The sequence below is a fragment of the Flavobacterium sp. ACN2 genome, assembly GCF_002303885.1.
Taxonomy (GTDB): Bacteria; Bacteroidota; Bacteroidia; order Flavobacteriales; family Flavobacteriaceae; genus Flavobacterium.
Window position 1 is genome coordinate 115,343 of the sequence record NZ_MRCM01000012.1, and the last position, 57,376, is coordinate 172,718.

46 protein-coding genes (1 of these 46 only partly in view) are annotated in these 57,376 nt (G+C 34.4%); 15 read left to right on the top strand and 31 right to left on the bottom strand.

Annotation, left to right across the window (positions count from 1 at the left end; genetic code table 11):
* The 4 genes from BSF41_RS15345 to BSF41_RS15360 form a co-directional block, all read left to right on the top strand.
* Window positions 1-542 carry the final stretch of a SusC/RagA family TonB-linked outer membrane protein gene (locus BSF41_RS15345; RefSeq protein ID WP_095930380.1) on the top strand. It extends 2,545 nt beyond the left edge of the window, so 542 of the gene's 3,087 nt are visible here — the last part of the coding sequence; its start codon lies beyond the left edge, outside the window; its stop codon occupies window positions 540-542.
* A 16-nt stretch (window positions 543-558) separates the two neighbouring features.
* Window positions 559-2,145 (top strand): SusD/RagB family nutrient-binding outer membrane lipoprotein, encoded by a 1,587-nt coding sequence (locus tag BSF41_RS15350; RefSeq protein WP_095930381.1) that lies wholly within the window; start codon window positions 559-561, stop codon window positions 2,143-2,145.
* Window positions 2,146-2,489: 344 nt separating this feature from the next.
* Complete coding sequence (locus BSF41_RS15355; RefSeq protein WP_095930382.1) at window positions 2,490-3,536, top strand: exo-alpha-sialidase; 1,047 nt, start codon at window positions 2,490-2,492, stop codon at window positions 3,534-3,536.
* A 247-nt stretch (window positions 3,537-3,783) separates the two neighbouring features.
* Window positions 3,784-4,737, top strand: a complete 954-nt coding sequence (locus tag BSF41_RS15360; protein ID WP_253251842.1) for a M20/M25/M40 family metallo-hydrolase — start codon at window positions 3,784-3,786, stop codon at window positions 4,735-4,737.
* Window positions 4,738-4,989: 252 nt separating this feature from the next.
* Here the strand turns inward: BSF41_RS15360 and BSF41_RS15365 are convergent, their stop codons facing one another.
* Window positions 4,990-5,355: a helix-turn-helix domain-containing protein gene (locus BSF41_RS15365; RefSeq protein WP_095930384.1), complete on the bottom strand. Its 366-nt coding sequence runs from the start codon at window positions 5,353-5,355 to the stop codon at window positions 4,990-4,992.
* 81 nt (window positions 5,356-5,436) lie between these two features.
* Here BSF41_RS15365 and BSF41_RS15370 point away from each other — a divergent pair, with 81 nt between their 5' ends.
* Window positions 5,437-6,312 carry an NAD(P)H-binding protein gene (locus BSF41_RS15370; RefSeq protein ID WP_095930385.1) on the top strand — a complete coding sequence of 292 codons (876 nt, stop codon included), beginning with the start codon at window positions 5,437-5,439 and terminating at the stop codon, window positions 6,310-6,312.
* Between the two features lie 104 nt (window positions 6,313-6,416).
* On the opposite strand, the gene BSF41_RS15375 is transcribed toward BSF41_RS15370, so the two are convergent.
* The 6 genes from BSF41_RS15375 to BSF41_RS15400 all read right to left on the bottom strand — a co-directional run bounded on the left by BSF41_RS15375 (window position 6,417) and on the right by BSF41_RS15400 (window position 16,139).
* On the bottom strand, window positions 6,417-7,748 hold the full coding sequence (locus BSF41_RS15375; RefSeq protein WP_095930386.1) for a hypothetical protein: 1,332 nt from the start codon (window positions 7,746-7,748) through the stop codon (window positions 6,417-6,419).
* Between the two features lie 37 nt (window positions 7,749-7,785).
* Window positions 7,786-10,182, bottom strand: coding sequence for a TonB-dependent receptor domain-containing protein (locus BSF41_RS15380; RefSeq protein ID WP_095930387.1), 2,397 nt, complete (start codon window positions 10,180-10,182; stop codon window positions 7,786-7,788).
* A 438-nt stretch (window positions 10,183-10,620) separates the two neighbouring features.
* Window positions 10,621-11,613 carry an FAD:protein FMN transferase gene (locus BSF41_RS15385; RefSeq protein WP_095930388.1) on the bottom strand — a complete coding sequence of 331 codons (993 nt, stop codon included), beginning with the start codon at window positions 11,611-11,613 and terminating at the stop codon, window positions 10,621-10,623.
* Window positions 11,614-11,747: 134 nt separating this feature from the next.
* The gene (locus BSF41_RS15390; RefSeq protein ID WP_095930389.1) at window positions 11,748-13,931 is read right to left on the bottom strand and encodes a PepSY domain-containing protein; all 2,184 of its coding nucleotides are present in this window, start codon (window positions 13,929-13,931) and stop codon (window positions 11,748-11,750) included.
* Window positions 13,932-14,060: 129 nt separating this feature from the next.
* On the bottom strand, window positions 14,061-14,543 hold the full coding sequence (locus tag BSF41_RS15395) for a DUF2271 domain-containing protein (RefSeq protein WP_095930390.1): 483 nt from the start codon (window positions 14,541-14,543) through the stop codon (window positions 14,061-14,063).
* Window positions 14,544-14,648: 105 nt separating this feature from the next.
* A complete protein-coding gene (locus BSF41_RS15400; protein ID WP_095930391.1) occupies window positions 14,649-16,139 on the bottom strand; it encodes an ankyrin repeat domain-containing protein in 1,491 nt (496 codons plus the stop codon).
* A gap of 791 nt (window positions 16,140-16,930) precedes the next feature.
* Between BSF41_RS15400 and BSF41_RS15405 the strand changes: the two genes are divergently transcribed.
* Window positions 16,931-17,905, top strand: coding sequence for a ribonucleotide-diphosphate reductase subunit beta (locus tag BSF41_RS15405; RefSeq protein ID WP_095930392.1), 975 nt, complete (start codon window positions 16,931-16,933; stop codon window positions 17,903-17,905).
* A gap of 18 nt (window positions 17,906-17,923) precedes the next feature.
* On the top strand, window positions 17,924-19,621 hold the full coding sequence (locus tag BSF41_RS15410; protein WP_095930393.1) for a ribonucleoside-diphosphate reductase subunit alpha: 1,698 nt from the start codon (window positions 17,924-17,926) through the stop codon (window positions 19,619-19,621).
* Between the two features lie 189 nt (window positions 19,622-19,810).
* Here BSF41_RS15410 and BSF41_RS15415 read toward each other — a convergent pair whose 3' ends face one another.
* Both BSF41_RS15415 and ribB read right to left on the bottom strand, forming a co-directional pair.
* Entirely contained in the window at window positions 19,811-20,383 is a 573-nt protein-coding gene (locus tag BSF41_RS15415; RefSeq protein ID WP_172426917.1) for a Crp/Fnr family transcriptional regulator, read from the bottom strand.
* Window positions 20,384-21,046, bottom strand: coding sequence for a 3,4-dihydroxy-2-butanone-4-phosphate synthase (gene ribB, locus BSF41_RS15420; RefSeq protein WP_095930394.1), 663 nt, complete (start codon window positions 21,044-21,046; stop codon window positions 20,384-20,386).
* A gap of 174 nt (window positions 21,047-21,220) precedes the next feature.
* On the opposite strand from ribB, the gene BSF41_RS15425 reads away from it, so the two are divergent.
* On the top strand, window positions 21,221-22,825 hold the full coding sequence (locus tag BSF41_RS15425; protein ID WP_095930395.1) for a Na+/H+ antiporter: 1,605 nt from the start codon (window positions 21,221-21,223) through the stop codon (window positions 22,823-22,825).
* 115 nt (window positions 22,826-22,940) lie between these two features.
* Here the strand turns inward: BSF41_RS15425 and BSF41_RS15430 are convergent, their stop codons facing one another.
* Window positions 22,941-24,713 carry a DNA mismatch repair protein gene (locus BSF41_RS15430; protein ID WP_095930396.1) on the bottom strand — a complete coding sequence of 591 codons (1,773 nt, stop codon included), beginning with the start codon at window positions 24,711-24,713 and terminating at the stop codon, window positions 22,941-22,943.
* 62 nt (window positions 24,714-24,775) lie between these two features.
* Window positions 24,776-25,609, bottom strand: coding sequence for a universal stress protein (locus BSF41_RS15435; protein WP_095930397.1), 834 nt, complete (start codon window positions 25,607-25,609; stop codon window positions 24,776-24,778).
* A 181-nt stretch (window positions 25,610-25,790) separates the two neighbouring features.
* Here BSF41_RS15435 and mnmE point away from each other — a divergent pair, with 181 nt between their 5' ends.
* The gene (gene mnmE, locus BSF41_RS15440; RefSeq protein WP_095930398.1) at window positions 25,791-27,191 is read left to right on the top strand and encodes a tRNA uridine-5-carboxymethylaminomethyl(34) synthesis GTPase MnmE; all 1,401 of its coding nucleotides are present in this window, start codon (window positions 25,791-25,793) and stop codon (window positions 27,189-27,191) included.
* A 223-nt stretch (window positions 27,192-27,414) separates the two neighbouring features.
* Window positions 27,415-28,452 (top strand): low specificity L-threonine aldolase, encoded by a 1,038-nt coding sequence (locus tag BSF41_RS15445; RefSeq protein WP_095930399.1) that lies wholly within the window; start codon window positions 27,415-27,417, stop codon window positions 28,450-28,452.
* 166 nt (window positions 28,453-28,618) lie between these two features.
* Here BSF41_RS15445 and BSF41_RS15450 read toward each other — a convergent pair whose 3' ends face one another.
* From BSF41_RS15450 to BSF41_RS15460, 3 genes are all read right to left on the bottom strand, one after another.
* Window positions 28,619-28,810, bottom strand: a complete 192-nt coding sequence (locus BSF41_RS15450) for a cold-shock protein (protein ID WP_095930400.1) — start codon at window positions 28,808-28,810, stop codon at window positions 28,619-28,621.
* Window positions 28,811-29,354: 544 nt separating this feature from the next.
* Complete coding sequence (locus tag BSF41_RS15455; protein WP_095930401.1) at window positions 29,355-29,789, bottom strand: N-acetyltransferase; 435 nt, start codon at window positions 29,787-29,789, stop codon at window positions 29,355-29,357.
* A gap of 798 nt (window positions 29,790-30,587) precedes the next feature.
* The gene (locus BSF41_RS15460; RefSeq protein WP_141248154.1) at window positions 30,588-30,893 is read right to left on the bottom strand and encodes a hypothetical protein; all 306 of its coding nucleotides are present in this window, start codon (window positions 30,891-30,893) and stop codon (window positions 30,588-30,590) included.
* 375 nt (window positions 30,894-31,268) lie between these two features.
* Here BSF41_RS15460 and BSF41_RS15465 point away from each other — a divergent pair, with 375 nt between their 5' ends.
* Entirely contained in the window at window positions 31,269-31,988 is a 720-nt protein-coding gene (locus tag BSF41_RS15465) for a hypothetical protein (RefSeq protein ID WP_095930403.1), read from the top strand.
* Window positions 31,989-32,130: 142 nt separating this feature from the next.
* Here the strand turns inward: BSF41_RS15465 and BSF41_RS15470 are convergent, their stop codons facing one another.
* The 14 genes from BSF41_RS15470 to BSF41_RS15535 all read right to left on the bottom strand — a co-directional run bounded on the left by BSF41_RS15470 (window position 32,131) and on the right by BSF41_RS15535 (window position 45,936).
* Complete coding sequence (locus BSF41_RS15470) at window positions 32,131-32,949, bottom strand: alpha/beta fold hydrolase (protein WP_095930404.1); 819 nt, start codon at window positions 32,947-32,949, stop codon at window positions 32,131-32,133.
* A gap of 224 nt (window positions 32,950-33,173) precedes the next feature.
* A complete protein-coding gene (locus BSF41_RS15475; protein WP_095930405.1) occupies window positions 33,174-35,540 on the bottom strand; it encodes an FdhF/YdeP family oxidoreductase in 2,367 nt (788 codons plus the stop codon).
* 18 nt (window positions 35,541-35,558) lie between these two features.
* On the bottom strand, window positions 35,559-36,431 hold the full coding sequence (gene fdhD / locus BSF41_RS15480) for a formate dehydrogenase accessory sulfurtransferase FdhD (protein ID WP_095930406.1): 873 nt from the start codon (window positions 36,429-36,431) through the stop codon (window positions 35,559-35,561).
* Window positions 36,432-36,546: 115 nt separating this feature from the next.
* On the bottom strand, window positions 36,547-37,062 hold the full coding sequence (locus tag BSF41_RS15485) for a thioredoxin domain-containing protein (RefSeq protein ID WP_095930407.1): 516 nt from the start codon (window positions 37,060-37,062) through the stop codon (window positions 36,547-36,549).
* Window positions 37,063-37,074: 12 nt separating this feature from the next.
* Window positions 37,075-37,527, bottom strand: coding sequence for a redoxin domain-containing protein (locus BSF41_RS15490; protein WP_095930408.1), 453 nt, complete (start codon window positions 37,525-37,527; stop codon window positions 37,075-37,077).
* Entirely contained in the window at window positions 37,511-38,230 is a 720-nt protein-coding gene (locus BSF41_RS15495) for a YoaK family protein (RefSeq protein ID WP_172426918.1), read from the bottom strand. Before BSF41_RS15495 ends, BSF41_RS15490 begins: the two co-directional genes overlap by 17 nt.
* Before the next feature lie 11 nt (window positions 38,231-38,241).
* Window positions 38,242-39,282 carry a cupin domain-containing protein gene (locus BSF41_RS15500; protein WP_095930410.1) on the bottom strand — a complete coding sequence of 347 codons (1,041 nt, stop codon included), beginning with the start codon at window positions 39,280-39,282 and terminating at the stop codon, window positions 38,242-38,244.
* Window positions 39,283-39,525: 243 nt separating this feature from the next.
* On the bottom strand, window positions 39,526-40,077 hold the full coding sequence (locus BSF41_RS15505; RefSeq protein WP_095930411.1) for an antibiotic biosynthesis monooxygenase: 552 nt from the start codon (window positions 40,075-40,077) through the stop codon (window positions 39,526-39,528).
* 45 nt (window positions 40,078-40,122) lie between these two features.
* Window positions 40,123-41,091: an NAD(P)H-quinone oxidoreductase gene (locus BSF41_RS15510; protein ID WP_095930412.1), complete on the bottom strand. Its 969-nt coding sequence runs from the start codon at window positions 41,089-41,091 to the stop codon at window positions 40,123-40,125.
* A gap of 11 nt (window positions 41,092-41,102) precedes the next feature.
* A complete protein-coding gene (locus BSF41_RS15515) occupies window positions 41,103-41,534 on the bottom strand; it encodes a lipocalin-like domain-containing protein (RefSeq protein ID WP_172426919.1) in 432 nt (143 codons plus the stop codon).
* 50 nt (window positions 41,535-41,584) lie between these two features.
* Complete coding sequence (locus tag BSF41_RS15520) at window positions 41,585-42,142, bottom strand: hypothetical protein (protein ID WP_095930414.1); 558 nt, start codon at window positions 42,140-42,142, stop codon at window positions 41,585-41,587.
* A 287-nt stretch (window positions 42,143-42,429) separates the two neighbouring features.
* Window positions 42,430-44,637, bottom strand: a complete 2,208-nt coding sequence (locus BSF41_RS15525; protein WP_095930415.1) for an ATP-binding protein — start codon at window positions 44,635-44,637, stop codon at window positions 42,430-42,432.
* A gap of 83 nt (window positions 44,638-44,720) precedes the next feature.
* Window positions 44,721-45,416, bottom strand: coding sequence for a LytTR family DNA-binding domain-containing protein (locus BSF41_RS15530; RefSeq protein ID WP_095930416.1), 696 nt, complete (start codon window positions 45,414-45,416; stop codon window positions 44,721-44,723).
* 46 nt (window positions 45,417-45,462) lie between these two features.
* Window positions 45,463-45,936 carry a Dps family protein gene (locus tag BSF41_RS15535; protein ID WP_095930417.1) on the bottom strand — a complete coding sequence of 158 codons (474 nt, stop codon included), beginning with the start codon at window positions 45,934-45,936 and terminating at the stop codon, window positions 45,463-45,465.
* A 287-nt stretch (window positions 45,937-46,223) separates the two neighbouring features.
* Between BSF41_RS15535 and BSF41_RS15540 the strand changes: the two genes are divergently transcribed.
* Window positions 46,224-49,481: an AsmA family protein gene (locus BSF41_RS15540; protein ID WP_095930418.1), complete on the top strand. Its 3,258-nt coding sequence runs from the start codon at window positions 46,224-46,226 to the stop codon at window positions 49,479-49,481.
* Window positions 49,482-49,521: 40 nt separating this feature from the next.
* On the opposite strand, the gene BSF41_RS15545 is transcribed toward BSF41_RS15540, so the two are convergent.
* Complete coding sequence (locus BSF41_RS15545) at window positions 49,522-50,127, bottom strand: NAD(P)-binding domain-containing protein (RefSeq protein ID WP_095930419.1); 606 nt, start codon at window positions 50,125-50,127, stop codon at window positions 49,522-49,524.
* A gap of 188 nt (window positions 50,128-50,315) precedes the next feature.
* The gene (locus BSF41_RS15550) at window positions 50,316-51,602 is read right to left on the bottom strand and encodes a hypothetical protein (protein ID WP_095930420.1); all 1,287 of its coding nucleotides are present in this window, start codon (window positions 51,600-51,602) and stop codon (window positions 50,316-50,318) included.
* Window positions 51,603-51,910: 308 nt separating this feature from the next.
* Between BSF41_RS15550 and BSF41_RS15555 the strand changes: the two genes are divergently transcribed.
* A complete protein-coding gene (locus BSF41_RS15555) occupies window positions 51,911-52,552 on the top strand; it encodes a hypothetical protein (RefSeq protein WP_095930421.1) in 642 nt (213 codons plus the stop codon).
* A gap of 268 nt (window positions 52,553-52,820) precedes the next feature.
* Here BSF41_RS15555 and BSF41_RS15560 read toward each other — a convergent pair whose 3' ends face one another.
* Window positions 52,821-54,227, bottom strand: coding sequence for an alkaline phosphatase (locus tag BSF41_RS15560; protein ID WP_095930422.1), 1,407 nt, complete (start codon window positions 54,225-54,227; stop codon window positions 52,821-52,823).
* A 136-nt stretch (window positions 54,228-54,363) separates the two neighbouring features.
* On the opposite strand from BSF41_RS15560, the gene BSF41_RS15565 reads away from it, so the two are divergent.
* Complete coding sequence (locus BSF41_RS15565; protein WP_253251843.1) at window positions 54,364-55,800, top strand: hypothetical protein; 1,437 nt, start codon at window positions 54,364-54,366, stop codon at window positions 55,798-55,800.
* Window positions 55,801-56,230: 430 nt separating this feature from the next.
* Window positions 56,231-56,887, top strand: coding sequence for an outer membrane beta-barrel protein (locus BSF41_RS15570; RefSeq protein ID WP_095930423.1), 657 nt, complete (start codon window positions 56,231-56,233; stop codon window positions 56,885-56,887).
* Window positions 56,888-57,376: the final 489 nt, after the last annotated feature.

A 57,376-nucleotide genomic window follows, 5' to 3' on the forward strand; every position in this document is an offset into this window, starting at 1 on the left:
ACTTTAACCCAGATTGGACTGCAGGTTTCAAAAATAACTTCAAATACAAAGATTTCTCTTTAAGCTTCTTAGTTGACTTTAGAATCGGTGGTGAAGTTATTTCATACACTCAAGCTAGACAAGCTGGTTTAGGGGTAAGTGATATTACTTTGGCAGGAAGAAATGGTGGAATCGTTGTTGATGGTGTTGTAGATAACGGAAACGGAACTTATACTCAAAATACAACAAGCATCAATGCTGAACAATACTGGACAGCAATCGGTCAAAGAACTCCAATTGCAGAGCCATTCGTTTATGATGCTACAAACATCAGATTAAGAGAGCTTGTTTTTGGTTATTCAATGCCAAAACGTTTATTAGGTAACTCAGGATTTACAAGCATCGATTTCTCATTAGTAGGTAGAAACTTGTTCTTCTTCTTAAACAAAGCTAAGTACTTTGATCCAGAAGCAGGAGCAGGTACAGGTAACTTGCAAGGTATAGAATCTTTCAACATTCCATCAACGAGAGATTATGGAGTGAATGTTAAATTTGGATTTTAATTAAAAAAGAGACATCATGAAATATAGTTTTAAAATAAAAACATTAGGAGTTGCTTTAATGGCAGTTTCTATTTTATCAAGCTGCACTGGCGATTTTGATGAAATAAACAAAGATCCTAATTCATTAACTGAAGATCAGTTAGATGCTACATTAGCTGGTCCTGCATTTGCTTCTGCATTATACGCAGGTATACACAATGGTTCTTATTCATCTCCAGGAGTAGATGATCAAGGTACTTGGGGTATTGCTACAGGTATTTTATCTTCAACTTTTATTCACTATTTAAACTGTGGATATGGAACGGAAAGAAATGCTTTCGTTAATGGATACGAAGGTAGAGGATGGACAAGATTTTACACCGTTGCGGCTCCAGCGTTATCAAATGCTATTAAAGCATCTGAAGGAAACGCAGAAGCTACTGCAATCTTAAAAATCTGGAAAGTTTTTATGTACAACCAAATGGTTGATGCTTACGGACCAATTCCTTATACTGAAGCTGGAAACGGAAAAGATAAAGTTCCTTACGACAGCGTAGAATTTATTTATGCAGATTTCTTTAAACTATTAGATGAAGCAAATGCAATATTAGCTTCAACTTCTGTAACTTCGGTTGCCTCTCTTGCCCCAAATGATAGAGTTTATTCAGGAAATGTTGACAAATGGAGAATCTTCGGAAACAGTATGAGATTACGTTTGGCCCTAAGAATTTCGGATAAAGAACCTGCAAATGCAAAAACTCAAGCTGAAGCTGCAGTAGCTGCTGGAGTTATGCAAACAAATGATCAAAGCGCTTTCTTTAAAGCAAGTAACATTACTCCAAACAATTTAAACATGATTGTAAACAGCTGGGGTTATGTAATGACCTCTTCTATGGAAAGTATCTTAGTTGGATACAATGATCCGCGTTTAGCTAAATGGTTTGCGCCAATTGCTTCAGGAGTATATAGAGGAAATCCAGTTGGAGGTTTAGAAGATCAATTCGGAACTACAGAATTTTCTAAATTCAACAATAATGTTTTAGGAAATGGAGCTGCTAATACACTTAGCGAAACTAAAAACATTGAAATCTTCATGGCTTCTGAAAACTACTTGAGTAGAGCAGAGGGAGCTTTAAATGGATGGAACATGGGAGCAGATGCTAAAACTTTGTATGAAACAGGTATTAGATTATCGCTTGCGCAATGGGGAGTTACAGAAGTAGCTGACGTTAACGCTTATATTGCTGGAACAACATTGCCAACATTACCAAACATTTTGACAGTATATCCAACTTTAGATTTACAAGATATTCCAGTTAAATTGCCAGTGGCTTGGTCTGCATCTACTGCCGATCAAAGAACTCAAATTGCAGTTCAGAAATACTTAGCAATTTTCCCAGAATCTTGGGAAGCTTGGGCAGATTTACGTAGAAGCGATGCTAAAGTAATCTATCCAGTTTTAAATACGGATAATCCAGATGCTGGAGTTGGTAAATCTTTGATGAAAAGAATTATTTACACTACAAATGAGTACTCATCAAACAAAGCTGCTGTAGATGAAGGAGTTTCTAAATTAGGAGGTCCAGATTCTGGTGGAACAAGACTTTGGTGGGACACAAAATAATTAATTTGGTAAAGTAAAAAATCCAATCGATTTGTTACTTGAGCAGAAGGAGAGGTAACTCTCCTTTTGTTTTATATATAAACCAGTGAATTTTTGCCCCAACTTTAATTCATAATTGGCAATTCCCTTTGTTTGAAATTGAACAAAATTTAATTTGAACACATAGAAGCATAGTTTCTGTGTCTAAAAAGGAAAGTAAAGAGAAAAATATTTCTTTTACATAGACTTTTATTATGCGTATTTGAATTAGTGAAACGCCTTTTTTTAGGTTTCGGAAAGCTATGTTTCGATGTGTTTAATAATTTTAAACAAGCACAAATAATATTAATTTTCATCAAAATAAAATGATTTTAAAGAAAAAATATGCTGTAGTAGGTCTATTGGCTTTATTTCTTTTTTCTAATGAAATGAAAGCACAACTGAAGGCAGTAAATATTGAAAGCAGTTATATTGCAGATCCGCCTGTTACCACAAATAGCCATGCCTCAACTTTGGTCGAATACAAACCCAACGAGATTTTAGCCGCTTGGTTTGGTGGAAAATATGAAGGTGCAAAAGATGTCGGAATTTATATTTCGGCTTATAAAGACAAAAAATGGTCTGCACCAAAAGAACTTATTCAGCCCTTAATTAAAAACGGAGACACACTACCATGTTGGAATCCGGTTTTGTTTAAAAGCAAGAGCGAGAATTTGTATTTGTTTTATAAAATTGGAAAAAATCCGAGAGAATGGTTTGGCGCTATGATTGTTTCGAAAGATAACGGAACAACCTGGGGAGAACCAAAATATCTTACGGACGGAATTTTAGGTCCAATTCGAAATAAACCAATAGAAACTACTCCAGGCGTAATTTTATGCGGAAGCAGCACAGAAAGTGTAGGCACTGACGAATGGCGCGTGCATGTTGAGGAATATACTGAAGCAACAGATTCTTGGAAAAAAATAGCCGTAGAAAACAATCAAAACTTTGATATCATTCAGCCAACATTTTTAATTCATAGCAAGAGTGATATTCAGATGCTGTCTCGTAGCAAACACAATAAAGTAGTTTCGAGCTGGTCAGGAGACAACGGAAAAAGTTGGATTAGAACCAATACTATAAATGTCATCAATTCCAATTCTGGTATTGATGCTTTAACAGTAGACAAAAACACGTTTTTATTGGTAAATAATCCGCTTCCAATTGGAAAAGACTGGTTTAACGGAAGAAATATTTTAGACGTAGAATATTCTAAAGACGGTTTAAAATGGACGAAATTATTCGATCTCGAAAAACAGGAAAAAGGAGAATTCAGCTATCCAGCCATAATCCAAACCACAGACAAAAAAATACACGTTTTGTATACTTATGATCGAAAATATATTAAACATACCTCTTTCGATTTATAAGATAATAGTACGATGATAAAACAGATATTTAATTTTAACACATAGAAACATAGAATTTTATTCCTCTAGAAAAGAGAAATAGAAAAAGCTAGCTTTAACACATAGCTATGTGTTTTAATGTTAGTGAAACGCCTTTTTCAAGTTATGCAATCTATGTTTCTATGTGTTTTAAAAAAAAATCAGTAAAAATCCGCGTCTTTTCAAAGCAAATCCGTTTCATCCGCGTCCCATCTATAGAATAACAATTATGAAATTAAAACTTTTTTTTGCGACCGTATTTTTTTGCTGCACTTTCGTGAATGCACAAATGTCTAATACCTTTTACAAACATGATAAATACCTTTCATCTGATAAATTGGAAGGACGTTTTGTGGGAACAAAAGGGAATAATAAAGCAGCAGCTTACATTCAGAAGTATTTTAAAAAGTATGATTTAAAAGAATTTGGTAATTCATATTATCAGCCTTTCCAAGTATTTGTAAAAGAAGGAATCAATAAAATGAAATCGGATAGTGTGGCTACGCAAAATGTTGTGGGTTACATTGAAGGTTCAGATCCTAATTTGAAAAAGGAATACATCGTAATCGGTGCCCATTACGACCATTGGGGTTGGGGCGGACAAGGTTCTGGAAGTAAAAAGAAAGAAGCCTTTGCCATTCATAACGGAGCAGATGATAATGCCTCTGGAGTATCGGCTTTGCTGTGCATTTTAGAAGAAATTTCAAAACAAAAAGTAAAACCTAAACGAAGCATTATTTTTATTTCGTTTAGCGGAGAAGAAGAAGGATTATTGGGTTCAAAATATTTCGTCAATCATCTTCCCGTTCCAAAAGAAGCTGTAAAAGTAATGCTGAATATGGATATGGTCGGAAGATTGAACGATAAAAAAGAGCTTTACATGGGAGGAGCAGGAACTTTTCCGAACGGAGTAGAATTAATGAAAAAACTGCAAGAAAATAGTGGCTTAAATCCTGTTATACATGCAGGCGACGTTGGTGGTTCAGATCATGTTTCTTTCTACAAAGAATCCATTTCAGCAGTTGGTTTTCATACCGGTGGGCATCCACAATACCACACACCAGAAGACGATATTGAACTGATTAATTCAGAGGGAGGCGCATTGGTTTCAAAATATATTTACAATGCTCTTATACAAATTGCCAATTATGAAGAAACTTTAGTTTTTATAAAACAGAATTAAATCGTTGAACGAAATTAATTATTTCGTCAACTGATTAGATTTGATCTGTCTAAATCTGCTTTAATCTTTTAAATCTGCGTGAAAAAAATCTACGCGCAAGAATTATTTCACGCAGATTTAAAAGATTTTCGCAGATTAAATTAGATTTTATTTATGGAATAAATTAAGTCGACTAGTGAAATTAATGCCTGTTCAATTTCACAAAACAAGTTAAGTTAATTAGTTTTTGTTTTTTAGCAAAGACGGTGTCTATTACATATTATAGACGCCGTCTTTCATTTTAAAAGCCCATGAAGCCATGGCATCAATTACAGGGAGCAAACCAGTTCCTGCACTGCTTAATTTATAAGTTACAAATGGCGGTACAACAGGTTTTGCTTCACGAATAACCAATCCGTCGGCTTCTAGTTGTTTTAAATGCTGAATGAGCATTTTTTCTGTTACGGCTGGAATAGCTCTTTTCAATTCGCTATAACGTTTATCTCCGGTTGATAAATGATATAAAATAATGGGTTTCCAGTAGCCTCCAATTTTCTCCATAACAAAAGTTACAGGACATTTTTCTAAGGCATACTGCTTGTTTTCTTGAATAGTAGACGATTCTTTAATTGCTGTCATGATACATACTTTAGGGTAAGTACTTGTATAAAAGTAAGTACAAAGATACCTTTGTCCTGTTAAATAAAAAAACATTTTAAGATGAAAATTATAATTTCAGGTTCATTAGGAAACATAGGAAAGCCTTTAACGGCGCAATTGGTAAAATCAGGGCATGATGTAACGGTTATTAGCAGTACTGCAGATCGTAAAGACGCCATCGAAAATTTAGGAGCAAAAGCCGCAATCGGATCAGTTAGCGATGCTGATTTTCTTTCTAAAACTTTTACTGGTGCAGATGCTCTTTTTGCCATGACGCCTCCAAATATGGGTGGAGTTAATATCATTAAAAATACTACCGATGCTGGTGCTGCTTTCGCGAAAGCAATTCAAGAAACCAAAATTAAAAGAGTAGTGATGCTAAGCAGCATTGGAGCCGATTTGCCAACAGGGAACGGACCAATAGCAGGTTTATATAATATTGAGAAGATTTACGAGAAATTAGACGTTTCTATCACGTTTTTAAGAGCGGGATATTTCTACTTTAATTTCTTTAACGATATTCCGATGATAAAAGGAGCGGGGATAATGGGAGCCAATTTTCCAGCGTCAAACAGTATTCCGTTAGTGCATCCAGAGGATATTGCAGCGGCTGCGGCAGAAGAATTGCAGAAAACTCAAGAAGGTAAAAATATCCGTTACATTATTAGTGATGTAAAAACGCCTTCAGAAATCGTAAAAGCTTTTGGATCTGCTATCGATAAACCGGAACTTCCTTGGATCGAATTTACAGACGAGCAATATTTTGGCGGAATGACACAAGCTGGAGTTCCAGAAGAAATGGCAGGTTTATACACCGAAATGGGAACTGGATTACGAAACGAAACCATTGCTGCAGATTTCTTAAACAATGATGGAAATGCAACAGGTAAAATCAAATTAGAAGATTTTGCAAAAGAATTTGCTTTAAAATTCTAATTATAAAAAAAACATTCCGCTTACTATAAATAGAAGCGGAATGTTCGATTAAAAAAAACTCAAGTGATGAATTTTTCACGCACTGTTTTCACAGCCGTATATTTTTAGAATACCCCAATGTAGTGGTTTCCTGGTTTATTCAATAATTTAGCACCTTTAGTAACTTTTCCAGAAGGAATATCAATTACATAAATGTTACCGTCTTTTCCAACCGGAGTTACAGCAATGTAGAAGTTGTTTCCATCAACTACAAAACCTTGATATTGACCGAAATCTAAATCAGCATCATAATCAATACCTTCAACTTTTTGCGCTGTTCTTGCATTCAAATCAAGTCTTGCTACATAACCTTGGTTTGTACCTTCAAAAGTATAAACTGCATAAGCAATTCCGTTTCCAACATATCTCCAAGCATCAATATAGCTTCCTTTTACTCCTAAAGCAGTATCTAAACTAAACACATAATTGTCATCGTATTGATTGTTTTGATTGATTTTTAGGATATAAGAACCCTTTTGAGTATCTCTTTGTGTTGCCTGATAAATGTTTCCATCAGTAGCCACAAAGCTGTTGAAACTTCTGTATCCGCTAGTATCGCCAAATCCAACTTTTGAAGTAATTACCACTGGATTTTCTAAAGAAGGGTAATCAACCACAACCGATTTAGACCCTAAACGTGTAAATGTGCTTTCGTTTTTTGATGGATCAGCAATATTCGTTTTACGCATCCAAGTTCCAATGATTAATTTGTTTCCTGCTTTGTTTAATGTTGGAGCATCCAGACGGAAAATGTGATGTCCTTGCGCTTCTTCTTCAGCAGTTAACGGAATGTCGTATTGTTTGTAAGCTGAGATTAAAGTCTGTTTCATATCTAAAGACAAAACAGTAGCTTTTCCTCTTGTGTTTTTGTATGACTTGTCTTCATTTACATTAACAATTGGAGTAGCCACGTTTACTGCAACACCTGTTTTATCTCCGTCAAAAAGTTTTACCCATCTTGGCGAAGTTCCAGCATATTGAGAGATATTTACTTTAGCATCAGATTGTGCAAAATTGTTTCCTCCGTTTACTTTGTACGTCATAAATTCTCCACCATTTGCACCCGTATACGTGATGTTGAAAAGCGTGCTTCCGTCAACAGAAGATTGTAAACGTGCCGTTCTGCTAGATTGAACCGGAACACCTTGATCGTAAACATTTACAGAAAAATTAGGATCTATGGCATTTGCTTTACTAATAGCATACACTTTTGTACCACCATTTCCGTCTCCTGGATCGGTCTGCATTACTGCACCAGCTACTGTAATCCAGCGTCCGTCTGTTTCTGGGTTAACAGGTTCAGTATTTTTGTTATCGTCGCTGCTGCAAGCTGTAGTCAATGCAAACGCACCAACTAGTAAGCGAGAGGCAAATAATTTAAATGTGTTTTTTTTCATTTTTATTGCATTTAAAAATTAGTTATTTATTGAGAGATTAAAATTTATTTAAGGTATAGTTGAGTTTTATATAAAAGGCTCTTCCAGGCTTTTGAGCCGCAAAATTGTCATAAACCTGTTCGTCAAAAACATTTCGGGCGTCAAAACTGACTGTAATCTGTTTGTTCGGAAAAACATAGCTCAAACCTAAATCTTGCGGAAATTGCGCTGTAGTTCTGTCGGTTTCTAACCATGAAGTATAAAATGGCGCAACATAACCGCAGTAGTAATACAAATTAAGTTCTGATTTGCTCTGAATTACATTTCTAAAATTGTACTGCAGATTGGCATTCAAATTAAAGAAAGGCTCATTAGGAAGCTGTTTGTTGTAATTCGGAAGAACATTCCCGTTTTTATCGTATTTGTCTTTAAACAGCGAATTGAATTTGGAAAGATTCATCCCAGCAAAAAAGCGATTGTGGTAAGAATATTGAAAAGAAGCTTCAAAACCAACAGACTGTGCTTTTCCTAAATTGACAAACGGAGAAGCTTGAATGGCTTCATTTACACGGTCACTAATCTGACGGACAATTTTATCTTCGGTATTTCTCCAAAAAGCATTTCCTGAAACGGTAAGCTTATGATTATTCATTTCGTAAGGACCAAATCGCAAGCCAGCATTAAAATTATTGCTCTGTTCAGGTTTTAGACCAGAATTACTGATGATATTTTCTCCAGGATTACCAAATATTTCATTTTCTGAAGGAAGTCTGATTGCTTTTTCAGCAGAAGCCATCACCATTACTTTTGGAAGAATAGAATAAGAAGCGGCAATTCCGTAACCCGTATAATTTGTTCTTTTAGAAGTAACAACTTCTTTTACGACATTCTGACCATTTTCGGTTACAACTTGCGGATCTCGCTGTTCATTTTTGAGATTGTAGTTTTTTACGAAAAGATTGGCTCTCATTCGAGATTGAAACGCCGTCATTTCATAAGCAAAAGAAGAAACAGTCTTGGCTAAATCTCTAGTAATGATAAAGTTTCGTGTAATTTCGGGTTGCATTTCATCAAAATCATTTCGATCAAGAATATAGGTCATTACATTAACCAATACTTTATGATTTTCGGTTATCGAATAGCTTAAACCCGCTCGAGTATTAAAAATATCCGATTTCATATGGTTGATAGTAGGCGCGCCTTGTTGTGCTCCAGTATTGGTTAGAATGGGTTGGCCGTAGAGACCAAGTGCTTTTTCGCCATTCCAATTGTAATTCCATTTTACGGTATCGTTGATCACATCGTTTCTATGACTATAAACAGTAATAAGAGAAAAATCAAGGTTTTTAATTAGAAAGTCTTTTTTGCTGTAATTCAAACTAAAAACATTTGCTGCAGATTCGCTAAAACGTCCTTTATAAGGTTTTGTCATATATTGTCCATGCTGAATCTGATTGTAATCTTGAGATCCATTATAGCTAATAAGAAGATTGTCTGCCCAATCTACATTGGTAAAACCAGCTTCTAATCTTCCTCCAAAAGATCGATACATGCTTTCAAATCGCTTGGCGCGAATGTATTCGTAACGTCCGTTTGGCGCTATGTTGTAAACCCATTTTCCCCAAACTTCATAATCATTATCAGAGTAATTTTGAAAAGCATTTGCCTTTACTGTGAATCCGTTTTTATCTCTAAAAGAAGCATTAACATTAGATTGAACGGTATTAAAAGAACCGTAAGAAACAGAAGCATTCAAACTATTTTTGGCACCTTTTTTCAAAATGACATTAATTGCACCTCCAAGCGAATCATCTGCTAAATAAGCAGGAACTACTCCTTTAAAAACTTCAATTCTTTCAATTAATGCAGGTGGAATGCTATTTAAGCTAAAAGAGGCCCCATAAGTCTGAATTGGAACTCCGTCAATAAAAATTCTGATGGCATTTCCAGACATTCCGTTGATATTGTAAGTAACAGCAGAACCTAAACCTCCATTTTGTCTGATTCTTACACCTCCCGAACGGTCTAATAAATCGTTGGTTTGCAAGTTTCTTTTTGCCGCTTCTTGGGTTTCAATCACGTTAACAGCAAAACCTTTTTCTATAATGTCTTTTTTGAAGGTCTTTTTTTCAATTTTTACTTCTTTAAGCGCTTTCGGATCTGTTATTTTTTCTAATGCAATATTGATCTGGTGCAACGGACGATTAACAGAGATATTTATTGTTTTCGGTTTAGCCTCCATAGAAGAAATTTCTAAGTTGTAGCTTCCGTAAGCCAAACCTTTTATTTCAAACTGACCGTCATTGTCAACTACAACAAACTTTTTCGTTCCTGCAACTTGAACCGATGCACCAAAAGCGGTTTCGTTATTAGCAAAATAGACTTTTCCAGTAATTTTTCCGGTTTGTGACCAAGCCGAAATGGTAAATAAAAATAGAAGTAAAACTGTTCTCATATTGAGTCTGCAAATAAAAGTGCTGCAAACTTATATGATAATTTAAATTTAATCTAAATAAAGCAATTAGAAGATCATTAGAATTGAGTGGAGGATTCTAATGTTATTTTAATGTTGTTTTTGAGTTACGAGTTGTGAGATGTTAGATGTTAGATGTGAGATGTGAGTTGTGAGATGTGAATAGGGAATTTGTGTTGTCCTCCTGAGCGAAGTCGAAGGATATGTACAAAGTGGATTTTTTAATCTCGCAAAAGTCGCGAAGTCGTAAACTTTGAATTAAAAAAACTTAAAAGAACAGGAAATAAACTTCGCGTCTTCGCGACTTTGCGAGATTATTTCATTCCAATTATCAATACTATACTTTGCGTATATTCTTCGAATTCGCTCAGGAAGACAGTCGAATTATCATTTCACATCTCACATTTGACGTTTCACCATTTACAATTTATAAGAGAAGTTTTTAGACTTAACAACTTTCCCTTTATCAGTAATCATAACACAACTATAATCAGGGAATTTTTGAAGTAAAAGCAAGCCTTCTTTTAGGCCTAAAACCATCATTGAAGTGCTTAATCCGTTTGCGGTTTCTGCGTTCGGACCAAAAACGGTTACACTGCATAAGCCCGTTGCAGGATAACCCGTTGCAGGATTTATGATATGAGAATAACGTTTTCCGTTAAAAACAACAAACTTTTCATAACTGCCAGAAGTAGTTACAGCACCTTCTTTAAGCGGAATTGCGGCCAAAATCTTTTCGGGCATAAACGGATTTGTAATTCCGATTTTCCAATCTTTTCCGTTGGGTTGTTTTCCCCAAGTGCTCATATCTCCAGAACCGTTTATAATTCCGGCTTGGACACCTTTTGCAATCATCATAGCACGACATTTATCGGTTGCATAACCTTCGCCTAGAGCGCCAAAACCAATTTTCATTCCTTTTAATTTCAAGAAAATAGTTGATGCTGTGCTATCTAAAATGATGTTTTTATAACCCACTTTTTCCACCGATTTTTTTATGGCTTCCGCCGAAGGCATTTCGGTCATCGAACCATCAAATTTCCAAATCCGATCTAAAGCAGCAAAACTAACGTCAAATCCGCCATTGGTAATTTTAGAAAGTTTAATCGCTCTTTGCGCTAATTCGAAAACTTCGCGATCCACTTTTATAGGTTTTACTCCAGCATTCTGATTGACTTCAGAAACTTGAGAATATGGTTTCCAATCGGAGATTAGATTTTCAATTCTTGTAATTTCTGCAATAACTTCATCTATATTTTTTTCTGCAGAAAGAGAATCTTTATCTACTATAGAAATGTCAAAACGTCCGCCCATCAAAAACGTCGTTCTTTTGCGTAATACTTGCGAATGTGCAGATAAACAGCAAGCAATTACAAAAAATAATGAAATTTTATAGGATACTAGTTTATGCATGAAAATATAGTGAATAGTGAATAGTAAAAAGTGAATAGTAATTAGTAAAAAGTGATTAGTAAAAAGTGATTAGTAAAAAGTGATTAGTGAAAAGTTGAAAATCAGAGATCAACAATCTAAAATCTAAAATTACTCTAATAACAGTCTGTCAAAAATTGTTTATTGGCTTTGTATTCTTCCAGTGTTTTTAATCCTTTAGCTATACACAATTCACTTAATATAGCTTCGACATCTTTCTGCATGGCAAGCGAACCGCAGATCATAACGACACCGCCTTTTTTGAATAAATTCGTAAAGAACGATGAATCTCTTTTAATCAAATCCATTACATAAATATGTTCGGCTTCACGAGATAGTGCCACATGAAAATTATCCAGATGCTCTTTTTGCATCATTATGTTAGCAAACTTTTTATATGCCATTAACGTAGGCGTTTCCATCCTAAATCCGCTATACAAATGAAGTTCCTGTTTTGCTTTGTTCTGTTCGATCATTCCTAAGAAAGGAGCAATTCCTGTTCCGTTAGAAATAAAAGCCACCTTTTGCCCTTTCTTTGGAAGATGAAAAGCAGGATTTTTTACAATTTGTGCTTTTATCACATTCCCTGGCTCTAAAGCATTCAAAAATCCAGAACCCAATCCGTTTGGATGTAATTTTACAACCAATTGAATATTTCCAGAATGATTCCCGATAGAGTAGAGGCGCTCTCTAGAATCGTTGGCAGGATAAATCGCCAGTAAATCACCAGAACTAAATTTAGCTCTTGCATTTGCTCTTAAAGTCAAAATAAAAGTGTGTTCCGTTTCAGAAATTGGTGTTTTATCCAAAACCATCAATTTTTGCAGACCTTTTGGAACATGATTGTATAATGATGGAGTTGTAGCCAACGGAATTCCCGTTTTTTCGCTCCATAATTTCACCCATTCTACAAACTCAGCAGCCGATTTATCATTTACAGTTTTCAAATCCAAATAACGATTTGCCCATTTTTGCTTTTCTAGAAGCTGATCGACTTCAACAGCAAATTGGCAGAAATCAGGATACGATTTAGAACCAAAACCAACCACAGAGAAGTTAATATTCTGATCTTGATTTTGTCTTTCTAATATAGTTTTGAATTGAGTTGCATTAGAAGGAGCATCTCCCAAACCATGAGTTGAAGTAAAAACAATAATGTGTTCCGCCTTCGGATAAGTCGAGAATTTATTTAATTCGCTAACAAAAACTTTTTGGCCATGATTGATTAATTGTTTCTGAATTGAATTGGCAAATCGGAACGAACTTCCATTCTCTGAACCAACCAAAAGAATAAAAGTACTTTCGCTGGCTTTAAATTTATTTTTAATTCGGCTAGATCTTCTTTTTAAAGTAATGGCAAAACCAGAATAAATAAAGAATAAAATATTGATGCACGCTATTGCTAAAATTACAGCCCAGATTCCGTTAATTCTTCCAGTATGAAGATCTAAACTTAATGCCGCAAATTGAGTTCGCATTGGAGAAAGCTTTTCAGAAATTACAGCTCCTGTAACCTGATTTACTTCAACCTCTCTGTCTTTCAATTCAATAATATAATATTCTTCGGGATCATCAGTAAAAGGAAATTCAATTTTCTTTACATCAGATAATAAAGTAGTATTGAAAATTGAAGTCGTTTTTGCTTTGTCTGAAAGTTCTTTTTTTAGGGGTTTTGTTTTTTCTTCGCCCATAAAAAAGTTGAATCTTTCTAATGATAAATAAGTTCCGGTAAGTGAAATAATCAAAATCGGAATTAAAGCCAATCTCCCTAAAAGCACATGATAATATTGTGCAAAATATTCTTTAATTATTTTTGAAAAGAAATTTCGAATGCCGCGCTGTCTTTTTAAAACGAGCACAAAACCTGAAATTGATATTAGAAATAAACAAAAAGAAATTACACCTACAAAAAATCGTCCTGCCTCATGAAGAAATAGCGAACGGTGTAAACTCGTAATCCAATTTATGAATTCGGTTTTCTTTGCAGGAGTTCCTAGTGTTTTTCCCGTTTTTGGATCAATGTAGGCTTTAACGTCATTTCCATCTGCATCAATTGCCTGAAGTGTTACAAACTGATTGTAATCTACACTCAATTCTGTAATTTCTGGATACACTTTCTTTATAATTGGCAACGTTTCGCCCAAAGTTATTTTATTAAAATCTTCTGCTTTGTACGGAAGTGTTTTTTCCTGAACCGCATCGACAGCCAGAATGATTCCTGTTACCGAAGCCAAAAGCAAAAAAATAGAAGAAAATAAGGCTAAAGCCAAATGCGCGTAACGCCAGAAAGAAAGAGTCATTGAGTATTCTATTATAAAACGTTTAAAGCTTTGTCAAAGTTTAAAACGATGACAAAGCTCAGATTTTAATTCTAAGCACAAAAATAAAATTTGTACTCATTATAAGGTTAAAAAATAATGTGCTAAAGATTATATTTTGTTTAACCTTACATATTTGATGTAACCTTTACCATCTGTTTTTTCAGCTAGACCTTCAGTTGTTAGCTGAATTTCAAGATCGCTTACATAGTATTTCTGGTCTTCAACAGCCGACTCAAAACGAAGTTTATATCCTTTATTGATTTTAGAATTTTCGATTTCGATCGTTGTTACACTGCGGTCTCCACCAGTTACAGAAGCACCAGTTTTAGCGCTGATATCGTCATTTTTCTGAGTATGAAATTTGTTCCATTCTTTTAATGATTTGTACCATTTTTTATCATCGCCCATTACATAAAGTGTCTTTTCGTACTCACCAGCCGAATTAACAAGAGAAACAACGATATAAGCACCTTCTCCCATATAGTTATTCATTTGAAGCATGATTTTGTATTTGCTTGATTGCGCCTGAGATTGGAAAGAAACTAAAAAGATAAAAGCGCTGGTAAGAGCAATTTTTAATATTGATTTCATGAAAAATTATTTGTATTGATTGTAATTTAAATTCCAAAAATCAAATTCCAAATTCCAAACTCTATTCTTGGAATTTGGAATTTAAAATATTGATTATTAATTATTTTATTTTAAAAACTCAACTGAGATATTATTTTTGGTAAGCAGATCATTTTCTTTTGCTAAAGCATAAGCCGTTTCGTCAAACTCTGTGCTGATGTCTTTTTTAGCTCCTGCTGAAACTAAATATTTTAAAATAGCATCATCTTTAGAGGTCATTGCCGCTCTGTGCAAAGCCGTTAAACCATCTTTATTTTTAGCGTTGATGTCTACTTTTAAATCAGTTATTTTTTTAAGAAGAGACACGTCGTTTTTCGTAATCGCAATATGATACAAAGTGTTTCCATCTTTTTGAGGAGTTGCAAGGTTTAACCCTTTGTCTTGAAGTAATTTGGCTTTAGCATCAAAAGGATCTTTGGCCGCTTTTTCTCTTCCTGCAGGGCGATACGATTGTACTAAATAAACCCCTAAATTATTTCCGTCTTTATCTTTTACGTTTACATCTGCGCCTTTCGTCAAAAGTAAATTTACAGCATCTGGAGTTCCGTTTCTAACAGCAAAAGTCAAAGCCGATTCTCTTTTTAAATTTTGTACGTTTATGTTTTTAGCTTTCGGAAGAAACAATTCTAAAACAGCAGTTTCTCTAGCTCCAGCTGCTACCATAATGGGTGTATTTCCTTCTTTATCGGCGATGTTTGCATCAACACCTTTTCCTAAGAAATATTGAATAATTTCTGTCTGATTTGGTTTTCCAGCCAAAAAGTGCAATACATTTTGTCCCGCTTTATTTTGAGAAGTCGCTTTAATTTTTACTTCTTCAACCAAATATTTATAAGTTTCAAGAGTATTAGTTTCTCTACGGCTTCCTTGCGCAGCAAATAAAAGTGCATTGCTAGTTGGTTTAATGCCTTTTTCTAAAAGTTTTTTCAAAAGAGCAATATTACCAGATCTTGAAGCATATGTAAAAGCAGTGTTTCCGTCATTGTCAACATCTTTTAAAGACATTCCTTTTGTAGCAAAATAGTCAGCAGCTTTTAGATCTTTATCAGAAGCAATGGCTAGAAGTAGAAGGTTTGCTCCATTTGCATATTTTTTTGTCGGATTAAGTCCAGCTTTAAAGAAAGCGTCGTACATCGTAGCATCTGACTGGCCGTTTGAAGCGGCGAAATCAGCAGGAGCAGTTCCGTGGCTGTCTTCAAAATTTACATCAGAACCTTTAGCAATTAAATATTGAACCAATTCCGTATTTCCTCTATAGGCGGCCCAGTGTAGGTAGATACGATTATCGTGCGTTAATTTTGTGATCGAATTTCCGGGTTGCTCCACTAAAAACTTGATAGTTGCAAAAGGAGCATCATTATTAATGGCCAACGTTGTAACATCAAATGCGTTAGCATTAGCTTCAGCTGGATTATTTCCTTTAGCGATTTCTGCCTGAACCGTTTCAACAGTCGGTGAAGTTTTCCAGAAAGCAGCATCTAGCAACGCGTTTTTTTGCTGAGCACTTACAAATAAAGTAGCAGCAAATGCAAAAGAAACGAAAAGATTCTTTTTCATGTTTCGATAATTTATGGTTATTGAATTGTACAAGATTAAATTTATTTTTTAGGAATATTTCATTCTATTTAGAATAAATAAAAATAAAAGCAAATGTAAAAATTAATATTCTTAAACCAAGAATAATTTGCTACAAAAGGGGAATTTGATGCTATTTTTCTAAAAATTAAGAATCCCTTAAGTAAATTTTAATTTTGTTTTAATTCGGTCTCTTTTTGCAAGAAGAAAAAATGCTTTCGAGATGGTTTTTCAACTTTATAGAGGTAATAAGTTTGAAAGCTAGGATTTGCGCTGCTAATTCATTTCTGAGATGTTGATTTTACTAGAATATTTTGCACTTTTAATATTTATTTTATTGTAAATATTTGTAATAAAGTATCTTATGATTTTTTATATCGATTTCATTATTTAGAATTATTATTAATAAATAGCGTTTTTTTAATTTGAAATTCGATTTGAAAGTTCTCTTTTTTCAAATCGGATGTTGATAACTGTTTTGATTTTTGACCTTAAAAAGCACTTTTTTTCATGTTAATAACTCAACATTATTTTTAGGGAAACTGCTAGCTCATTGTAGATTACAGAGCAATATTTTCATGTTGATAAAATTTGCTTCATCTTGATTTTTTGAAGTTTTAAAACTGTTGATAATTGAGCAGATTTTTAACATCTAAAATTGGACAAAACAATAACTGTGGGCTAAATTTGTAAATATAGAAATCACGCTAATCCTCCCCAAAATAAGCGCTCGTATTTCTATTTCAAAATAGTCACTTAAAACTCTATATATAATGTCAATTTTTGATAAAAGAATCAATTATAAACCTTTTGAATATCCTGAGGTTCTGCAATTTACCGAAGCTATTAATAAAGCTTATTGGGTACACACTGAAGTAGATTTTACTGCCGACACGCAAGACTTTCATGCACATTTGGATTTGGCAGAAAAAACAGCAATTAAAAATAGTTTATTGGCTATTGCACAGATTGAGGTAGCCGTAAAAAGTTTTTGGGGTAATATATACGAACATTTTCCAAAACCAGAATTTAATGGATTGGGAACTACTTTTGCAGAATGCGAATTTAGACATTCTGAAGCCTATTCTCGTTTGTTGGAAGTTTTAGGATATAATGATGAATTTGAAAAGCTATTGGATGTTCCTGTAATTCGCAGACGTGTAGATTATCTTTCGAATGTATTGAAAGACACGAAGTCTCAGGACAATAGAAAATACATGGTGTCACTAATTTTGTTTAGTATTTTGATTGAAAACGTTTCTCTTTTCAGCCAATTTGCCATTTTATTGTCATTCACAAGATTCAAAGGATATATGAAAAATGTGAGTAATATTATTGCTTGGACATCAATCGATGAGCAAATTCATGCTAATGGCGGAATTTATATCATTAACAAAATTCGTGAAGAGTTCCCAGAGTATTTCGATGCAGAGACTCTAGAATTAATTAGAGAAACAGTTAAAGAATCAATTTCTGTTGAAGCAGATATTTTAGATTGGATTTTTGAAGACGGAGGGATTGAAACAATAAATAAAGAAGATCTGGTTAACTTCATGAAATTTAGAATTGATGAAAGTTTGAAACAAATCAATATCGAAACTATCTTTAATGTTTCTCCAGAAGAATATTCAAAAATGACTTGGTTTGAAGAAGAAGTTTTTGCAAACAGTTTAGATGATTTCTTTGCGAAACGTCCAGTAGAATATACAAAACACGACAAGAGTATCACAGCAAACGATCTTTTCTAATACAAGCCCATAATACATATGAATACGATAGACACAAACCCAGCAAATAACAATTTTGAGCCGCAAAACGATAGTAAAATGTGGTGGAAAAATTCTGAAAGTGAACAGATTTTAAATCGCGGTTATCTTTTAAAAGGAGAAACTGTAGAAGGAGCAATCGATAGAATTTGTACTGCCGCAGCTAGAAGGCTTTACAAACCAGAATTGAAAGAATCTTTCATGGAAATGATCGAAAGAGGTTGGATGAGTATCAGTTCGCCAGTTTGGGCAAATATGGGAACAGAAAGAGGTTTGCCAATTTCTTGTTTTAATGTGCATGTTCCAGATAAAATTGAAGGAATTACACATAAGCTTGGAGAAGTAATCATGCAAACTAAAATCGGAGGGGGAACTTCTGGTTATTTTGGTGAATTGCGTGAACGCGGAAGTGCTGTAACTGATAACGGAAAGAGTAGTGGAGCAGTAAGTTTCATGAAGCTTTTTGATACAGCTATGGATACTATTTCGCAAGGCGGAGTTCGTCGTGGTGCATTTGCAGCTTATTTGGATGTAGATCATCCAGATATCGAAGAGTTCTTAAAAATTAAAAGTATTGGAAACCCAATTCAGAACTTGTTTACAGGGATCTGTGTGCCAGATTACTGGATGCAAGAAATGATTGATGGTGATGCAGAAAAAAGACAAATTTGGGCAAAAGTATTAGAAAGCCGTCAGCAAAAAGGTTTGCCTTATATTTTCTTTAGTGACAACGTAAATAAAAATAAACCACAAGTTTATAAAGATCAGAATTTAAGAATCAATGCCAGTAATTTGTGCAGTGAGATTATGCTTCCATCAACTCATGATGAATCATTTATCTGCTGTCTTTCTTCAATGAATTTAGAGTTGTATGAAGAGTGGAAAGATACTGAGGCAGTAAAATTAGCGATCTTTTTCTTAGATGCCGTTTTACAGGAATTCATCGAAAAAACAGAAGGGAACTATTATCTTTCTGCAGCTAATAAATTTGCTAAAAGACACCGTGCATTAGGTTTAGGAGTTCTAGGATGGCATTCTTATTTACAGAAAAATATGATTCCGTTTGAAGGAATGGAAGCAAAAATGAAAACAACAGAGATTTTCAAACATATTAGCGATAAAGCCGATAAAGCAAGTCAAGAACTGGCTAGAATTTACGGTGAGCCAGAATTGTTAAAAGGTTATGGAAGACGTAATACAACCACAATGGCAATTGCGCCAACAACTTCATCTTCTGCAATTTTAGGACAGACTTCGCCAGGAATTGAACCTTTTAGCAGTAATTATTATAAAGCTGGATTAAGCAAAGGTAATTTCATGCGTAAAAATAAATACCTTAAAAAGCTGTTGGAAGAAAAAGGTTTAGATAACGAAGAAGTTTGGAGAGGTATTATGCTAAACGGAGGAAGTGTTCAGCATATGGAACAATTGACTCAGCAGGAAAAAGATGTTTTCAAAACATTCAAAGAAATAAGCCAGTTAGAAATTGTGCAGCAAGCTGGAATTCGTCAGAAATTTGTTGATCAAGGACAGAGTTTAAATCTTAATATTCCAGCAGAATTAGCCATTAAAGATGTAAACCGTTTAATGATCGAAGCTTGGCAGCAAGGAGTTAAAAGTTTGTACTACCAAAGAAGCCAAAGTGTTTCTAAAGAACTGGTAACAAGTCTTGTTTCTTGCAGCAGTTGTGAATCATAAAAATCATAAAGCCGAATCTTAAATTTGATTCGGCTTTTTTATTCATAACTATTTGTCATTCCGAGGAACGAGGAATCACACGCGAAAATCCACAAAGATTTTCCACTTAGTTTTGTCATGTCGACGGAGGAGACCCGAGCAATAGCGAATTGGCGAAGCACATCTCCGCAAGTAACTCCGCAATCAAAATCAAACTTTCGACTTCAACCGACTCAAAGTTTCCTGAGAAATATTAATGTAAGAAGCTACAATTTTATTAGGAAGCCGTTTTACAATTGCTGGATTTATTTTCAATAGCTGATGATATCTTTCCAAGGCATCCATAGTGGTAAATGACATTAAACGATTGGCATTATTTACATACGCTTTCTCCAAATAATTGCTGTAAAATGTTCTCCATTCTGGAATAATTTTCATTAAATGATTAAAATCCTCGTGTGAAATACTTAATAGTTCAGATTTTTCAATAACCTGAATGTTTTCAGTCGCGGGCATTTTGGTAATAAAACTTACCAAAGCGGTAGCAAACTGATTTTCAAAAGCAATATATCGCGTAACGTCTTTTCCTTCTTCATTTATAAAAAAGATTCTTAAACAGCCTTTTGCAACAAAAAAAGTTTCGTGACTAATTTGACCTTGAGCTAACAAGATTTCATTTTTTCCTTTTTTTATAAGTTTGAAATAAGAGAGAATGGTTTCTAGATCTTCATCAGAAACGTCAATACTTTTTCGAATGGAATTGCTAAGCTGTTCGTATATCATTTAATTATAATCTCTAACTAATTTGCGGTAGTAAATAATATCTTCAATAGATAAAACCACCAAATCGTGTTCTTGCGCAAAGCTAATAATTTTGTCTAGTTTAGCCATGCTTCCATCTTCGTTCATCAACTCACAAAGTACAGCTTCGGGTTGCAGACCTGCTAGTTTCATTAAATCGACACTTCCTTCGGTGTGGCCGTTTCTCCCTAGAACGCCATTATCGTTTGCTCTAAGTGGAAAAATATGTCCCGGTTTTGCTAAATGTTCTGGTTTTGCATTTGTTGCAATCGCTGTTTTTATAGTGGTAATTCGGTCTTTTGCCGAAACTCCAGTCGTCACTCCGTTTTTAGCTTCAATAGTTATGGTAAACGGAGTTTGAAAACTGCTGGTATTTTCTTTTACCATGTAGGGGAGTTCTAATTCGTTTGCTTTTTCGTTAGTTAAACAAAGACAGACAATACCGCTACATTCGCGAATCATTAATGCCATATCCTGAACGTTCATATGATGTGCAGAAAAGATAAGATCGCCCTCATTTTCACGGTTTTCATCGTCGGTTACCAAAATGCCTTTTCCACTTTTAAGCTGTTCTAAAGCGTTTTCAACACGTTCTTTACTCGAAATGCCAAATTGCACTAACGGACTTAATTCTGTACTTATCATAAATTTTTTTTAGAAGTAATAAGAAACAAATCTAAAGCACCTTAAAACCAAAAACTTTGATGTAAGTCAATAAATGGCTGTTCTATTTTTTTAACGCTAATTTAATTTAGTTGTCATAAAATCTTAATTTAGCATCAAATTTTACAACCCAAAATTTAATAAATACCACCTCAAATGGAGAATATTACCGTAATTATAATGCTGCTTTTTGGCGTTGCATTTCTTAGTCTTGTTAGTAAAAGATATAATTTCCCGATTCCGATTGTTTTGGTTTTATGTGGTGTTGTGATCAGTGTTGTTCCGGGACTTCCTGTTATTGCTTTGAGCCCAGAAATAGTGTTTATTATATTTCTACCGCCTCTTTTGTATCATGCAGCTTGGCATACGAGCTGGTCTGATTTTAAGCAATCCATACGTCCGATAACTTTTGCCGCTGTTGGTTTGGTCTTTTTTACGACAGGATTAGTGGCTGTTTTTGCACATTGGCTTATTGAGGATATGTCTTGGCCGTTAGCTTTTTTGCTTGGGGCAATTGTTTCGCCTCCCGATGCGGTTTCTGCAACAGCCATTACAAAAGGTTTAGGGCTTAATCCGAGATTAATTGCTATTCTAGAGGGAGAAAGTTTAGTAAACGATGCTAGTGGTCTTGTGGCGTACAAATATGCGCTTACGGCAATCACAGCAGGTAATTTTGTTTTATGGCAGGCAGGATTAAATTTTGTCTTAATGTCGGTTTTGGGTATTGCAATAGGTTTAGCGGTTGGTTATATCATGTTCTATATCCATAAAAGATTTGTTTGCGATGATATTATCGAGGTAACACTAACATTATTGACTCCATTTGCTTCGTATTTGCTTGCCGAGCATTTTGAAGGCTCAGGAGTTTTGGCTGTGGTAACGACAGGTCTTTTTCTGGCGGCGAGATCGGGAACGATTTTTTCTCACGAAAGCCGAATTATGACGAATACGATTTGGGATGTACTCAATAATATTCTAAACGGTTTGATATTTATTTTAATCGGACTTCAGTTGAGGCAAATTATTGCGGGAATCAGTAATTATTCTGGAAATTCGTTACTTATCTGGGGAGCGGTTATAAGTATAGTGGTTATTTTAGTTCGTTTCTTATGGGTTATTCCGGCAACGATGATTCCAAGAATGATTAGTAAAAAGATTCGGGAGAAAGAGCAATTTGATTACCGAAATATGATCATTTTTGGTTGGTCTGGAATGCGTGGTGTGGTGTCTATGGCTGCAGCGCTGGCACTTCCTTTAATGTTGAATAAAACAGAAGAATTTCCGCTTCGAAATTTAATTATCTATCTAGTTTTCTGTGTTATACTTTCGACTTTGGTAATACAAGGTCTTACGCTTCCATGGCTTATCAAAAAATTGAAAATTGAGAGATACTCTATATTGGCAGAGGAGTATGATATTAGAAATGTGATTGTCTCTGAAACTATCGCCCATATTGAAGATAATTTCTCCTTGCTGAATGATGAATTGCTTCATAATATTAAAAGTAAATATGAAGTAAAATTCAACCGTCTGCAAAAGACCGAACTTCCTGCCAATTTCTTCGGAAATGGAAAGCTTCTTGGAGGCGAAATCTTTAATGATTTTACTAAAATTCAAATCGATCTGCTGAATGTAGAACGTGCAAAATTAGAATCGATGCATAAATTGGGTTCTGTAAACGAAGAAATCTTCCGTAAAATAGAAAAAGAACTCGATTTGGAAGAAACGCGTTTGTGGATGGAAATGTACGAAGAGAATTAATTTTTTTTAAATTCCAAGTTTTTAAAATCCCAAATTCCAAAAGAGAAATAGATCTAGCTTTGTCAAAGTTTTAAACTTTGACAAAGCTTTTTTTTTTACATCTCATATTTGACCATCAAATAACTCCCATTTTTTGCATTAAAAATGTAGCACTTTTGTTCTTGCAGATTCCGTTTCGGAGTTTGTAATCGAAGTGAAGATCGTTGTTTTGAATTTCAACTTCGAAACATTGATTGGTTAAAATTTCAGGATATTCATTCGTAGTCAGACAAACTTCAATATCGTGTGTTGCGATGGCTCCGATTGCTTTTTTAGAAATTATTTTCTTCACGACTTCGATTGTTCCGTTTCTTTTATCGTCGGAATTTGTACCTCTCAAAATCTCATCTAATAAAACAAAAGCAGGCTGATTTTCAAGAGCATCCATGATCTGTTTTAAACGTTTAATTTCAGCAAAAAAGTAAGATTCAGAATCGGATAAAGAATCTGACAATCGCATTGAAACTAATACTGGAAGTGGATGAATCTTAGCTTCTGATGCACAAACAACAGAGCCAATTCCGCCAAGCACCATATTGATTCCCAAGCTTCTTAAAAACGTACTTTTTCCTGACATGTTAGATCCAGTTAGAATTACAAAAGATTGCGGGAAAAATTGCGTGTCATTTCCAACTCTTGTAGCAGGATTAAGCAACGGATGACTTAGATTTTTAAATTCGATTTTATATTCAGAATTGATTTCAGGGAAAACGAAATCGTCGTTGTTATACGCTAAATTTGCCAGACTGTTTAATGCTTCAATTTCGCCAATAATAGAAATCCAATGATTCATTTCAGAAGCATAATCTTCTTTCCATTTTAAAAGCGCTCTTAAAACGTGGAGATTGAATAAAAATGTTCCATTAAACAAAGTCGCTGTCACAAAGTTATTTATCGTATCCATTCTCGAAAACAGCTCGGAAAGCTGTTTTAAATGCTGACTTGCTTTGGCATTTTTAAAATTAAGCTGTTCTTGTAAACGAATTAGTTTTTTAGATTGGAAAGATTCGCGTTCGATTTTTTCAATCAATAAACTGTATTGCTTTATGATTTTATCGACATTATCTGCTTTTGCTATTTCCGATTGAATTCTCTTTACAGCTCTTCCTAAAACAATTAGATTGGCAATAAAGACATACGTTAAATAAGAAAGTATAATGGTTTTTGATGTAATAAAATACGCAGTGAGAAATCCAAAAAATGTTATTGGGAGAATAAATGATAATGCAACTAAAACTTTAGGTAATGAATTATTTGTAAAAGAAGTCCAATGCTTTATCGCTTCATAAGATTGTTTAGAATCTTCACTAATGATTGACAAAGCCTGAAATTCCTGTCTCCAATCGATTTTACTTTTTAATTCGTTTACCGCTTCTTGATTTTCTAAAATTTCAGCTTCAGGCAACGTATGCAGTAATAACTCTGCAAGTGTTTTTTTTCCGACAAAAGAAGCTGTTCTGTTTAGATTTTGGAATAACGAATGTTCTCCAAAAATATCCAAATCGTAAGCATACGGATGATGGTAATCGATAAATTCAACTCCATTTTCGAAAGAAGTTTTCTCTCTTTTCAAAAAAGAAATTTCATTCTGATTAATCTTTAAAAGTGTTTCTGCAAGCAATCTTTGAAAAGATACTCGAGAATGTATTTTCATTAAAAAAATAAAACCAGCAAAAGATAAAACAGCTAGAATAACATAAAGTATTTCGTTTGTTTTGATGTAATAAAACATAAAAAACAAAAAAAGAAAAATACTTAATAGCCTCAAAAGACTTATGCTGTTGTATTTTTTGTTGGTTTTGTTATAGAGTTCCGAGTATTTTGCAACGTTATCTGGATATGCTTTCATTCTATTATTTTGCTTGAAATACAAATATAGCTTTTAAGTTACAAAATCATCAAGGATTGAAATTAATCTTCGTGCATTACCAAAATCGGAATAGTTACTTCTTTGGCTATTTTTTTTGAAAAACTGGAGTCAAATATACTTTCAAAGAACGAACGTTTATGTGTTATTGTGGTTAGAACATCAATGTCCTTGTAAAGAATAAAATCAAGAATGGTTTCTTTGACATCATCACTTGGTAAAACTAAAAATTCCACATTTTCTTCAGCAAAATCTCTTTCCCATTCTTTTCGGGTTTCCTCTGTAACATCGGAATTAGAAGTTTTAACGTATAAACTCTTTACTTTAGCACCAGTTTTTTTAGCGATTTTCAGGATTTTTTTAAGTTCTTTTTTGTCTTTTTCTCGGTAGCGTGTCGTAAAGCCAATCGTTTTTACCTTTTTGTATTTGGCGTCGATAGGAACACACAAAACAGGAACTTCGACCCCAGAAATTACAGATTCGGTATTGGAACCCGTGAAAAATTTAGTCCAGTCAGAAGCGCTGTTGGTTCCCATAATTACAAAATCGACTTGGTCTTCTTCGACCGCATTTTTAAGATTGTAAATTAGATCACCATCCATTAAACGGTGTTTGATTACAATATCTTCTAGATTACGTTCGGCAGCAATTGTTCTCAATTTCGGAATTTCATCCTTAAACATTTCAAATTTTGCTAGCTCGATTGAACTGTATATAGAAGCATAATTCTCTGGAAAGAATTGGCTGTCGTAAACAGGTATCTCGAATGTATGAAGTAAGATTAATTCGGCGTTTACAACTTTAGCAAATTCTAAAGCATGGACAAATGCATTGGTAGCAGCGTCAGAGAAATCGGTTGGAAATAATATCTTTTTCATAGTATTTAAGATTAAGGTTTGTCTCTCAAATTTACTCATTCTGGGTAGAAATTAACCTGACATTTATCAGTATTTTAACACTTAATGATTTATTAATATGAATTATTGCGAAGATTTCTTGTTGGATTGAGGACAAGATTGTACCGAAAAGAAATTAAGCCTTTTTTTATACCTTTGCAGCATGATAAATCAAGATTCTATAGTTGCTTTAGCTACGCCTTCAGGAGCTGGAGCTATCGCCATAATTCGTATTTCTGGAGCTGAAGCCATTACAATTGGTAATTCGGTTTTTAAATCTATTAAAAACAAAGACTTAACCAAACAGAAAACGCATACACTTCATTTAGGGCATATTGTAGATGGAAGCAAAACGCTAGACGAAGTTTTGGTTTCGGTATTTAAAGGTCCGAACTCTTACACTGGCGAAGATACGATTGAAATTTCGTGCCACGGATCAACTTACATTCAACAGCAGATTATTCAGTTATTGCTTCGAAATGGATGTAGAATGGCAGATGCAGGTGAGTTTACTTTAAGAGCTTTTTTAAACGGAAAATTAGATTTATCGCAGGCAGAAGCAGTCGCAGATTTGATTTCGTCAGATAACGAAGCTTCTCACCAAATTGCGATGCAGCAAATGCGTGGCGGATTCAGTAATGAAATTGCAAAACTTAGAGAAGAGCTTTTAAATTTTGCTTCTTTAATTGAATTGGAATTGGATTTTGCAGAAGAAGATGTAGAGTTTGCTGACAGAACACAGTTTCATGAGCTATTAAACCGAATCGAATTTGTTTTAAAACGCTTAATTGATTCGTTTGCTGTTGGAAATGTGATTAAAAACGGAATTCCAGTTGCAATTGTAGGTGAACCAAATGTTGGTAAATCGACGTTATTGAATGCTTTGTTGAATGAAGAAAGAGCAATTGTTTCGGACATTGCTGGAACAACTCGTGACACCATCGAAGACGAATTGGTAATTGGTGGTATCGGATTTAGATTTATTGATACTGCTGGAATTCGTGATACTAAAGATGTTGTAGAAAGTATTGGAATCAAGAAAACATTCGAAAAAATAGATCAAGCGCAAGTTGTGATTTATTTATTTGACGGATTGAAATTTCAGGCTTCAAGTTCTGAATTCGTAAATGAGATTGAGCAGATTAAGAACAAATATCCGCTTAAGCCTTTGCTTATTGTGGTAAACAAAAAAGATATTTTGTCTGCTGATGAAGTAGCAAATATTACCAATCAGCTAGAAAACTTAAATGCAAAACTTTTATTGATTTCTGCAAAAGAAAAGATAGGAGTAGAGGATTTAAAGAATGAATTGTTATCTTTTGTTAATACAGGAGCACTTCGCAATAACGAAACAATTGTTACGAATACAAGACATTATGATTCGTTATTAAAAGCTTTAGATGAAATTCAAAAAGTAAAATTCGGTTTAGAATCTGGACTTTCAAGTGATCTTATGGCGCTTGATATTCGTGAAGCTTTATACCAATTTGGACTTATTACAGGTCAGGTCTCTAATGACGAATTGCTAGGGAATATCTTTGCCAATTTCTGCATCGGGAAGTAGAAGGCACAAAGAAACACTAAGAAAAAGAAGTAAAAGTGTTAAAATGTTTAAGGAGCATTTTAGCTCTTTTTTTTATTACTTTTTGAGAAGATGGGAGAGACTGGATTTGACTAAGTTACTTGTTCAGCTGCAAATCCTGTATGATATTTTGCTGCAAGAAATAAATTATTAGTCGCTTTGAGGAAAAGAAATCTATTAGCTTTGCGCTTCTAAATTTTATTTTATGTACAGTTTTAAAAATGATTACTCTGAAGGGGCGCATCCGGATATTCTTAAAAGTCTGGTGGAGAATAATTTTGACCAGCAGAATGGATACGGGGATGATGAATATTCTTTAAAGGCTAAAGAATGCCTGAAAGAGAAAATGAATAATCCTGATGCGGCTATTTATTTTGTGTCTGGAGGAACCCAAGCTAACCTTCTTGTAATATCTGCTTTACTGCGTACCCATGAAGCCGTCATCAGTGCTGAAACAGGACATATTTTTGCCAATGAAACCGGGGCAATCGAACTTACTGGCCATAAGGTAATCGCAGTTCCAACACAGAACGGTAAATTAACGGCCGCTGATATTCAGAATACTTTTGACTCCTATCAGCTGAGGCCTCATGTGGTTAAGCCCAAATTAGTCTATATCTCCAATTCCACAGAAATAGGAACTTTTTATAATAAAGCGGAGCTTTTAGAACTTGCAGAGGTATGTAGGTCGCTTAACTTATTTCTTTTTATGGACGGTGCCCGACTCGGCCATGCACTTACTGCTGAAGCTAATGATCTTACCTTATCTGATGTTTCAAATCTTACCGATGTGTTTTATGTTGGTGGAACAAAAAATGGCGCTCTATTCGGTGAAGCTATCGTATTTAAGAATTCACAAGTGTGCAGCGAATTTGATTATGTTCTCAAGCAGCGCGGTGCTCTTCTGGCAAAAGGAAGGGTGTTGGGAATCCAGTTCTATGAGCTCTTTAAGGAAGATTTGTATTTTGTTCTGGCAGAAAAAGCCAATAAGTATGCTGCGCAGATTGCCGAAGCGATTAAAGAGGCTGGTTATGAATTTTTAACCGAATCTGCCACCAACCAGATTTTTCCGATTCTGCCTAAAACTGTGATCAGCTCGCTACATGAAAAGTTTGCATTTTATGTCTGGAAAGAGATTGATGAGAGCAGGTCAGCTGTACGTTTAATCACTTCTTGGGCAACGGATCAGAAAAGCGTGAATGAAATTATAGAGGATATTAAAAACAGCAGTGTTCTGGAATAGCAGTTTCGCCGTATGCTTAAAAAAAGGTTTGCCAGTAACACTTTAAGCGAAAAAGTTGCAATCACAAATTAAATCTCTGTGGACTACATAATGATTATTAGAAATCATTTAAATAAAAAAGCACCTGTTTTTGGACAGGTGCTTTATAAACTAGTACTATAGTATATTATGCTACGATTACGTTTACTGCGTTTGGACCTTTTCGGCCTTCTTGGATGTCATATCGAACTGAATCGTTTTCACGGATGTTTTCTGATAGACCTGAGGCATGGACAAAAATTTCGTTTCCTCCATCATTAGGAGTTATAAATCCGAATCCTTTTTCCTCATTGAAAAATTTTACTGTACCTTCTTGCATATTAAATATTTAATTTGGCCAAATGTACTCTATTAAATAGTAGCAGCTTCAGATTTTTTTAAAATTGTGTTTTAATTAACTTTAAGTGCAGACAATCCAATTTTATGGAATATGAACAATCTTTGAAAAAAATGCAACTCATCTGATCTGCATTTTTTTTTAATCAGCGTTCTCTGCTTTTCTTGATTTTGATCTTCTCCGGAAATAATGCCATTATTTTTTAGATTATATTATGCAAATGTTCCCGTTTTTTATAAAACATTGTGCCGTCATCTGACTTAATAATCTTCAATATACACAGAAATTTTAGGTTGTGTTTGGGGATATTAATACTATTTCTTTTATATTGGCCTCAACTGCTAGATTAAAATGTTCTCTGAAAAGCTAGATATTTTTCCAAATTATCGGATACATGACAAATGATCTTTTTTCAGACTTAAATTATTTCATTAAATTTGTAGGAATAAATGAGCCTATCTTACTTATTAATAGAGCTTTTCTGTTGTGCACTTTAGCAAAAAAAACTTTCGTTTTCATGTTTTTATCAGTGTAGTTTTTTTGATAGATATATCCTTCGATGCCCTTTTGGAAAATCTTTAATTTCACCAATTGGCTCATATCCGTTTTTTAAATAGAAATTTTCTGCTTGAAAGTCAAATGTATCCAGTATTGAGATTTCGGCTCCTTTTTCTTTCGCTGTTTTTTCAGCATATTGTAAAAGTAAAGTTCCGATCCCTTTTTTTCTATAACTTTCTTCTACCCACAAAACTTTTATTTCAAGCTCATTCCAATATCCAATTTCTGCTAATATTCCCCCAATCTCAGTTCCTTTTTCATTTTTGACTGTAAATTCTAATGGAGTGGAAATATGATTAGTTGCTGAAACTTTACTTAAATTGTATTCAATAATTCCGTCGATTATTTTTTTTGTGCTTTTCCTATCACAATTTTCAACAGTAAATTCAAAAGTTTTTTCCATTTATGAAAGATTTTATTTAATTGCTATTTTTCCATCGGCTACAATCGAATCTAAATTATTTTAGAATCACTAATTGTCATTAAAAAAGAAAAGCTAATGTATTATTTTTGAAAATATTTTTGATCATTGTCAGAAGAATGTTGGAAAAACAGCTTAACTTTTAAAGAAATAAACAACACGTAAAGGCATGTAAGTACTTATATATTCAGTTACTTATTGTGAGAATAACGTGATTAAAAGAAAAGTATAACAATTGAAAAAAAGTTTGGAATTGCTTAATCCGTAGACACCAATTAAATGCATAATAGATTTAAATATAAGAGAATTTCAGTTTAGAGATACAGCTTAAGTTTTGGAAGTTTTTAGAGTTTGAAATTGAATTAAAAATTCTAGCAGAAGGAGGAGTTAATCTTTCAAAATCTTCCAAAAGAACTTCCGAAAATTAATTGACCGGTTTATTTTTTCATCGGGAAGAAAGATTTTCAGACTAATCATGTCATTGCAGAAGAATATTTTAAACATCTCAAAGCACCAAAGAAGAAAATATTCCTGTTTGAAGATGCTGGACATTCCGTACTTATGGAAAAGCCTAAAGAAATTCAAAAAATAATTATCGAACAAATCCTAGATAAAAATTAAAAGCTGATCATAAATAAAAATAGGAGTCAATTCTGATGGTGAACCGAGTTTTATAGTAAAAAAAATGATACCAATATGGCACACAGTAATTGTTTAATATACTTGCGAATAGATTTCTCCACCGATGATTCTGTCGTTTTTTATTTTTACCCCTTCTATTTAATAATAGGTTGATTCTACATACGGATCGTAGATGTCTGCATCCCATTGATTATCATTAAACTCATCCAAAAGTTGATCGTCAGATTCTGGATCAATTATGCTTTCGTATTCGTTTAGGTCATGAGCTGCATGTAAAAACTCGCAGTCAAAGTCCGGTTCATCTTCACTTTTATGGTATAAATTGCCTAAAAGCTTTGAATTTTGTATGTGCTGAATTGCTGTATTTGTGAAATTCATGTCAGATTGTGTGCCAGATTGAGAAACTGATATAACAACCGGAAGAATTGCTGTTGCTTTTTTCATAATGTAATTCATTTCGTTTTGTATAAATTGTATATGCCAAAAATAATGTGCACTGTAATCTTTTTAGTTATACAATTCTGCTGTGGAGTTATATAATATCTTATCGATTACTAAAATTTTCATTTTTTGCATTGCATAAGAGAGCAGGGGACAACGTTAACATTAGATATATTCTATGCGGTTAAATGTAAATCGTGTGGTATTTTTTTTTGTATTTTCGTGACGATTGGATAATTTACGAACAGTTTCAAACTGCGAAAATAGTACGCTGTAAATCTTAAGTGAATTTTTCACAGTATAAGAAAAAGCGCGGCTTGGTTTTAATTTTAAAATTTAGAGGATTTTTGGGTTTGAGGTTTTTAACACTATTACTAAATGATTTATAATAAAGAGAATTTTCCAAAAGTATCTTCTGAACGTCATATCTCAGCTACTCTTTTAATGTATTCGATGTTTGGATTTTTGATTCTGGCAATGCTTTCTTTATTTATTGGATTACCTTTGAGTATGCAGCTGGAGCATAACAGTCCTTTATCTCAAGAAGAGCTAATCTTTGACCTTATATATTTTCCTCTACTGCTTTGGGGGGGCTGGATTTTATTTAAGAATTATAAGCGTCAGAAACAGAATAAGGTCATTTCAATTTCTGTTGATCGTTACGGCATGCACCAACACCAGTATAACGGTAATGTCGAAAGTGTTCTATATGAGGATCTGGAAAAGAGCACAGAAGCATATGTAAGTGATATCGATAGAAAAATTGGAACAAAATATTCCCCTGGCTATATTTTTGGATTTAAGAACGGGAAGCAGATTCCCATTCATTTTTCCAAAGCTGACAACGGGATGACTTATATTCCTAAAAATAAATACCTGCTGATTGGCCATTTTCTGCAGGGCGTCGTTTTATTTTGTCCACATATTAAGATTTCCCCGACTGTATATGCTGATTATTTTATTAATCCTGAGACTTTTGAATTTAATAGAAAAGCTCAGATAATTACATATTTTCTAATTTTTATTGTTCTGATCGTAATCCTAGTTTTAATCGATTTATTTATAAAATATACTAAAGGGTTCTCGATATTATTCTAAAGTAAAAATGCTAGATTTCTTGCATTGAATAGGAGGACTTCACGTAATGATGGGGTTTTCTCAAGCGATGTCTTTTTGTGCTATAAAAAAGCCATTAAACATTACATCTAATGGCCTTTTATTCTTGTTTTTACCTGCGTTCTTATTTTTTGATAAACTCTAAAATATCTTTATTGATAGTTTCTGCCTCTGTTGTAGGCATACCATGAGGAAATCCAGGATAAGAAATTAATTTTCCATTTTTCAAAAGAGCAGCAGCTTTAGGTGCCTGATTATATGGAACGATCTGATCATCTTCTCCGTGAAGAACCAGTACAGGTATATCTAAACTTTTCAAATCTTCAGTAAAATCGGATTCAGAGAAAGCTTTAATGCCTTCATAATGAGCCAGTACAGAACCCATCATTCCCTGACGCCAGCAATTGTGTTTAATGCCTTCTTGAATTTCTTTTCCTTCACGGTTCCATCCGTAAAATGGAATAGGGAAATCATAAAAATATTGTGCTCTGTTAAATCCGGTTCCTTTTCTAATTTCGTCAAAAACAGACAATGGAACACCATCAGGATTTGCCTCATTTTTAATCATGATTGGTGTAACAGCACTAATAATAATTGCTTTTGAAACACGTCCTTTTCCATATTTTGCTGCGTAGCGAATTACTTCGCCTCCGCCAGTTGAGTGGCCAATATGAATCGCATCTTTTAAGTCAAGTGCAGCGGTCAATTCTGCTACGTCTGCAGCATAGGTCTCCATGTTGTTGCCTTCAGCACTTTGACCAGAACGACCGTGTCCACGTCTGTCGTGGGCAATAACTCTATATCCTTGTTTTAAGAAAAACATCATTTGCGCATCCCAGTCGTCTGCTGATAAAGGCCATCCGTGGTGAAAAACGATAGGTTGCCCTTTTCCCCAATCTTTATAATAAATTTCTGTTCCGTCTTTTACTGTAATTGTGCTCATTTTTTTGGTTTTTAAGATTAATAAAATTAAGAGTATCCTAATTTTGGTATTGTCGTTAAATTCTAAGTTTTATCATTTTTTATTTGACTTAGATTTCTTTGGCAAATTTATATAGGAAGAGTAGAGCAGTCGATTAACCTAGATTAAGTATTGATTTTTTGTTTTCTTAATCTGAGAGAAACGCTACTAAAAGTCTTCCGCTAAACATATCGTATTGAAAAGAATTACATGTGTTTTATCTTTTCGTAAATGGCAGGATCGTGTTTTTTTACTTTTATTTTTACGTATTTAGAAGCTGGCATATTGCTTTCTTTCACCACATTATTTACAGAAACCAAAACATTGGTTTCCGGAAAATAAGTAACCGTATTTCGCTCTGGAATTTGATAAGAGACGATAAGGAATAAAGGCGCAATTCTTTCAATGCCATCATTATAATTAAAGAGATCTACTTTGTCTCCCGCTTTAAATCCTGCTTTATCAATATCATTTTGATTCATGAAAATAACACGGCGTTCATTTTTTATTCCCCTATAGCGGTCATCCATACCATAAATAGTAGTATTAAACTGGTCATGCGTACGAGTTGTGGCCATCATGTATTCATCTTGAGCTAATTCATTATCTGGAATTTCTGTTAAAGTAAATGCTGCACGATCAGCTGATTCTTTAGCTGTAAATTGACCATGACGAGGAGCATTAGGCAAATAAAAACCGCCTTTTTCGCGAACTCTACTATTGTAATTTTCAAAACCTGGAATACAATTTTCAATAGCTTCTCTCACATCATCATAACTGTCGTGGTATCGCTTCCAGTCGATAACTGATTTTTCTCCAAGAACCGCCATCGCCATTCGGCAGACAATTTGAGTTTCGTTTATCAATTGATCCGAGATAGGTTTAAGCACGCCTTTTGAAGACTGCACCACGCCCATAGAATTTTCTGTACTGATAATTTGCACTTCGCCGTTAACGATATCCATATCACTTCGGGAAAGCGTAGGAAGGATAAGAGATTCCTTTCCGTGTACCAAATGGCCTCTGTTGAGTTTTGTCGATACACAGACCAGCAGTTTCAGTTTTCGAAATGCTTCTGCAGTGTAAGTCGTATCTGGTGCTGCTGATAGAAAATTACCGCCCATGCAGAACATAAATTTTACTTTCTCGTCATGAATCGCTTTTATCGTTCCAACCACATCATAACCATGATTTCTCGGCGGATTAAATCCAAAGTAATTTTCAAGACGATCTAATTGTTCATTTGTAGGTTTTTCATCAATAAGCATGGTTCTGTTTCCCTGCACATTGCTGTGTCCGCGAACAGGGCAGACTCCCGCGCCAGGTTTCCCTATGCTTCCTTTAAGCAATAAAATATTGACAATTTCTCGAATCATATCGACACCATTTGGCTGCTGTGTAAGTCCCATTCCCCAGCAAACGATAATTCTTTTTTTGAAAGCCAATATTTCCGCAGCTTCAATAATTAAATCTTTTGGAACTCCAGATAGAAAGGCAAGATGATCTAAGTCTAAATTTTCAAATTGTTTCTCAAAATTTTCAAAACCAGTTGTTTTGTCTTTGATAAATTCATGATCAAAAACTTCACCTGGATTTTTCTTTTCCAATTCAATTAGCAAAAGTTCAATAGCTTTTAAAAGTGCCATATCACCATTTATTTTTATAGGAAGAAAAAGATCTGTAAGTTTTCCGCCTGATCCAATTATCCCTTTTATAGCCTGTGGATTATGGAATCCCATTAAGCCAGCCTCGGGTAACGGATTAACCGCAATAATTTTTGCACCATTGTTTTTGCCTTTTTCTAAAGCGCTCAGCATTCTCGGAGCATTCGTTCCAGGATTCTGTCCGATTATCACAATCACATCGGTATCATAAAAATCTTCTAAAGTAACCGTTCCTTTTCCAATTCCGATTGTAGTTTTCAAAGCCGTTCCAGAGGTTTCGTGGCACATATTGGAACAATCTGGCATATTGTTGGTTCCAAACTCTTTTGCAAATAGCTGATAAAGAAAGGAAGCTTCATTACTGGTTCTTCCCGAAGTATAAAAGGCCGCTTCATTTGGAGATTCAAGCGCATTTAAATGTGAGGCAATTTTTTTAAAAGCTTCATTCCAACTTATGGGCTGATAATGTGTACCGCCAATAGGTAAATACATCGGTTCCGTCAATCTTCCCATTTTTCCAATTTGGTAATCGTCTAATTTTGAAAGACTGTAAACAGAGTTTTCTTTAAAGAAAGCAGCATCAACTTTTTTGGTTGTAGCTTCTTCAGCTAAAGCTTTTGCTCCGTTTTCACAATATTCGCCCAATGGAGATCGATCATCATCAGGATCTGGCCATGCACAGCTGGAACAATCAAAACCTCCCATTTGATTCATCTTAAACAAAGCTTTGCCACCTCTTAGAACGGTTTTATCTTCTATAAGATCGCTTACCGCAGCCATCACCGCAGGAACGCCGGCAGCCCATTTTTCTACTTTTGTTAGTTTAAGTTTCGAAAGCTGGTACGGATTTTCTGCTTCAGGTAATTTATGGGTTAAATCATCTGTTTTTTGTTGTGGATCTTTCTTCATTGTATTATGGTTTAATGGCTATTGTGTTAGGATTAAGGTTTGTTCCGATGAGTTGTATATATTCAATCGATTTTCTTTTAGAAATCCTAAAAGTGTAATATTAAACTCTGCCGCAAGTTCTACGGCCAAACTGGATGGAGCGCCAATAGAAGCAATAATAGAAATTCCCGCCATTGCTGCTTTTTGGATTAGCTCAAAACTGGCTCTTCCGCTTAGAAGCAAAATATGTTCATTTAATGGCAGTGATTGATCTGCGAGAGATCTGCCAATTAATTTATCTAATGCATTATGCCTTCCAACATCTTCAGTTAAAAGAATCAAATCGCCTTGAATATTAAAAAGCCCTGAGGCATGAAGACCGCCAGTGGATTCAAAATCGCTTTGAGCAATTCTTAATTTTTTGGGTAATTGATAAAAAACAGATGCATGAATCTGGATCTGCGGTCTCATCAAATTTCCAAATGGGCTTACCGTTTTTATAGATTGAATCGAACTTTTTCCGCATACGCCACAACTTGAAGTCGTATAGAAATTTCGATCTGTCTGCATCAAATTTGGAGTAAAACCTTCTTTAAGATCAACCTGAACAATGTTTTGTTTTTGTAACAAGCAATTCATTTTTAATGCAAAAGCATCTTGAATATCTTCAAAAGAAGTAATAATTCCTTCTGTAAACAGAAAACCAATCGCAAGATCAATATCATTGCCCGGAGTTCGCATGGTAACCGAAATATTCTTTTGAATTCTCTCTGAATTAGAACCGTAAGAAAGCCTGATTTCAAGAGGTTCTTCAACAGAAAGCGTATCTAAAAACGATGAGGTTCCGCTGTTTTCTATTCTTTGGACACTTACGTGTTTGATGGAAACTAATTCCGTATAGTTTATTTCCATGGCGTTGTAATTGAAGTTGTTACGTAAATTTAATTAAAAATTGGTTCAAAAAATATACTTTCATTCATTAATTGAGAGCATACTATTCGATTTTTATATTTAATTCTCAACCTATTTATTTCACGATTTCACTCATCAGTTGCAAGAGATCTTCTGCACCTGCGTTAAATTTTCTACCATTGACAAAAAAAGAAGGTGTGCCATTTACACCGCTTAAAATACCGCTTTCAAAATCGGAATCTACTTTTGTGGCAAGTTCAGATTTTTTAATATCGACATTGAATTGATGTGGGTCTAGCTCCAATTTCTCTACTAATTCTAATAAAAAAGGTTCACTTAGAATTCTCTGATTTTCGTAGATAGCATCATGCATTTCCCAGAACTTTCCCTGCAATGCCGCGGCTTCTGCCACAATTGCTGCAGGACGGGCGTATTGATGCATTTCTGATAACGGAAAATTTCTAAAAACAAATTTTATCTGTTTGCCGTATTTCTTCATCATTTCTTTAAGAATAGGATAAGCTGCACCACAATAGGGACATTGATAATCTCCGTATTCTACGATTACTATACTAGCATCTTTTTTTCCTTGTATATGATCAGTTTTACTGACCGCTGGTTTTAGTGACATAATTAATTGGTTTTATAGTTTTTCTAAAGCTTCAAGAATTCCATCTGCTCCTGGGTTTATAGCCATTGGCGAGAGATAACTCCATTGTATAATTCCTTCTTTGTCAATTACAAAGAGGGCACGATTGCATTCGCCTTCTTTCTCATTGTATACGCCATATTTTTTTGAAGTTTCTCCTTTTGGTTCAAAATCAGCCAATAAAGGAAAATGCAGATTTCTTGATTGAGAAAAGGCCATGTGACACCATTTACTATCTACAGAAATACCGAAAATTGTTGCATCATATTTCTTGAAGTATTTCAGCATTTCGTTGTAAAGTGCCATTTGGTCGCTGCAAACTGGACTCCAGTCGGCAGGATAAAAAGCTAAAATCACGTTTTTTCCTTTAAATTCTGATAAAGTGATTTTTTGATCGGGTGTTGCAAATAAGGTAAAATCTGGCGCAACGTCATTTTTCTTCAGCATAAGATTTATTTTTAAGGTTAAAGTCAGTAATCGGCAGCAAAAATGCACAAGCAAGTAGTAATGCAGCAGGCAAAATAAGCGTCCAATTTTTCAATAACGGAAGTATAATTGGTACGACAGATGCCCCTAGCAAAAAGCCAATCCATAATAGTAAAAGCCGTATAGCATTGAGTTTATAAAATTTTCGACTGTTTTTATTGCGAGAGAGACTTAACATGGCTGTATTTCTAGCCAGACTATTCAAAGTTCCCGTCACGAAATCGGTATTTATTTTTTGACTTCCAACAGACGTTACAATGGTATTCATAACACCAGTTGAAAAAAGAATGATAGGTATCGACAATCCGTTGTTTATCGTATAATAATTGGATGCCATTGTATAGACAATCAATATGCCTGAAACGATATAAAATGGCAGTGTCTGAATTTTGGATTCTCTCCACAACGAAATACAGGTTCCAGCATATATTCCGAAGACAAAACAACCAATTACCGTTATAGACGAAAGAAGTACATTGAATTTGCCACTGGATAAAGCGATTCCCAATTGTGTGCTGTTTCCGCTTATAAAAGAGACATATACTTTCCATTTCAGGAAACCGGCAGCATCAAGAAAGCCTGCAATAAAGGCTAAAAATATGGCTAGTTTCTCTTGTGATCTAGTTTGTTCAGACGAATCTATGAACTGTGTTTTGGCATCCACAATACTTATGATTACGGTTGAATAAACAGTTTGCTTTTAGGGAATTTTTCAATTTCGCCTTCTTCCAAACCAAAATTGGTTACCACGACATCTTTTGGATTTCCTGCAAGCCATTCGCTTAAATCAATAGATTGATAGGTGCCACTATTAAATCCAATTAAGATTTTACAAACTGTATTTCCAGTATTTTTAATGTAATGTCCAGCACCCATTGGTACATAACCGACATCTCCAGCGTTGAATTGTTCGGTAACGACTGTGCTTTCTGCTAAGAAAACAGACATTTCGGCTTGACCAGAAATATAATATTGCCATTCATCAGCATTGGGATGCCAATGCATTTCTCTTAAAGCGCCTGGCTGTAATTCTATAATAGATCCCGCCATTGTTGTGCTGATAGGGAATTCTTTGCTTGTTACCAATCTTTGCAAACCGCCACCTGGAATTATTCTAGGTTGTTGAGAATGCAAGGGATAACGATGTAAATTGGTTAACTCAATATCTGATTCTTCAGGTCGGGGAGTGGCAGTAAAGGATAATTCGTCAGGAACAATTCCGGCTGCAAAATAGGCTTCTTTTTGAGGTAATGCGGCTACTTCTTCCAAAGTAATTCCCAAGTTTTGAGCAACAATTTCTGGTGGCATGCAGGATACAAAATCGGTAACGCTGAAAGTGTGATCTTCGGAAAAATTACCATTATCAAAGATTAAAATAAAATGGCATTCTTCTGTTCCTGTTGCTTGAATTGAATGTCCGTATCCTTTTGGAAAATACCAAACATCGCCTGGTTCAAAATTATCCGTGTAGCTTTTGCCATTTGGATGAATAATTGTTGTGCGAACCGTTCCTGAAATAACATAAGCCCATTCTGCTGCATTTGCGTGCCAGTGTAATTCGCGCATACTTCCCGGCTGTAGTCGCATGGAAACTCCTGCGATGCCAATAGAAGCTGGAAAATCCTTAACAGAAGCTCCTCTTGTTGTACCGCCGTCATTGGTGCGTGGTTCTTTTTTTTCTAGTTCGTATTTGAAACTTAATAATTCGGTAGTCATAATAATAGCTTTTTGATGATTAATTGTATTGGTTTTTAATTCTACTGTAAAGCTATTGAAGATATATGCTGAGTATAGTTTGAATTCGTTAGATGGGCAAAATCAGTCGTTGAATTTAGTAAGAGAACTTTAGTAATAATTTGAAGCTTTCTGATTGTAGAAGATTTGTTTCTTTAGAGTTTAAACCAAAAAAATCACTGCAAATTACAGTGATTTTTGATTTTATAAAGAGGGAAGTTTTAATTATTTATATAACCATTTTTTGATCAGTTTGGTATAATTGGGCATTACCACGAATACCATTAAAAAGACAATGAAACCTGAAATTACCAAAGCATCAAAATAATGATATGCCGGAATTTTCAAGAACCTTAAAAAGGGTAGTGCCAATAAAGGAATTAAAAGTGACAATGGGTAAATGGCGGACCACGTTACAAGAAATTGTTTCCAGCGAACAGGAACTTTGTTTCCTTCGTTTTCCCCATTAAAAAGAAAATCCAAACCTGATTTTATCTGGTAGTTGTCATTTTTTCTGAATAATGGATTTGCTTTTTTAATGAGCACTTTTCGGTCTTCCGATTCCATCCAGTATTTAAGATTTTCAATGGTGTCAAATCGGATGATAACTGTGTAAACAAAAGTTAAATGTGGAATTGGCCGTACGATCTGCAAATCGATAAAACCATTGGAGTGTTTGGTAATTGGAACAATTTTATCCAGCCATTTTTCATATTCCTGTTCTTTTCCATCCAAAATATGGTGAGTAATAACAACAGATGCGCCTTGATTTTCCATATCACGATTTGTTTTTGGTTGAGGTTTAAGTTTTGTTTGGAATAATTAACGAACTAAAATAATTTTACCCGTATGGCTGCCATCTTCTAATAATCGATGTGCATCAGGAGCTTCGCTGAAGGGAAAGGTTTTAAAAATAATCGGTTTGAATTGTTTTGACTCGATTAAAGGCCAGACATTTTTCTGCACTTCTTTGGCTAGCTGTTTTTTAAAATCATAGTCTCGGCTTCTTAAAGTGCTTCCGGTAATTGTTAAACGTTTTATCATTACTTTCCAAATATCCAGATCTACATGGCTGCCGCTTACGGCATTAATATGAACTAATCTGCCTTCGGGTTTTAGGATGTTTACATTTTTACTCAGGTAATTACCGCCAATCATATCTAAGATGACATCGACTCCTTCTTCCGGCAAAACGGTTTCAAAATCTTGGGTTTTGTAATTGATATAAGAAGCAGCGCCAAGATCGAGACATTTTTGGCCTTTTTCATCAGATCCTACTGTTACAATTACACGAATGCCAAGAGAATGGGCAATTTGGATTCCTGTAATGCCAATGCCACTATTACCGCCGTGAATCAAAAGAGTTTCTCCAGATTTTAGGTTTCCTCTCTGAAAAACATTTGACCACACTGTAAAAACTGTCTCAGGCAAACTTGCTGCTTCGGCAAAAGTCAGTCCAGCTGGAATTGGCAAGCATTGACCTTCCCGAACGCTTACGTATTCTGCATAACCACTGCCAGCGAGAATAGCACAGACTTGATCACCAATTTTTAAATCGGTAACATCTGGTCCGCATTCGACTACAATTCCAGAAACTTCCAAACCTGGAATTTCAGATGAAACTCCAGCTGGTGCAGGATAATTGCCTTCACGCTGGAAGATGTCAGAGCGGTTTAAACCTGCTGCTTTAACTTCTATTAACACTTTGTCTCCACTTACTTCTGGAGTTGGATATTCCTGCAGTTTCAGTACATCTGGAGCTCCAAATTGAGTTATAACTATTGCTTTCATGTAGTTTGTGATTAGTGGTTTTTATTGGATTGTTCCATTCTTTTCCAAGTAAGTTTATGAATGACCCAACGTGAATTACTTATAAATGGTTTCTCTGTTTCTAAATGAAGCAATCCATCTTTAAAAAGAACTTTTCTCTTTTGTGTCTCATTTCTCCAATTTTCAAAAAGTGAAATAGACATAGTATGGCTGACTATTTGTTTTTCATCATCAGTTTTGAAGGGGCCAGAATAGGCGAGATAAGAGGTACTGTCTTTGGTGTCAGAATGTTCAAAATCAGTATTCATTATTTGTGCCGACATATAGCCGTCGCTGTTGTAAATAATAATGCCTTTTGGTTTGGTTCCCATCGGATTTGTAATTTGTCCATCCTCTAAAGGTACTTCAATCAATTCAACTAATGTCCAAGAACCGATTAGTATTTCAAACAAGTTATTTTTCATAATACTCAAAATAATAAGAGCGCACATTGGTGCGCTCGATTTCTATACTATTAAAAAGGCTGATTGTATTTGCCAGTTAATGCTTTGTTTTCTATGCTTTTAGCAAAGTTAGGAGTTTCTTCATGATTGTGTGTATCAGAAGCAGCTTGTCTTGAAGCAGCAGCGCCGGCTAGATCTACTCCATGTTCTTTTAAGTATTCAAACATTTCTGGAGTGGCTGTGGCATGAATCTCGTTGGTGTACAGGCAAGTGTTTTCATCAATTTTGGTTACTTTAAGCTCCCATAAAACCTGAACTTTAGTACGGCCGTTTTTAGTAATAGAATCTGAGATAGACAACATACGGCAATAATCTGGACGATGAACTGTTGCCACATAATGCTGCACCATTAAAGCATCGCCAATTGTTTCTACGTTAATAGACATTGGTTCGCCATCATATGTACTGGTAATTCCTGCACCAATGTGTTGTGTAGAACAACGTTGGTATTCTGCATCAGGAAGGTTTAAAAGCCAGTCTGCAATATTTACTTTTTCAATTGGAGCATTAATAACTGCAGTAACTGCTGAGTGTGATAATGCATTTTCTTTGGTTTGGATGATTTCCATGATTTCTTGGTTTTAAATGTTTAACTGAAGTAAATTTACCGCCTTACATTCGTGTAGCATTCTACTATTCATCGAATGGGCAAAAACACTCGTTTAAACAGCAGAATGAATCGTTTGCTATTATCACAATTCGCATTGAATAGGTTTCTCGAGGTTGAAATCAGGGGCTATATTTGAAGATAGAAAAGAACAAAAAAAGACCGCCTTTTACAGACAGTCTTTTAATTGAATAATATATAGTAAGATGGTTTTTCTTGAATTTAAAACGAGCTATTGTCTTATTTATTTCACAGTGATTCTAAAAAAACTTTAGCTTCTAAGAGTGACGAGTTCAGAATCTTTTCGACATCATTTAAAATCTGCTGTAAAGTTGCATTTTGTTCTGTAGCCAATTCAAGAATATTGAGTTTTTCTTCTAAAAGAGGCAATAGTCCCATTATAGCAGCACTTGATTGCAAGTCATGTGCTCTAAGTTTCACCATTTTAAAATCTTGATTTTGATAAGCCGTGATAAGCTGTTCTAAATGTAGCGGGACATTGTCAATAAACTGTTTGGTAACAGTTTGTTCAAACGCTTTATTACCGCCGCTTACCGATTGCATATACGAAAGATCAATATGTTGAAAAACAGGATCAGATTGTATAATGTTTGTTTCTTCCGAATTTGATTCTTTCAGTCCGAAAGCAGCAATTAGTTTAAAAAGTTCTTCTTCTTTTATAGGTTTTGAAATGTATTCGTTCATTCCTCGGCTCAAACATCTTTCTCTTTCGCCAGGAAGTGCGTGCGCCGTCATGGCAATTATAGGAATATCCAGTTTTAAGATTTCTCTAATTTGCTGAACAGCCGTATATCCATCCATTTGAGGCATTTGTAAATCCATTAATACCAGATCACAATCTTTTTTCCTTAGATATTCGACTGCTTCCAAACCGTTAGAAGCCATTTCAAAATCAACATTCCATTGTGAAAGCAAATGTTTCATCAAACTCTGATTGATCGCGTTGTCATCTACAACTAGAACCCTCAAAGCGCTATTTGAGATATCTTTAAAGTGGTTAATATTGACAATAGGTTTAGAATTGAGCTGTTCTTTAGCAATATCATACGGAATATAAAAGCTAAAGGTTGTTCCTTTTCCTTGTTCACTTTTTACTTCAATATCACCGTTTTGCAATAAAATCAACTTTTTTACTATTGATAATCCAAGGCCAGTCCCACCGTAATTTCGAGTTGTGGAATCTTCCCCTTGATTGAATCTTTCAAAGACTTCATTTAGCTTTTCTTTATCAATTCCAATTCCCGTGTCTGTAATTTTAAAGCCCACAACAATCTTATCGTCATGTTGGAGTTTGTTATAGACCTCAATGCTTACAGATCCCTGATGCGTAAATTTTATGGCATTTCCAATGAGGTTGACCAATATTTGAGTTAATCTGGTGGCATCACCAATTAAAGTATCAGGAATCGAATTATCGACTTTACTGGAAATGGTTAGTTTTTTTTCTTTTACCCGTTCTGAAAAAAGCGTTTCAACCGAATCCAATAATCCGTTAATGCTGAATATTCCAGGCGTAATGCGCATCATTCCAGCCTCGATTTTAGATAAATCGAGTATGTCATTAATAATGGTCATTAAATTTTCGCCCGAACGCTGAATAGAACTCACAAATTCTGCGGAAGTTTCATCCAAAGGTCTTTTCTGTAATAAATTGGTAAATCCTAAAATACCACTAAGCGGCGTTCTGATTTCATGACTCATATTAGCTAGAAAATTTTCTTTAGTCTGAGCAGCAATGGATGCTTTTTTTTCTGCAATATCCAATTCTTTGATCAGAAAATGTTGTCTTCTAAATTGGCGCATAATATGATATCCTATAACGGCACCACTCAAAACTAGTAAAACTAACAAAGAGATGTCATAAAGTTTTGCTCTTTGGCCCATTTCCAGACTTAGATTTCGCAGCTCCACCATGCGCAATTGACGCTTACGGTAAATCTTTGCTGTAATATCAGTAATCTCATTAGAAATTATTCTGGCTCTAGGATTGGCAATGGAGCTATCATCATCCATATTTCCTAAAGAATCATAACGATGTAGGAGTTTTCCTTTTGTGACCATTTTATCCTGAGCCAAAACTCCGAGTCTTTGTATTAATCTTTCCTCTTCAGGATCGGCATTATCTACAGAAAGCGAATCGAGAAAATTTCTAATCTGCCTGATCTTTTGATCAATTCCTTCTAAATGTGTAGTGTCATTAGTTGCGATCGAAGCTCGAATTCTGCTTTCGACACCCAAGATATCACGGTCAATTTCTCTTAAATGATTGCTAGAACGCAATTCATTTAAAAGGGTATTATTATTTCGTATGAGTTCTTTAGTATTTTGAGCCGAATTAATTTGTACAGCAATCAATAATATACTGCATAAAATAAAACTGCTGATTATAAAATAACTAAAGCGTTTGTTACCCATTACGGTAGACGTATTTATCATATAAATAAGTGTAATGAAATTGTATTATCTTAATTCGATAAGATAGGATTCTAGTTTACGCAGCAGAAAGAATAAAATGGCATTTAGAATACATTCATCCTAGTATTAAGCGCTTTTCTGTAAGCATCTGCAACAGGAATAAATTTTTTGTTAATCATAATACCTCCGTCTTGTAAAGTGTCAATTTTACCAATAGAAACAATATAAGAACGATGCACTCTAATGAAATCATCTTTTGGCAGACGTTCTTCGGCAGTTTTCATTTTGCCGTGAATGGCAAACATTTTTTCTTTGGTGTAAAATTTTACATAATCTCCCATTGCTTCAGCGTAAAAAATATCATCTAGCTTTAATCGTCTTGTAATATTAGAATCTCTAACGAATAAAAATTCTTCTTTACCAAATTGTATATTTTCTTTTCTGCTCTCAATGATAGACTGTGCTTTACTTACTGCCTGTAAAAATCGGGCAGGAGTAACTGGTTTTAGAATATAATCTGCAATATTCAATTCAAAAGCCTCAAGCGCGTATTCCTTTTTAGAAGATGTAAAAATGATGATGATATCTTTCCCTGAGAGATTTTTTGTCAACTCAATTCCTGTCATCTCGGGCATTTCAATATCCAAAAAAATTAAATCTACCTCATTTTCCTGTAAATGATGATACGCTTCAATGGCATTAGAATATTCATTTACAACAGTAAGATTCGGAATTTGTTTAGCCAAATGAGATAAAGTGGTTCTTGCAATATCATTATCATCAACAATTAACGCTTTCATGGTATTTGGTTTTTGGTTTAGACAAATATACTTATTCCTTGTTATTTTATCTAAAGTAAGAGCGTATCATCCATGCCATTTCTTCATGAATTTCTATTAAACCAGTAATAAAATCGCTTGAACCATAATCTTTATAATCATCAGCAAAAGGAGTAATGTTGCCACGAATAAATTCAATGATGCTTTCATGGTCTTGCAATAGATCTTTCATAAACCCTAAACCATCGTTGGTTCTTTCACTGTATTCTGTAAGATGCGTCATTTCAAGATAGGATTTTAAGGTTGCGGGTGCGTAGTGGCCAATTTTGCGCATACGTTCAGCAACGCTGTCAATAATTTCATCTAGTTGTTTATACTGATTTTCAAAGAAGATGTGATTCGCATGAAAATTATCGCCTGTAACATTCCAGTGTGCGTTTCTAGTTTTGGTGTAAAGTACAAATTCATCTGCTAACAGTTTTGCTAATTCGTTAGAAACAGCGTTTGTGTTTTTTTCTGTAATACCAATGGTTGCTTTCATAATCGTAAGTTTTTAAGTTATAAGCTCTGCAGCTTTGTTTTATAATGTAAAGGTCATCAGAAAATGCCTGTGGAGGATATGATTTTAGGTAAACAGGCAAAATGAGTCGTTGAAATCTAGAACTTAATCTGTGAGAATAATTAATTTAACGAAATCTTCTTTTGAAAGCCTGCCTGAGGAATCAATAAAATTTTTAATTGTTATTTTTGAGTTAATATCTCAATCAAGGTTTTTTCTTGACAGCTAAATCTATATTTTTAAAATCTTAAAACGATACCCCAAAAAAAATGACTAAGAAGTTCTTAAAGAAAACGGCAATAAGTATTACGACATTATTTCTACTTTTAATAATTGTGCTTACAATTGTTCCGTATGTCTTTAAAGACGAAATAACGGCGAAATTAGAAAGTATAGCCAATGAGAAACTAGATGCCGAAGTACGTTTTGATCAGATAGGTCTTTCCGTTTTTAAACATTTTCCGGCATTGACCATTTATGCTAAAAATGTGAGCGTATTAAGCAAAAAGAAACAGTTTGAAGCTGTAAGCATTGTAAAAGCAGGAAGAGTGTCTGCGGGTCTGAATTTTTACAGTTTATTGAAGGGAAAGATTGTTTTAGATGCCGTATATCTTGATGAAGCAGATTTAAATCTTGAAATAGATTCTAAAGGAAACGCCAATTTTAATATTGTCAAACCTTCTAAATCTGTAGATACAGCAAAGACAGAATTCAATATTAAAAAGGTTGTTATAAAGCAAACTAATATATCATACAATGACAGAAGCGCACTTTTAAAATTTAAGGTTCAGGATTTGAACTATAAAGGCAAAGGTGATTTAAGTGCAGATTTATTTGATCTTGATTCTAATGTAAAAATTAAATCATTCGATTTTAGCTTAAACGGTGTCGATTATGTGCGAAATAAACCTATCAATGCTGAAATAATCACTTACATAGATGCTAAAGCACTTAAGTTTAAATTTGAGCGTAATGTTATCCGCATTAAAAATTTTCCGTTCTCATTTAATGGACATTTTGCATTTATAAAAGGAGGATATGACTTTGATTTGCGTATGCAATCGAAAAATTCTACGTTAGAAGAAATGCTGTCCCTTGTGCCTCCAGCTTACGATAAGTGGCGTGAAGAGATGACCATTAGCGGTAATATTGATTTTAGGATTTTTGCACGCGGAAGGTATATGCAAGACCTTTCAGAAAAGCCAATTGTTTCTGCTGATTTACAAATTAACAACGGTACAATTGCTTATAAAAGAATAAAAGATCCAGTAAAAGATATTAATATATCAGCCAAAGCAGAGGTTAAAGAGTTAGACATTAATAAATTAAAGTTTGATTTAGATAATTTGTCATTTAATCTGGATAAAAAGAAAACGACAGTTAATTTCCATTCTGAAGGTTTTAAAAAGCTAAAAATTAAAACGGCTGTAAAAGCCGATTTAGATTTGGCAAAATTAAAAGAAGCCTTAAATCTTAATCAGAATGATATTCGTGGAGATATTGCTTTGGATTTAAAAGCCGACGGTATTTTTTTAAGAGATTTAGGTTTTAGTCCGCGTTTAAATAAAGTAGATACGATCATTAAAAGCATTCCTAAATTTCAGCTAAATCTTAGCCTAAAAAATGGATATCTTCAAAACATAAAGAAAAAAGATGCAGTAAAAAATATTCACCTAAATCTAACGGTGACAGCAAAAGACAGTATTTTAAGAAACGTTTCGGCTAAAATAGAGAATTTGAATGCTGAAGCTCTTGGCAATTTTGTTCGAGGACGATTCGAACTCCATAAGTTATATCCTTTTACTGTAGATACCGAATTGGAATCTAAAATCAATCTGGCAGAAGTGCACAAATTTTATCCTCTAGATAGTTTAGAAGTTAAAGGAGATTTAAATTTAAAAGCAAGCATGCATGGAATTTTAAACCGCAAACAGAAAAAATATCCATCCTCAAAAGCAGTGGCAAGTATTAAGAATGGGTATTTGAAATCACTCAAATTTCCTAATATGCCAGTTGAAAATATAAATCTAAATGCTGCGATAGCAAGTGATAGAGGCACTGGAGAAGATTTAAATGTGAAATTACAGCAAGCAGAATTTGTTCTGGCAGGATCGCCTTTTAAAGTACAGGGAGAGGTTAGTAATCTTTACGATTTGGTTTACAATATAAAAACTCAGGGAACATTGGATGTTGGTAAATTAACCCAGATATTCCCCATTAAAGATTTGAGCATTTCGGGAGTTATCCAGACCAATCTTATTGCTAAAGGATCTAAAAAAGATATAGATGCGAAAAATTATGAAAATATTAAAAACGGGGGTAAGCTAGAAGCACGAAATTTAGTGATTAAGAGCGCCATGTTTCCTGAACCCTTTGAGATTTCTAAAGGAACATTTAAGTTTTTTAAAGATAAGATGCGCTTTGAAGAATTTAATGTTACTTATGGTAAATCTGATATTGTATTAAATGGATACATCCATAATATTTTAAGGTATGTTTTTAATAGAAAATATCTACGCGAGTCTAACGAAAAGCTCAAAGCAGATATTAATCTATCGAGCAATCAGATTGATGCAAACGAGTTTTTTGATATGATTGCAAAGTATACAGACCAGAAAGCCGAAGAAGAAGTAGCTCAAAAAACAGATTCTATACCTGTAATTGCAGTTGCTAAAAACAGCAATGCAAAGAATAAAAACTACGTAATTAGAATTCCTAGTAGCGCCGATCTAAAAATCGCAGCAAAAGTCAATAATCTTCAATTTGATACTTATAAGATTAAAGATTTTGTTGGAACTCTAGTGGTTAATGATCGTAAAGTTCAGGTAACAGAAGCCGCTTTTAATATGGCAGGAACTAAAATAGCCATGACCGGTGATTATAAAGCCCAGCATCGTCGTTTAGCGAAGTACAATGCAAATTTTAAAGCTAGCAATTTTGATATCCAACGCGCTTATGCTGAGATTCCGATTTTTGCCGAATTGGTAAGTATGGCTAAAGATGCCTATGGATTGGTATCGGTTGATTACCAGCTAGGAGGAAGTATCGATCAGAATATGGATATTGACTTTAAATCTATTGAAGGCGAAGGAACATTGACCCTAGAGGATATTAAATTTAAAAATTTCAAGATTTTAAACCACGTAGCCAAAAAAGCAGATGCTGCAGATTTGGAGAAAGCAACTTTTAATAAAATTGCCATTCATTCGGCCATAAAGAATAATGTAATGACTATAACGCCGACAACCATGAAAATGGCTGGTTTTAGGGCGAAGCTTGAAGGGCAAGTTACTATGGATGGCAAAATAAATGTCGGATTTCGCGTAGGGTTGCCACCAATGGGACTTATAAATATTCCGATGAAAATTACAGGAACGGCAGATGATTTCGAAATTTCGACCGGTAAGTTTAAAGAAGACGCAACTTTTGCAGAAGAGAGTGAGCTGAAAAATTTGCGTCCGGAACGCCGCAGGCCTAGAGAGAAAGATTCTTTGAACACATCACATTCAAATGCTGAAAATCCGTAGGACAATTATTCATTTTGCTAATAAGTTTGGTACGGAAAAATCAATTTGATTTATAATGATGCTGATACCAGATATTCAGTAAACTGTTCTTCTTATGAAGGAGGACAGTTTTTTGAGATTTTAATCTTGAAGAAAGGTCAAAAGGATCAAACCCGAGATCTTTTAAAAAAGTTTTGACAGTATTTTTTGAAGGTGTATGGTCGCCTGCAAAATAGATTTCATCTTTGCTTTTGGTTACGAGCGACGTTTTTTGAGGCTGTAGCATTACTGGACTGAAAAGCTTTACAACATAAGCCTTAGGTAGCAGTGAAGCTGTAATCTGAAAAGTAAGGGCACTAGTAATGCTTGATACGAGAAGTTTCGGATTAAATATCAGTCCGCTGGTATGTACAATGATTTTGCCCGTCATGTCCGGCAACATTCCAATAGTTTTCTCGAGATCTTCTCTTGGAACAAAAAGTATGATAACATCTCCCATAGCAGCTTCCTGAAGAGAAACTAGTCTGGCATTACTTATGCTTTCAGTCGTTTGCTGTATGAAGGAATTGCCTCGAGGATGATTAATAAGAATTTCATAACCTGCAGATGAGGCTCTCTGTGCCAGTTCTAGTGTAAGGCTTCCAATGCCTATAATTCCTATTTTCATACTTTTATCTTTTTAGTATTGCTTCTATTGAGAATATATACTAAAGTTATTACAAGAATTTGATTTACAGTACAGTATTTCTACCTGTTTTTAAATTTTTTGTAAGCAATGGAAGTTTTTTAGGCGCAAAAAAAAAGGAAACAGCTTAATAGATGTTTCCTTTTAATTTTTAATATGTCTTTAAAAAATTATTTGCCACTCGATGCAGTAATCTTTCCTATTTGAAGTCTAAAGTCAGGTCTTTTTGCATTGTAAATGTCAACAAAAGTTTCCTTATTATCAGTTTGTGAGTACACATTTGAAAATATAGTATTGCCATACCAGTTTTCTAAATCAGAATTATCTGTTTTATTTTCTGTAAAGATGTTACCTGTACACTGGTTGAAAAACATTTCTTCAAATTTGATTTTCTTTAAGTTCTCACCATTTACTACTGTTTGGCTATCTAGTAAAACCGCTGGGTTGAATCCAGAAATCACACTTCTTTTAAGCTCTAGAGCGGCGTTGTCTGCTACGTAAACAGCTTCTTTTATAAGACCAGCCTGAATGTCGGCTTTGATATTTTCACTGTCATTTAAAAGAGTAAGGTTTGATGCAGAAACGAAAGTAGATTTTCTTGTAAAGTCTGTTTCGCTTTTCTTTTCATAGGCTTTCACTTCTAAACATCTAGAACCATCTCTGTTACTTGACAAATAAGAAGATCTAACTGCTAATGAATTATAAAGACGACATTGCGTTCCTTGCGTCATTTTAAAATCATCATTTATAGATTTGTACGAAACCAATTGAGAAGCATTAAGATCTCCGCCATAAAAAGCAAATGAATCACCTCCTGAAAAGCTCACCATAATGTTTTCCAATACCGTTTTGTTTCCAGCTCCTGCAACAGTTAGTCCATTAAAACTATCTGCTCCTTTTACTTTTCGGCCAGCAAATTCAATACGAATAAACTTTAATACTCCAGAGCTGCTAGCTGCATTGTCTCCTCCATATGCAGTAAGAGAAGGGTCAAGATCCATGGTATAAGAACCAGCTCCACCAAATTTATTGATAGGGGCATCTCCTAAAACTACAAGACCACCCCAGTCGCCCGCTTTTTTCATGCTAGCGTTTGAAGTGAAGATGATAGGATCAGTTTCCTGTCCCTCTGCCATAATTTTGGCTCCTTTTGTTATAATAAGAGTTCCTTTGCTTGCTGCATCGCCAATAATTACCGTACCTGGATCAATAGTCAGAACGGCGTTATTTGTTACATATACATTTCCTTGAAGGATGTATACATTTTTTTTCATCAGTTTGGTGTTCTGTGTGATATTTCCAGCCAGTATTTGGTTGGCATCTTTAGACTCCGTTTTCTGCGGTTTGAATTCTGTCCAGTTGTCCAGCCAGTTCGCATATCCGATAATTCCCTTTTCCTGCTGTGCGTTCACGCCTGCGGCAAGTAGCAGACAGATCATTAGAGTAATTTTTTTCATAGTATTTGGGGCTATTTGTAATGGTATTTTTTTTGGCTCTTTTAAAACTGATTATAAAGTTTTTTTGCTTTCGTAATAACTGGAGATAATATATCTGATCAGCGACTAAAAGGAAATTTTAAATCTTTTTTCTGAAGAGCTTCTAACAAAAATAAGCAAAAAGATCAGACTTTGCAGGGCTTTACTAATATTTAACATTTGTTGAAGCTAAGCTTAATATGCGTAAGGTCTTTCATCCTTCAATATTAATTTAAGTTTGATTTTTTTAAGTTAAAAGCAATACATTTGATTTTATTCGAATTATAAAAATGGGATTAGATTACGATTATAGAATATATATTAAGAAAGAGAGGCTTAATAGAGCTTTACAATTCATTTATGAGCATTCAGAAAAAGAGAGAGCATCATTTGAAATAATCAATAATCAGCTGTACAAAATTGACCGCTATGCTAATGGCGAAATATCCAAAACCTTACTTGAAAACTTAGGGATAAATCAGAGGGTAGATACTTGTATTTTAGTAGAAGAGGATCAGACGATAATAGAGTATTATCTGTATGATTTGACTCAAAATTACACACCCGATTCTGCTGATGAATCTGACTTTATTGATTTTTACAAAGGCGCAAAGGACAAATGGTGGATCGGCAATATTGAAATTTACATTAATGACTATTCTTCAAAAATAGAGGATTGTATTGAACTTCAATTTTGGGCTGTCACTAGTGATATGAGTCGTCTTTTTGCTAAATCAAAATCAATTGACAAATACTTTAAAGAGTTTTGCAGAGCTATAGAAGCAGATTATGGTTGTATTTATATGGAAGACAGCGGATACAGACTTATATGGGCAAAGGGGAAAGAATACAGCCTGACAGTACCAATTCTTTGGAATAGTTTTGAAGAACATGGTTTTGTAAAAGTAATCGGTGATGTTTTAAAACTATAAAACATTAATAAAATCATTTAGAAGATAGTGCTGAAAATTAATTTTTGATAGCATTTGTAAAAGATTGTAATGTTAAACAAAATTAAATGGGAGTTGTATTTAGAATTAATATTTCTCACTAAAAGGCATTAGCAAATCCTTTTATGGAAGAAAAATAAAATTGATCGTTACGAAAGTTACAAAAAGCTTCAAATTTCTATGAAGCTTTTTGTTTCTAAAATTCTTTATCTAATAGGTCTTGTGCCCAACAATACTTTGAATTTTCTATTTAAGATTCCTTTTCAATAGAAGCTTGAAGCATTAGATAATGAAGATCTTTATTCTGTACAAAGGGCTTCAGCAGTTCGCTTCCAGGACCATACATGGCCAATTCAACATAATCTCCAGAATGATCCATACTGATCCATCCTACATTATTATGCTTTTTCTGAATTTCTGAATAGGCTTTGAAAGGTAATTTTTTATAATTATATAGGCCATCTTCTTGCTTTTCAAGGCCAGAATAGAAATCCTTTAGATGCTTTGCTTCGTCATCTGTCAAGCTAATTTTATTGGTTTCTTTAATCCAATCCTTAATCTGCTGCAGATTGAAATCGGCATGAATAGAATTTAAAATGTATTCGTTGGTGTATTTATAGTCTGCAATGCTGTCAAAGTTTTCTTTTGCATTAGCGCCATAGATAAGTCCCGGATTTGCATTTCCGTGATCGGTTGTAATGATTACAAGGGTTTCTTTGTCTTTTTCGGCAAAATCTATAGCTGTTTTAACCGCTTCGTCAAAAGCGAGCTGGTCATGAATCAGCGCAGCAATATCATTGGCGTGCGCAGCCCAATCTACTTTTCCTCCTTCAATGAGTAATACAAAACCATTTTTATGGTCTTTCATCTGGTCAATTGCCGCAGCACTCATTTGAGCAAGTGTAGGTGTTTTTTGTAATTCTGGTATATTGTTTTGATCGATCGTGTAGGGAAGAGCTCCAATGGCGAAAACACCTAAAGTTTTCCCTCCTTTTTTAATGTTTTCTAGATCCGATTTTTCTTTTAGTACCTGATAGCCTTTTTCTTCATAGATTTTATAGATATCTTTTTTGTCTTTTCTTTTTGATGGATTGAAGAATTCATCGCCTCCTCCCATCATAACATCAAATCCAAGTTCGGCATACATTTCGGCAATTTCATTTTCGGCATTTCTGCTGTCCGAGTTCACACAGAACCCTGCGGGAGTGGCATGAGTAATGGTAACCGTAGTAACACAGCCTGCTTTTTTTCCTGCATTTTTAAACTTTTGCCAGATCGGAAGAAATTTTTCGCCATTTGGACCAATATTCAACACACCATTTTTCACACGATGCCCACCTCCAAAAGAAGAGCTCGCCGCCGCAGAATCTGTAACTGGAGAACTGGCAGAGGCTGTGTCCATTAAGGCTCTTGAGACTTTATTCTCTTTATAAAGATTAATCCACTCCGTATTTTTGCCTAAAACATGTTGAGAGTAGAGATCCGCCATCTGAAGTGTTCCACAGCTCATTCCGTCGCTGATCAGGAAAATGATGTTCTTTGCTTTTTTTGCTTTCTTACTTATGGCCTCCACATCGTTTGCTAGGATAACGGAAGGGCCAAGGGTGAATAGCCCTGCTAGTGCTGAGGAGCCTTTTAAAAATCTGCGTCTGTTCATTAAGATAAATTTAGTAAAAGGTAAAATAAAGACATTTTAAAATTTAATGCAATGATGTTGCGTTAAATTATTGTTTTGTTTTGATCTGAAGATATTATAAGAATTAGATATTAGAGTAAAATTAAATGTGCTTCCTATGGAAAATTACCATGAAATCAGGTATTTTATTGTGTATATGATGTCTGTAAATTTGTTCCCAATCAAAATAATCACAATGAAAGCCAATATTCCAAATAGTATTACATCAAAAAAAGGTGTTTTTTTTAAAAATGAGAAATCCAGTTTGTTAAAACAGCTTTTTTATGTACTGTTTCTGCTTCCATTTATGGCAGTCGGACAAAAAGCACTTGTTCCTGGCGGTAAGGACATCAATACAAAGTATATTAAGCCAGAAAAATCACTCTACACTGTTTATTATGTTAAAGGTACAGAGTGGAAGAATATGGGAGCATTAACTTATGACATTACTTTGACTAATAACCAACTGACGTTGAATAATACTTTTACCCCAAAAGACAACGGAGCTCCTACAACGCGTATTAGTACAGCAGATGCGCAAACGCTTAGAGCTATAAGTTATGCTGATGAGACTAAGAACGCAAAATTAAATCTGAACTTTGCTGAAATCATTACGGGTAATTACTATTCTAAGAAAACTAAAAAAGACAAAAAACTAAAGCTTCAGCCTAAAGAAGAATATTTTGACTTCAATTGGTCCGATCATTTAATTACGACTTTACCATTAGATGTAGGGTATAAAGCACGTTTTCCGCAGTTTTATTATAATGATGGGTCAGATGTGCTTGTTGAATATTATACTATTAAAGAAGTAAAAAGTTTTGTCTACAATTCTCCGAGAACAGGTAAGCACGAGACATGGCTTGTTTCAGTTTTGGAAGAGAGCACTAACGCTACTTATAATTATGCTATAGACAAAAAAGATCATCGCCTATGGCAACGCGAAATGTCTATGGCTAATGGAATGTGGGAAATTACAGTTAACGAAGAATTAGATTATCAGCCTATTAAAAACAAATTTAACAAGGAAGAAGTTGCAAAGCAAATCTCCAATGGTAATAGTGTTATAATTGGGACAGCCTATGCCAGATCTGACTCAGGTAAGAGATTGGGCGGGTTGGTGAATACTGCTAAGAAACAATATGCGCCAAGAGGTACAGAAATTACACTTTTTCCAAGTTCAGCTTATTATGAAGAATGGGCAGAGGTCAACAAGAAAATTCGCAAGCAAAATAAAATGCCAGAAGTGCCTTTGAACAGTGATTTCGGCTATTCTATCAAAAAAACTAAAGTATATGATGATCAAGGACATTTCGAGTTTATGGATTTAATGCCGGGCACTTATATTGTTATGGTTAGCTTTGATTTTACCAACTCCTATAATTATTCATACGTATCTGGATATACAAACTACTACAATTATTATGGATATCAAGGTTCTTCAACAAATTATGGTACCGCAAAACAATCTTATTCTGATAAGGCCAATATTGAGAAACGTGTGACTATAGATAAAGATGGCGATAAAAAAGAGGTGAATTTGAAAGAGATTTAATTGAATAGCTAAACAATAAAGCAAGGAATCATAGCTGAATAGATTTTTCATTATATATGAATAGATAGAATTGAGGAAAGATTCATAAAAAAAGAAACAGGTTGTAGTGGTGCTATAATCTGTTTCTTTTTTTATGAATACATGTCTTGTTTATAAAGTAAGGTAAGCAGAATATTATTCAATTAATTATAGAATACTTATACTTTGTGGCGGCGGGTGAGTCTTGGTATAGGAAAAGTGAGTTAAAAAAATGGTTTCATTTTATAATTTGCAACATGATAAAACTTGTTTTATTATGTTAAAATGTTTTTGTAAGATAACTTTGAAACGAGTTAATGAATTATTAAGATTACAAGTGCTACATCTAGAATAATCCTCGAATGTAGCTACCCATGCAAAAACAATAATTGTAAAATTAAATCTTGAAATTATGAAAAAGTATCATTTGTTAGTTGTCGTTTTTTTCTTTTCGCTGGGAATGTCAGCACAAAGCGCCCAGTCATTTTTACTTAATTTGTATGGAGGGTATACCTTTTCTGACAGGGTAGACTTTGATTCCTCTTACGCAAAAGTAGAAGATGGTTTTGAATATGGTATAGGTTTGGAATATTTTATAATGGATAATGCTTCAGTAGAATTAAAGTATAACAGACTTGATACAAATATGCCTTTGTATACAAAGGTTGCTATAATTAATGGGGCTAACACTATTCCTGCAGGAACTCAACTTAATGCAGGAGACGATAAAGGTGCCATCAATTATATATTAGCTGATTATACGTATTATTTTGGCTCAAGCTCCCAAAAGGCGCTTCCGTTTCTAGGAGCAGGTTTAGGAGTTGCGATTTTAGAAACGCCAAAGAGCGGTAGCGGAACTTATTTTGCGTGGGAAATTAAGGCTGGTGTAAAAGTAAAAACGAATTCACCATTATCAATTAATCTAAATGCATATCTGCAATCAATGTCGGCTGCCGTAGGATATGATTATTATTGGGACTACTATTGGGGGCCAGTAGCAGTTACTGATTATGCATCAACATTTCAATTTGGACTTGGCGCCGTACTTAGTTACGATTTCAGTAAATAATAATTACTTCACTATATTGTTTAAAACAGCTTGAGAATTTCTCAGGCTTTTTTATTTATGCGAGTTGAGTATTGCTTGCGCGGCGTATTGAAGCGATTTAATAATGAATTTATAGTAGTTGCAAGAAAGTTATTTTCTGAAAAGACAAAGAAAATAGCTTTTTTTAAGCTGTGGATTCAATAAAAACGGATTTTATCAGGTGTTATATTTGCTTAAAAAGCTTGGAGGTAAGAAAAAGCTTTATTTGTGTAAAGAGATTTTTAAATTTAAATATTGTGTTATCAATGAGTTAGGAAAAAGTTTGGGAAAAGTTAGAAAAAAACTCATTCAGAATGCTTGGAAATCTAAATAAAGGCTCTATCTTTGCACCCCGCAAAACAGGGAAAGTTCATTGAGGGATTGGGAGGAAAATTGGAGAAAACGGGATTGAAAAAATCTCAAAAAAAACTTTAAATTTTTCTTGCAGGAAACAAAAAGAAGTTTTAGTTT

What these genes read in the sequence shown, in the direction of transcription:
- BSF41_RS15350 (WP_095930381.1), top strand. Translation starts at nt 559, where the DNA reads ATGAAATATAGTTTTAAAATAAAAACATTAGGAGTTGCTTTAATGGCA.
- BSF41_RS15355 (WP_095930382.1), top strand. Translation starts at nt 2,490, where the DNA reads ATGATTTTAAAGAAAAAATATGCTGTAGTAGGTCTATTGGCTTTATTT.
- BSF41_RS15360 (WP_253251842.1), top strand. Translation starts at nt 3,784, where the DNA reads ATGAAATTAAAACTTTTTTTTGCGACCGTATTTTTTTGCTGCACTTTC.
- BSF41_RS15365 (WP_095930384.1), bottom strand. Translation starts at nt 5,355, where the DNA reads ATGACAGCAATTAAAGAATCGTCTACTATTCAAGAAAACAAGCAGTAT.
- BSF41_RS15370 (WP_095930385.1), top strand. Translation starts at nt 5,437, where the DNA reads ATGAAAATTATAATTTCAGGTTCATTAGGAAACATAGGAAAGCCTTTA.
- BSF41_RS15375 (WP_095930386.1), bottom strand. Translation starts at nt 7,748, where the DNA reads ATGAAAAAAAACACATTTAAATTATTTGCCTCTCGCTTACTAGTTGGT.
- BSF41_RS15380 (WP_095930387.1), bottom strand. Translation starts at nt 10,182, where the DNA reads ATGAGAACAGTTTTACTTCTATTTTTATTTACCATTTCGGCTTGGTCA.
- BSF41_RS15385 (WP_095930388.1), bottom strand. Translation starts at nt 11,613, where the DNA reads ATGCATAAACTAGTATCCTATAAAATTTCATTATTTTTTGTAATTGCT.
- BSF41_RS15390 (WP_095930389.1), bottom strand. Translation starts at nt 13,931, where the DNA reads ATGACTCTTTCTTTCTGGCGTTACGCGCATTTGGCTTTAGCCTTATTT.
- BSF41_RS15395 (WP_095930390.1), bottom strand. Translation starts at nt 14,543, where the DNA reads ATGAAATCAATATTAAAAATTGCTCTTACCAGCGCTTTTATCTTTTTA.
- BSF41_RS15400 (WP_095930391.1), bottom strand. Translation starts at nt 16,139, where the DNA reads ATGAAAAAGAATCTTTTCGTTTCTTTTGCATTTGCTGCTACTTTATTT.
- BSF41_RS15405 (WP_095930392.1), top strand. Translation starts at nt 16,931, where the DNA reads ATGTCAATTTTTGATAAAAGAATCAATTATAAACCTTTTGAATATCCT.
- BSF41_RS15410 (WP_095930393.1), top strand. Translation starts at nt 17,924, where the DNA reads ATGAATACGATAGACACAAACCCAGCAAATAACAATTTTGAGCCGCAA.
- BSF41_RS15415 (WP_172426917.1), bottom strand. Translation starts at nt 20,383, where the DNA reads ATGATATACGAACAGCTTAGCAATTCCATTCGAAAAAGTATTGACGTT.
- ribB (WP_095930394.1), bottom strand. Translation starts at nt 21,046, where the DNA reads ATGATAAGTACAGAATTAAGTCCGTTAGTGCAATTTGGCATTTCGAGT.
- BSF41_RS15425 (WP_095930395.1), top strand. Translation starts at nt 21,221, where the DNA reads ATGGAGAATATTACCGTAATTATAATGCTGCTTTTTGGCGTTGCATTT.
- BSF41_RS15430 (WP_095930396.1), bottom strand. Translation starts at nt 24,713, where the DNA reads ATGAAAGCATATCCAGATAACGTTGCAAAATACTCGGAACTCTATAAC.
- BSF41_RS15435 (WP_095930397.1), bottom strand. Translation starts at nt 25,609, where the DNA reads ATGAAAAAGATATTATTTCCAACCGATTTCTCTGACGCTGCTACCAAT.
- mnmE (WP_095930398.1), top strand. Translation starts at nt 25,791, where the DNA reads ATGATAAATCAAGATTCTATAGTTGCTTTAGCTACGCCTTCAGGAGCT.
- BSF41_RS15445 (WP_095930399.1), top strand. Translation starts at nt 27,415, where the DNA reads ATGTACAGTTTTAAAAATGATTACTCTGAAGGGGCGCATCCGGATATT.
- BSF41_RS15450 (WP_095930400.1), bottom strand. Translation starts at nt 28,810, where the DNA reads ATGCAAGAAGGTACAGTAAAATTTTTCAATGAGGAAAAAGGATTCGGA.
- BSF41_RS15455 (WP_095930401.1), bottom strand. Translation starts at nt 29,789, where the DNA reads ATGGAAAAAACTTTTGAATTTACTGTTGAAAATTGTGATAGGAAAAGC.
- BSF41_RS15460 (WP_141248154.1), bottom strand. Translation starts at nt 30,893, where the DNA reads ATGAAAAAAGCAACAGCAATTCTTCCGGTTGTTATATCAGTTTCTCAA.
- BSF41_RS15465 (WP_095930403.1), top strand. Translation starts at nt 31,269, where the DNA reads ATGATTTATAATAAAGAGAATTTTCCAAAAGTATCTTCTGAACGTCAT.
- BSF41_RS15470 (WP_095930404.1), bottom strand. Translation starts at nt 32,949, where the DNA reads ATGAGCACAATTACAGTAAAAGACGGAACAGAAATTTATTATAAAGAT.
- BSF41_RS15475 (WP_095930405.1), bottom strand. Translation starts at nt 35,540, where the DNA reads ATGAAGAAAGATCCACAACAAAAAACAGATGATTTAACCCATAAATTA.
- fdhD (WP_095930406.1), bottom strand. Translation starts at nt 36,431, where the DNA reads ATGGAAATAAACTATACGGAATTAGTTTCCATCAAACACGTAAGTGTC.
- BSF41_RS15485 (WP_095930407.1), bottom strand. Translation starts at nt 37,062, where the DNA reads ATGTCACTAAAACCAGCGGTCAGTAAAACTGATCATATACAAGGAAAA.
- BSF41_RS15490 (WP_095930408.1), bottom strand. Translation starts at nt 37,527, where the DNA reads ATGCTGAAGAAAAATGACGTTGCGCCAGATTTTACCTTATTTGCAACA.
- BSF41_RS15500 (WP_095930410.1), bottom strand. Translation starts at nt 39,282, where the DNA reads ATGACTACCGAATTATTAAGTTTCAAATACGAACTAGAAAAAAAAGAA.
- BSF41_RS15505 (WP_095930411.1), bottom strand. Translation starts at nt 40,077, where the DNA reads ATGGAAAATCAAGGCGCATCTGTTGTTATTACTCACCATATTTTGGAT.
- BSF41_RS15510 (WP_095930412.1), bottom strand. Translation starts at nt 41,091, where the DNA reads ATGAAAGCAATAGTTATAACTCAATTTGGAGCTCCAGATGTACTGAAA.
- BSF41_RS15515 (WP_172426919.1), bottom strand. Translation starts at nt 41,534, where the DNA reads ATGAAAAATAACTTGTTTGAAATACTAATCGGTTCTTGGACATTAGTT.
- BSF41_RS15520 (WP_095930414.1), bottom strand. Translation starts at nt 42,142, where the DNA reads ATGGAAATCATCCAAACCAAAGAAAATGCATTATCACACTCAGCAGTT.
- BSF41_RS15525 (WP_095930415.1), bottom strand. Translation starts at nt 44,637, where the DNA reads ATGATAAATACGTCTACCGTAATGGGTAACAAACGCTTTAGTTATTTT.
- BSF41_RS15530 (WP_095930416.1), bottom strand. Translation starts at nt 45,416, where the DNA reads ATGAAAGCGTTAATTGTTGATGATAATGATATTGCAAGAACCACTTTA.
- BSF41_RS15535 (WP_095930417.1), bottom strand. Translation starts at nt 45,936, where the DNA reads ATGAAAGCAACCATTGGTATTACAGAAAAAAACACAAACGCTGTTTCT.
- BSF41_RS15540 (WP_095930418.1), top strand. Translation starts at nt 46,224, where the DNA reads ATGACTAAGAAGTTCTTAAAGAAAACGGCAATAAGTATTACGACATTA.
- BSF41_RS15545 (WP_095930419.1), bottom strand. Translation starts at nt 50,127, where the DNA reads ATGAAAATAGGAATTATAGGCATTGGAAGCCTTACACTAGAACTGGCA.
- BSF41_RS15550 (WP_095930420.1), bottom strand. Translation starts at nt 51,602, where the DNA reads ATGAAAAAAATTACTCTAATGATCTGTCTGCTACTTGCCGCAGGCGTG.
- BSF41_RS15555 (WP_095930421.1), top strand. Translation starts at nt 51,911, where the DNA reads ATGGGATTAGATTACGATTATAGAATATATATTAAGAAAGAGAGGCTT.
- BSF41_RS15560 (WP_095930422.1), bottom strand. Translation starts at nt 54,227, where the DNA reads ATGAACAGACGCAGATTTTTAAAAGGCTCCTCAGCACTAGCAGGGCTA.
- BSF41_RS15565 (WP_253251843.1), top strand. Translation starts at nt 54,364, where the DNA reads ATGGAAAATTACCATGAAATCAGGTATTTTATTGTGTATATGATGTCT.
- BSF41_RS15570 (WP_095930423.1), top strand. Translation starts at nt 56,231, where the DNA reads ATGAAAAAGTATCATTTGTTAGTTGTCGTTTTTTTCTTTTCGCTGGGA.